This window comes from Microbacterium sp. VKM Ac-2870, from assembly GCF_015350795.1.
Taxonomy (GTDB): Bacteria; Actinomycetota; Actinomycetes; order Actinomycetales; family Microbacteriaceae; genus Microbacterium.
This window is the reverse complement of sequence record NZ_JADKSH010000002.1, coordinates 1-57671: the sequence shown is the minus strand read 5'-3', so window position 1 is coordinate 57671 and position 57671 is coordinate 1. Positions and strand designations below refer to the sequence as shown.

51 protein-coding genes and 2 pseudogenes (1 of these 53 running past the window's edge) are annotated in these 57671 nt (G+C 69.0%); 26 read left to right on the top strand and 27 right to left on the bottom strand.

Annotated elements, in window-relative coordinates; translation table 11 throughout:
- From treY to xylA, 9 genes are all read right to left on the bottom strand, one after another.
- On the bottom strand, positions 1-1381 hold the 5' portion of the coding sequence (treY, locus tag ITJ43_RS04220; RefSeq protein WP_194582592.1) for a malto-oligosyltrehalose synthase. Its footprint begins 1019 nt before the window's first position; the window shows 1381 of its 2400 coding nt (coding positions 1-1381); its start codon is at positions 1379-1381; its stop codon lies beyond the left edge, outside the window.
- A gap of 2 nt (positions 1382-1383) precedes the next feature.
- On the bottom strand, positions 1384-3594 hold the full coding sequence (gene glgX / locus ITJ43_RS04215; protein ID WP_194582590.1) for a glycogen debranching protein GlgX: 2211 nt from the start codon (positions 3592-3594) through the stop codon (positions 1384-1386).
- Positions 3595-3733: 139 nt separating this feature from the next.
- Positions 3734-5452 carry an amylo-alpha-1,6-glucosidase gene (locus ITJ43_RS04210; RefSeq protein ID WP_194582588.1) on the bottom strand — a complete coding sequence of 573 codons (1719 nt, stop codon included), beginning with the start codon at positions 5450-5452 and terminating at the stop codon, positions 3734-3736.
- Positions 5453-5455: 3 nt separating this feature from the next.
- On the bottom strand, positions 5456-6268 hold the full coding sequence (locus ITJ43_RS04205) for a carbohydrate ABC transporter permease (protein WP_194582587.1): 813 nt from the start codon (positions 6266-6268) through the stop codon (positions 5456-5458).
- Positions 6265-7254 carry a carbohydrate ABC transporter permease gene (locus ITJ43_RS04200; RefSeq protein ID WP_228495475.1) on the bottom strand — a complete coding sequence of 330 codons (990 nt, stop codon included), beginning with the start codon at positions 7252-7254 and terminating at the stop codon, positions 6265-6267. The genes ITJ43_RS04205 and ITJ43_RS04200 overlap by 4 nt, the downstream gene beginning before the upstream one ends.
- Positions 7255-7272: 18 nt before the next feature.
- Positions 7273-8517 carry a sugar ABC transporter substrate-binding protein gene (locus tag ITJ43_RS04195; RefSeq protein WP_323741121.1) on the bottom strand — a complete coding sequence of 415 codons (1245 nt, stop codon included), beginning with the start codon at positions 8515-8517 and terminating at the stop codon, positions 7273-7275.
- 121 nt (positions 8518-8638) lie between these two features.
- Positions 8639-9643, bottom strand: a complete 1005-nt coding sequence (locus tag ITJ43_RS04190; RefSeq protein ID WP_194582585.1) for a LacI family DNA-binding transcriptional regulator — start codon at positions 9641-9643, stop codon at positions 8639-8641.
- Between the two features lie 264 nt (positions 9644-9907).
- The gene (locus ITJ43_RS04185) at positions 9908-11230 is read right to left on the bottom strand and encodes an FGGY family carbohydrate kinase (RefSeq protein ID WP_194582576.1); all 1323 of its coding nucleotides are present in this window, start codon (positions 11228-11230) and stop codon (positions 9908-9910) included.
- 80 nt (positions 11231-11310) lie between these two features.
- Positions 11311-12498, bottom strand: coding sequence for a xylose isomerase (gene xylA / locus ITJ43_RS04180; protein WP_194582574.1), 1188 nt, complete (start codon positions 12496-12498; stop codon positions 11311-11313).
- Between the two features lie 114 nt (positions 12499-12612).
- Between xylA and ITJ43_RS04175 the strand changes: the two genes are divergently transcribed.
- Positions 12613-13785 (top strand): ROK family transcriptional regulator, encoded by a 1173-nt coding sequence (locus ITJ43_RS04175; RefSeq protein WP_194582572.1) that lies wholly within the window; start codon positions 12613-12615, stop codon positions 13783-13785.
- Between the two features lie 23 nt (positions 13786-13808).
- On the opposite strand, the gene ITJ43_RS04170 is transcribed toward ITJ43_RS04175, so the two are convergent.
- The gene (locus ITJ43_RS04170; RefSeq protein ID WP_194582570.1) at positions 13809-14807 is read right to left on the bottom strand and encodes a LacI family DNA-binding transcriptional regulator; all 999 of its coding nucleotides are present in this window, start codon (positions 14805-14807) and stop codon (positions 13809-13811) included.
- Positions 14808-14974: 167 nt separating this feature from the next.
- Between ITJ43_RS04170 and ITJ43_RS04165 the strand changes: the two genes are divergently transcribed.
- The 4 genes from ITJ43_RS04165 to ITJ43_RS04150 are packed head-to-tail and all read left to right on the top strand — an operon-like array spanning position 14975 to position 20520.
- Positions 14975-16261, top strand: coding sequence for an ABC transporter substrate-binding protein (locus ITJ43_RS04165; protein ID WP_194582568.1), 1287 nt, complete (start codon positions 14975-14977; stop codon positions 16259-16261).
- A gap of 7 nt (positions 16262-16268) precedes the next feature.
- A complete protein-coding gene (locus ITJ43_RS04160) occupies positions 16269-17291 on the top strand; it encodes a carbohydrate ABC transporter permease (RefSeq protein WP_416361059.1) in 1023 nt (340 codons plus the stop codon).
- The gene (locus ITJ43_RS04155; RefSeq protein WP_194582559.1) at positions 17288-18196 is read left to right on the top strand and encodes a carbohydrate ABC transporter permease; all 909 of its coding nucleotides are present in this window, start codon (positions 17288-17290) and stop codon (positions 18194-18196) included. The genes ITJ43_RS04160 and ITJ43_RS04155 overlap by 4 nt, the downstream gene beginning before the upstream one ends.
- 5 nt (positions 18197-18201) lie before the next feature.
- A complete protein-coding gene (locus ITJ43_RS04150) occupies positions 18202-20520 on the top strand; it encodes a beta-glucosidase family protein (RefSeq protein ID WP_194582557.1) in 2319 nt (772 codons plus the stop codon).
- Between the two features lie 137 nt (positions 20521-20657).
- Here the strand turns inward: ITJ43_RS04150 and ITJ43_RS04145 are convergent, their stop codons facing one another.
- Entirely contained in the window at positions 20658-22172 is a 1515-nt protein-coding gene (locus ITJ43_RS04145) for an alpha-N-arabinofuranosidase (RefSeq protein WP_194582555.1), read from the bottom strand.
- Between the two features lie 60 nt (positions 22173-22232).
- Between ITJ43_RS04145 and ITJ43_RS04140 the strand changes: the two genes are divergently transcribed.
- Complete coding sequence (locus tag ITJ43_RS04140; protein ID WP_228495474.1) at positions 22233-22835, top strand: sugar O-acetyltransferase; 603 nt, start codon at positions 22233-22235, stop codon at positions 22833-22835.
- 22 nt (positions 22836-22857) lie between these two features.
- On the opposite strand, the gene ITJ43_RS04135 is transcribed toward ITJ43_RS04140, so the two are convergent.
- The 5 genes from ITJ43_RS04135 to ITJ43_RS04115 form a co-directional block, all read right to left on the bottom strand.
- Positions 22858-23349 (bottom strand): glutaminase, encoded by a 492-nt coding sequence (locus ITJ43_RS04135; protein ID WP_194582551.1) that lies wholly within the window; start codon positions 23347-23349, stop codon positions 22858-22860.
- Positions 23346-24041: an SDR family oxidoreductase gene (locus tag ITJ43_RS04130; RefSeq protein WP_194582548.1), complete on the bottom strand. Its 696-nt coding sequence runs from the start codon at positions 24039-24041 to the stop codon at positions 23346-23348. The genes ITJ43_RS04135 and ITJ43_RS04130 overlap by 4 nt, the downstream gene beginning before the upstream one ends.
- Before the next feature lie 52 nt (positions 24042-24093).
- Positions 24094-25320 (bottom strand): saccharopine dehydrogenase family protein, encoded by a 1227-nt coding sequence (locus ITJ43_RS04125; protein WP_194582546.1) that lies wholly within the window; start codon positions 25318-25320, stop codon positions 24094-24096.
- A gap of 50 nt (positions 25321-25370) precedes the next feature.
- A complete protein-coding gene (locus tag ITJ43_RS04120) occupies positions 25371-26921 on the bottom strand; it encodes an APC family permease (protein ID WP_194582544.1) in 1551 nt (516 codons plus the stop codon).
- A 157-nt stretch (positions 26922-27078) separates the two neighbouring features.
- Positions 27079-27669 (bottom strand): TetR/AcrR family transcriptional regulator, encoded by a 591-nt coding sequence (locus tag ITJ43_RS04115; RefSeq protein WP_194582542.1) that lies wholly within the window; start codon positions 27667-27669, stop codon positions 27079-27081.
- 96 nt (positions 27670-27765) lie between these two features.
- Between ITJ43_RS04115 and ITJ43_RS04110 the strand changes: the two genes are divergently transcribed.
- Together ITJ43_RS04110 and ITJ43_RS04105 are read left to right on the top strand one after the other, a co-directional pair.
- Positions 27766-28152, top strand: a complete 387-nt coding sequence (locus ITJ43_RS04110; protein WP_194582540.1) for a DUF1304 domain-containing protein — start codon at positions 27766-27768, stop codon at positions 28150-28152.
- Positions 28153-28197: 45 nt separating this feature from the next.
- The gene (locus tag ITJ43_RS04105; protein ID WP_194582538.1) at positions 28198-29208 is read left to right on the top strand and encodes an NADP-dependent oxidoreductase; all 1011 of its coding nucleotides are present in this window, start codon (positions 28198-28200) and stop codon (positions 29206-29208) included.
- A gap of 45 nt (positions 29209-29253) precedes the next feature.
- On the opposite strand, the gene ITJ43_RS04100 is transcribed toward ITJ43_RS04105, so the two are convergent.
- The 6 genes from ITJ43_RS04100 to ITJ43_RS04075 all read right to left on the bottom strand — a co-directional run bounded on the left by ITJ43_RS04100 (position 29254) and on the right by ITJ43_RS04075 (position 33223).
- Positions 29254-30264: a tocopherol cyclase family protein gene (locus tag ITJ43_RS04100; RefSeq protein WP_194582536.1), complete on the bottom strand. Its 1011-nt coding sequence runs from the start codon at positions 30262-30264 to the stop codon at positions 29254-29256.
- Positions 30265-30330: 66 nt separating this feature from the next.
- Positions 30331-31050 carry a VIT1/CCC1 transporter family protein gene (locus ITJ43_RS04095; protein ID WP_194582534.1) on the bottom strand — a complete coding sequence of 240 codons (720 nt, stop codon included), beginning with the start codon at positions 31048-31050 and terminating at the stop codon, positions 30331-30333.
- Between the two features lie 103 nt (positions 31051-31153).
- Complete coding sequence (locus tag ITJ43_RS04090) at positions 31154-31693, bottom strand: YaeQ family protein (RefSeq protein ID WP_194582532.1); 540 nt, start codon at positions 31691-31693, stop codon at positions 31154-31156.
- A 4-nt stretch (positions 31694-31697) separates the two neighbouring features.
- A complete protein-coding gene (locus tag ITJ43_RS15035; RefSeq protein ID WP_228495473.1) occupies positions 31698-32093 on the bottom strand; it encodes a hypothetical protein in 396 nt (131 codons plus the stop codon).
- A gap of 30 nt (positions 32094-32123) precedes the next feature.
- Positions 32124-32558: a PaaI family thioesterase gene (locus ITJ43_RS04080; protein WP_194582528.1), complete on the bottom strand. Its 435-nt coding sequence runs from the start codon at positions 32556-32558 to the stop codon at positions 32124-32126.
- On the bottom strand, positions 32555-33223 hold the full coding sequence (locus tag ITJ43_RS04075; RefSeq protein ID WP_323741154.1) for a TetR/AcrR family transcriptional regulator: 669 nt from the start codon (positions 33221-33223) through the stop codon (positions 32555-32557). Before ITJ43_RS04075 ends, ITJ43_RS04080 begins: the two co-directional genes overlap by 4 nt.
- Positions 33224-33354: 131 nt before the next feature.
- Between ITJ43_RS04075 and ITJ43_RS04070 the strand changes: the two genes are divergently transcribed.
- The 15 genes from ITJ43_RS04070 to ITJ43_RS04005 all read left to right on the top strand — a co-directional run bounded on the left by ITJ43_RS04070 (position 33355) and on the right by ITJ43_RS04005 (position 47537).
- Complete coding sequence (locus ITJ43_RS04070; RefSeq protein ID WP_194582525.1) at positions 33355-34128, top strand: enoyl-CoA hydratase/isomerase family protein; 774 nt, start codon at positions 33355-33357, stop codon at positions 34126-34128.
- On the top strand, positions 34125-35003 hold the full coding sequence (locus tag ITJ43_RS04065; protein WP_194582524.1) for a 3-hydroxyacyl-CoA dehydrogenase family protein: 879 nt from the start codon (positions 34125-34127) through the stop codon (positions 35001-35003). The genes ITJ43_RS04070 and ITJ43_RS04065 overlap by 4 nt, the downstream gene beginning before the upstream one ends.
- Positions 35000-37093, top strand: a complete 2094-nt coding sequence (paaZ, locus tag ITJ43_RS04060; RefSeq protein ID WP_194582523.1) for a phenylacetic acid degradation bifunctional protein PaaZ — start codon at positions 35000-35002, stop codon at positions 37091-37093. Before ITJ43_RS04065 ends, paaZ begins: the two co-directional genes overlap by 4 nt.
- A 50-nt stretch (positions 37094-37143) precedes the next feature.
- Positions 37144-38109, top strand: a complete 966-nt coding sequence (gene paaA, locus ITJ43_RS04055) for a 1,2-phenylacetyl-CoA epoxidase subunit PaaA (protein WP_194582522.1) — start codon at positions 37144-37146, stop codon at positions 38107-38109.
- Positions 38109-38414, top strand: a complete 306-nt coding sequence (gene paaB / locus ITJ43_RS04050; protein ID WP_194582521.1) for a 1,2-phenylacetyl-CoA epoxidase subunit PaaB — start codon at positions 38109-38111, stop codon at positions 38412-38414. The genes paaA and paaB overlap by 1 nt, the downstream gene beginning before the upstream one ends.
- A complete protein-coding gene (gene paaC, locus ITJ43_RS15030) occupies positions 38411-39256 on the top strand; it encodes a 1,2-phenylacetyl-CoA epoxidase subunit PaaC (protein WP_228495472.1) in 846 nt (281 codons plus the stop codon). The genes paaB and paaC overlap by 4 nt, the downstream gene beginning before the upstream one ends.
- Positions 39257-39261: 5 nt before the next feature.
- A complete protein-coding gene (gene paaD, locus ITJ43_RS15025) occupies positions 39262-39762 on the top strand; it encodes a 1,2-phenylacetyl-CoA epoxidase subunit PaaD (protein ID WP_323741120.1) in 501 nt (166 codons plus the stop codon).
- Between the two features lie 10 nt (positions 39763-39772).
- Positions 39773-40912, top strand: coding sequence for a 1,2-phenylacetyl-CoA epoxidase subunit PaaE (gene paaE / locus ITJ43_RS04040; protein ID WP_323741119.1), 1140 nt, complete (start codon positions 39773-39775; stop codon positions 40910-40912).
- An 8-nt stretch (positions 40913-40920) separates the two neighbouring features.
- Positions 40921-41718 (top strand): enoyl-CoA hydratase/isomerase family protein, encoded by a 798-nt coding sequence (locus ITJ43_RS04035; protein ID WP_323741118.1) that lies wholly within the window; start codon positions 40921-40923, stop codon positions 41716-41718.
- Between the two features lie 73 nt (positions 41719-41791).
- Entirely contained in the window at positions 41792-42682 is an 891-nt protein-coding gene (locus ITJ43_RS04030; protein WP_194582517.1) for an aldo/keto reductase, read from the top strand.
- Between the two features lie 105 nt (positions 42683-42787).
- A complete protein-coding gene (locus ITJ43_RS04025) occupies positions 42788-44359 on the top strand; it encodes an amino acid permease (RefSeq protein WP_194582515.1) in 1572 nt (523 codons plus the stop codon).
- Positions 44360-44417: 58 nt separating this feature from the next.
- Positions 44418-45077: a hypothetical protein gene (locus ITJ43_RS04020; protein WP_194582513.1), complete on the top strand. Its 660-nt coding sequence runs from the start codon at positions 44418-44420 to the stop codon at positions 45075-45077.
- 83 nt (positions 45078-45160) lie between these two features.
- Entirely contained in the window at positions 45161-45739 is a 579-nt protein-coding gene (locus tag ITJ43_RS04015; protein ID WP_228495470.1) for a copper resistance CopC family protein, read from the top strand.
- On the top strand, positions 45736-46308 hold the full coding sequence (locus ITJ43_RS04010) for a copper chaperone PCu(A)C (protein ID WP_323741117.1): 573 nt from the start codon (positions 45736-45738) through the stop codon (positions 46306-46308). Before ITJ43_RS04015 ends, ITJ43_RS04010 begins: the two co-directional genes overlap by 4 nt.
- Entirely contained in the window at positions 46308-47537 is a 1230-nt protein-coding gene (locus ITJ43_RS04005) for a Dyp-type peroxidase (protein ID WP_194582511.1), read from the top strand. The genes ITJ43_RS04010 and ITJ43_RS04005 overlap by 1 nt, the downstream gene beginning before the upstream one ends.
- A gap of 44 nt (positions 47538-47581) precedes the next feature.
- Here the strand turns inward: ITJ43_RS04005 and ITJ43_RS04000 are convergent, their stop codons facing one another.
- The 3 genes and pseudogenes from ITJ43_RS04000 to ITJ43_RS03990 form a co-directional block, all read right to left on the bottom strand.
- Positions 47582-48613, bottom strand: a complete 1032-nt coding sequence (locus ITJ43_RS04000; protein ID WP_228495468.1) for an agmatine deiminase family protein — start codon at positions 48611-48613, stop codon at positions 47582-47584.
- Between the two features lie 33 nt (positions 48614-48646).
- The gene (locus ITJ43_RS03995; RefSeq protein WP_194582507.1) at positions 48647-51535 is read right to left on the bottom strand and encodes an aminotransferase; all 2889 of its coding nucleotides are present in this window, start codon (positions 51533-51535) and stop codon (positions 48647-48649) included.
- A 417-nt stretch (positions 51536-51952) separates the two neighbouring features.
- Positions 51953-53635, bottom strand: a pseudogene (locus ITJ43_RS03990) (amidase); the annotation flags it as partial.
- A gap of 158 nt (positions 53636-53793) precedes the next feature.
- Here ITJ43_RS03990 and ITJ43_RS03985 point away from each other — a divergent pair.
- Positions 53794-54429, top strand: coding sequence for a TetR/AcrR family transcriptional regulator (locus tag ITJ43_RS03985; protein WP_323741153.1), 636 nt, complete (start codon positions 53794-53796; stop codon positions 54427-54429).
- A gap of 97 nt (positions 54430-54526) precedes the next feature.
- On the opposite strand, the gene ITJ43_RS03980 is transcribed toward ITJ43_RS03985, so the two are convergent.
- Positions 54527-55066: an MOSC domain-containing protein gene (locus ITJ43_RS03980; protein ID WP_194582501.1), complete on the bottom strand. Its 540-nt coding sequence runs from the start codon at positions 55064-55066 to the stop codon at positions 54527-54529.
- A 122-nt stretch (positions 55067-55188) separates the two neighbouring features.
- Here ITJ43_RS03980 and ITJ43_RS03975 point away from each other — a divergent pair, with 122 nt between their 5' ends.
- Positions 55189-56076, top strand: a complete 888-nt coding sequence (locus tag ITJ43_RS03975) for an EamA family transporter (protein ID WP_194582500.1) — start codon at positions 55189-55191, stop codon at positions 56074-56076.
- A gap of 734 nt (positions 56077-56810) precedes the next feature.
- Here the strand turns inward: ITJ43_RS03975 and ITJ43_RS03970 are convergent.
- A complete protein-coding gene (locus ITJ43_RS03970) occupies positions 56811-57332 on the bottom strand; it encodes a hypothetical protein (protein WP_194582499.1) in 522 nt (173 codons plus the stop codon).
- A gap of 110 nt (positions 57333-57442) precedes the next feature.
- On the opposite strand from ITJ43_RS03970, the pseudogene ITJ43_RS15020 reads away from it, so the two are divergent.
- Positions 57443-57671: pseudogene (locus tag ITJ43_RS15020) on the top strand (IS3 family transposase); the annotation flags it as partial.

Sequence of the window (57671 nt, the reverse complement as noted above, 5' to 3'; positions counted from 1 at the left end):
CCTTGGCCATAACCGGGCCGGTGGTCTGCATGAACCGGTGCGACAACTCGGATTCGGCGTCGGCGATGAGCTCCGCCAGCTCGGTGAGCGTGTCAGCGAGGTCGGGTCGCGCGGCGGATGCCGTGGCCACCGCATCCGCCAGCAGTTCGCGACCGGCCGGAAGATACGCGCGGTAGACGGGGAACGCGGCGAGCAGAGCGGCGAACGCGTCGCGCGCGCGGTCGTCGCCGAGGGCGGACCGCACGGCCGACGGCAGGCAGCGCACCAGTCGGCCGATTTCGGCGGCCTGCGACGTGTCGGCGATGTCGCGTTTGGTCGCGGCGGTCATCTCCTGCCACGTCAGCGATTCGCCGCGCAGCCGTCCGTCGAGGGACGTCAATGCAGCCTCGCCTGCCGGGTCGACCAGCACGCGGTCGATCTCGCCGAGCGCGTCGTAGCCCGTGGTGCCCTCGGTCGCCCACCACGAGGGCAGCTCCTCGCCCGGCTCGAGGATCTTCTCGACGTAGACGGGGAAGGGACGTTTCGACGCGGCGTTGCGCGCCCCGTCCACCGCGCCCGCCAGGGCATCGAGGTAGCCGCCCGGGTCGGAGAGCCCATCGGGGTGGTCGATACGCAGACCGTCAATCAGCCCCTCGCGCACCCACCGCAGGATCTCGACGTGTGACGCGTCGAACACCTCGGGCAGCTCCACGCGCACACCGGCGAGCGAGGTCACCGTGAAGAAGCGTCGGTAGTTGAGCTCTTCCGCGTCGCGCCGCCACGACGTCAGCCGCCAATGCTGCCGCTCGAGCACATCGCGGACGGCGCTGCGATCGGTGGTCGCGTGTTGCGGCGCGGTGCCGGCAGCCAGGGGCAGTACGAGGTCGCCGTACGTCGCCGTGCCGAATCCGTCGTCGTCGGATGCCGGGGGCGCCACGTGGATCTGCGCGTCGTCGAGCACCTCGTCGAGAGCGGCCCCCAACACGGGGAGGACGACGCGTCCGCCGCCGTGCTCCCAATCGATGTCGAACGCTTCGGCGTGCGTGGACGCACGGCCGTGAGTGAGCACGTCCCACCACCACGGGTTGTCGGCCGGTACGGACACACCCTGATGGTTCGGCACGATGTCGATGATGATTCCGAGCCCCGCCTGCCGCGCCGCCGCGACGAAGCGCGCCAAGCCTTCGGGGCCGCCCCGATCGCGATCGACCCGGGTCGGGTCGACGACGTCGTACCCGTGATCCGACCCCTCGGCCGCCTGCAGGATGGGCGACAGATACGCCCAGTCCACCCCCAGCGCGCGGAGGTAGTCGGTCGTCGCCGCGGCGGCATCCAGGTCGAACGACGCCCGCACCTGCAGACGATAGGTCGAGACGGGGCGCGGCGTGCTCGCGTCGGCCATGATCAGTGCGGCAGCTCGGACTGCGGTGCCGGAGAGCGGACGATGTCGATCGGCACCGTCAGCGCGGCCAGCGACGCAGCGACCGAGTGGTCGACGTCGGGCTTCTCCTCGACGTAGTCGCGCAGCACGATGAGCGAGCGACCGGCGACCTCGAGCGCCTCGCCGCCGTCCCGCGGACGCGTGTCGGTGAGCTGCCCGGTCGTGTCGACCACGATCTCCCACTGCGGGCTGAACTCCGCCCGAGGAATCGTGAACGACAGCGATTCGTCCCCCGCGTTGAAGAGGATGAAGAAGTGGCGGTCTTCGATCTGCTCGCCGCGGCGATCGCGCTCGCGGATGCCGGCACCGTTGAGGAAGACGCCGACGGCGCGACCGAAGCCCGACTCCCAGTCCTCGGGCTGCATCTCGGTGCCGTCGGGTCGCAGCCACGCAATGTCGGGCAGCGGCGATCCCTCTTCGCGGCGCACCGGACGCCCGTCGAAGAATCGGCTGCGCCGGAACGTCGGATGCTCGCGACGCAATCGAGCGAGGGCGGCGGTGAACTCGACCAACGGCTGGTCGACATGACTCCAGTCGATCCACGTGATCTCGTTGTCTTGCGCGTACCCGTTGTTGTTGCCGCCCTGGGTGCGCCCCAACTCGTCACCGTGGGAGATCATCGGCACGCCCTGACTGAGCAGAAGCGTCGCGAGGAAGTTGCGCTGCTGGCGCGCGCGCAGCGTCAACACGCCCTGGTCGTCGCTCGGGCCCTCGACACCGCAGTTCCACGACCGGTTGTGCGATTCGCCGTCGTTGTTGTCTTCGCCGTTGGCCTCGTTGTGCTTCTCGTTGTACGAGACGAGGTCGCGCAGAGTGAAGCCGTCATGGGCGGTGACGAAGTTGATGGATGCCACGGGCCTGCGGCCCGAGTTCTCGTACAGATCGGCTGAACCCGTCAACCGCGACGCGAACTCGGCGAGCGTCGCAGGCTCACCCCGCCACAGGTCTCGGACGGTGTCGCGGTACTTTCCGTTCCATTCCGTCCACTGCGGCGGGAAATTGCCCACCTGGTAGCCGCCGGGACCGATGTCCCACGGCTCGGCGATGAGCTTGACCTGCGAAATTACGGGATCCTGCTGCACGATTTCGAAGAAGGCCGCGAGACGGTCCACCTCGTAGAACTCGCGGGCGAGAGTGGCCGCGAGATCGAAGCGGAAACCGTCGACGTGCATCTCGAGCACCCAGTAGCGCAGCGAGTCCATGATCAGCTGCAGGGTGTGCGGGTTGCCGACGTTCATGCTGTTGCCGGTGCCGGTGTAGTCGGTGTAATACCGCTTGTCGTCGGGTTCGAGCCGGTAGTACGCCTCGTTGTCGATGCCACGCATCGACAGGGTCGGGCCCATGTGGTTGCCCTCGGCGGTGTGGTTGTAGACGACGTCGAGGATGACCTCGATGCCGGCGGCGTGCAGTGCCTTCACCATGCTCTTGAACTCCTGCACCTGCTGACCGCGCTGGCCGGTCGATGCGTAGGTGTTCTGCGGTGCGAGGAAGGCGATGGTGTTGTATCCCCAGTAGTTGCTGAGGCCCTTGTCCTGGAGCGTCGAGTCGTTCACGAACTGGTGCACCGGCATGAGCTCGATCGCCGTCACACCGATGTGTTTGAGGTGCTCGATGATCGCCGGGTGGGCGATGGCACTGTAGGTGCCGCGAATCTCCTCGGGGATGTCGGGGTGCAGCTCGGTCAGACCCTTGACATGAGCTTCGTAGATGACGGTCTCGGCATACGGAGTCTTGGGGAGCCGGTCACCCGCCCAATCGAAGAAGGGGTTGACCACGACGCCCTTCATCATCGCGTGCGCCGAGTCATCGTCGTTGCGCGACTCGGCGTCACCGAAGTTGTAGCCGAATACCGCCTGGCCCCACTGCACCTGACCCTCGACAGCCTTCGCATACGGGTCGAGGAGGAGCTTGTTCGGGTTGAAGCGCTGCCCGTTCGCCGGATCGCTCGGACCGTACACGCGGTACCCGTAGCGCTGGCCGGGCTGAACCGTCGGCAGATAGACGTGCCAGACGAAGGCGTCGACGTCGCGCAGCTCGATGCGGGTCTCGCGCCCGCGGTCACCGAAAAGGCAGAGCTCGACGCGTTCCGCGCCTTCGCTGAAGAGGGCGAAGTTCGTGCCGCTACCGTCGAAGGTCGCACCCAGTGGGTAGGCGGATCCGGGCCATGCCTGCATGTGCGACTCCCTGGTCGGTGACACTCGCTGCCACACGATCGAACCGTGACGAGACCATCCCGTGACGAGTTCAGCCTACGTCGCAGCGGGTTTCGTGATGGTGTCGGCCGAGGGGACTGGACGCGTCGACCGGGAGTTGCTATGAGCCCGTCGCGTGCGCGCGCAACGCGGCGTCTCGCGCGAGAATCAGATACACGCTCGCCGTCCAGGTGTATGCCCGGTCGCGCAATCCTTCGCCCGTGACGGCGTCGAAGTTCTCCGCGAAACCCGACGTCTCGCACAGCCGGCGAAAGCTCGCGCTGATCTCGTCGGCGAGGGCGATCGCACCCGCCCGGCGCAGACCGTCTTCGATGAGCAGCGTCGACGGGGCCCAGATCGGCCCCCGCCAGTAGCCGTCTGATTCATAGTGCGGCGAGTCCAAGGGCTCGGTCGCCAGCCCCCACCCGGTGAGGTGGTGGCGGATGGCCGCGGCGACGCGAGAGGTATCGGCCGCCGTGAGCAGGTCACCCAGGACGATGGGCATGTTCACCAGCAGACTGGTCGTCGAGCTGCGGCGACCGCTGAGGGGCGCGATGGCGAAGAAGCCCTGACCGTCGTGCAGCTGCGACATCAGCGCCCGCTGCACCCGCTGGGCCTCGGTACGCCACGTCTCGGCATCCGGCCGGCCGAGCTCGGCGGCGAGGCGCGCGAGCTCGTCCAGCTGCAGCACGAGGAACGCCGCCAGATCGGGAGCGATGACGACGCGATCGGCATCGAACATCGTCGCGTTGTCCCAGCCGCTGTCATTGCCGTGCTGATAGTGCGGAAGGTCGGCGCCCTCCGGACGACGCGCGTCCAGCCAGAACCGTGTCCACGCGACGAGCCGATCGTAGATGTCCTCGAGCACATCGACCGAAAGCGGATCGGTCAGGCGCTCGCGAAGCCGGGCGAGCGCCCAGCCATGGATCGGAGGTTTCACATAGTTGTAGAGCACCTCCGAATGGGTGACCGAGTCGGGCAGCGCACCGGACGGATCCTGATGGTCGAACGGCGTCAGGAACTGGTCGAGAGCGACCTGCGGCAGCGCGGCGAGCGCCAGCGCGTTGAAGCAATGGTCCCAGCTCCACACCTTGTCCATCCAGTGCTTCGACATGAAGACGCTCTCGCGACGCAAGAACCCGCCCGGCGGAACCGTCGCCGACCAGAGAACGTAGGCGGCGCGGGTCGCCGCCGGCGCCTGGGCACCCCGCCACGGCGCGATGGCGTCGACGTAGGCGCTGAAGTCGGCATCCACGGTGGACACGATCTCGTCGAAGGCCGCCTCGGAGCGATAGGACGGCCTCGCCGTCTCGTACTCCTCGACGACGACCTCCCACGCATCGCCGTCGAGGAGCACATGACGCTCGCCGCCCCCCGTCCGTTCCGCCCCCACCGTCTGCGCATGACCGGACAGCGAGGTCACCCGATATCGACGACCGGTCTCGTACGACGTGAAGACGCTCGCTCCGTCCATCGGGTCGCGGTAAAGGTACGTGCCCGTGAAGGGGGTGAGCTCGCTCGCGGCATCCGCAATGCGTAGCGCCAGCCCACGGCCGCGCAACCGCAGCACGCTCGGCCGCTCGAACACGGCATCAATACGTCCGCCCTCGGCAGTCGTCCACGTGAGACGGGCGGGTTCGGCGTGCCACACGGTGTCGGCTCGCTCGCCACCCACCTCGGGAACGAGGGCCAGCACGGCGTGCATGCCCGTCTGGTGCGTGACGAGATGGATGTCGTCCACGCGGCGGTGCAGGCCGATCACCGGCGACAGATCGAGCCAAGATCCACGGCGGCTGAACGGGATGTCGCGCACGTCGAACGTCGCGTCGTCGAGAGTCATAGGTCAGTCCTTCACGGCGCCGGCGGTGACCCCGGCGGCGACATAGCGTTGGGCGATGATGAGCAGGAGCGCGGCGGGGGCCGAGGCGACCACGGCGGTCGCCATGATCGCGTTCCAGTCCTGCGTGTTGTTGCCGATGTAGCGGTAGATGCCGATCGTGATCGGCTGCAGGTCGCCGCCGCGGTTGATGGTCGAGGCGAAGATGAAGTCTGACCACGCCCACAGGAAGGTGAACAGGGCGACGGTGACGAGGGAGTTGCGGCTGATGGGCAGCACGACCGAACGGAAGGTCCGCCACGCCCCGGCACCGTCGATCTTCGCGGCGGCGATCAGTTCGTCCGGAATGCCCGACATGAACGCCGTGAAGATCAGCACGCCGAAGGGAACGGCCAGCGTCGAATCGGCGAGGATCATCCCGGGGATCGTGTTGAGCAGTCCCCACGTGGAGAAAATCAGATAGAACCCCATCGCCATGATGATGCTCGGGATCATCTGGGCGATGAGCAGGACGAAGTTGAGCACGGTGCGTCCACGCGGGCGCAGCTTCGCGAGCGCGTAGGCGGCGGGCGCGGAGAGGGCGATGGTCAGCACCACGGCGCCGATCCCGACGACGAAGCTCGTGAGCAGGTACGGCAGCTGGTCGCTGATGACCCGCTCGTAGCCCGCGAAGGTCGGGTTCACCGGGAAGAGGTCGGGCGGATCCTTGCGGAGCCGGTCGGGCTGGGTGAGCGAGACGTTCACCATCCAGTACAGGGGAAAGAGCATCACCGCTGTGAGGATCACGCCGATGACGGTGTCGATGAGCCGCCTCGTCATGACGGGTCCACCCTCCGCTGCAGGCGGATGTAAATGAGGCCGAACACGAATGCGATGACGATCAGCACGTTGCCGACGGCTGCCGCGGGGCTCAGCTCGGGCGTTCCGCCGCCGAAGCCCAACCGGTACGACCAGATCGAGAGGGTCGTGGAGGCATCACCCGGACCACCCTTGGTCATGATCCAAATGATGTCGAACACCTTCAGCGTGTAGACGAGCCCCAAGAGGATCGTGATGGCCGATACCGGACGCAGCAGCGGGAAGGTGATACGCCAGAACGTCTGCCAGGCGTTGGCGCCGTCGAGGGATGCCGCCTCGTACACGTCGGTGGAGATGTTCTGCAGTCCGCTGTACAGGATGACGAGATTGAACGGGATGCCGATCCAGATGTTGGCGATCAACACCGACACCAGCGCCCACTGCGGCGACGTCAGCCAGTTGATCTGCGGTGCCCCGAGCGCCTGGATGCCGGCGTTGACGATGCCCGATTCACTGTTGAGCATCCACGACCAGATCGACGCCGACACCAGCAGCGGCAGCAACCACGGCACGAGGAAGAGAGCGCGCAGCGTCCCCGAGAGCGGGAAGCGGCGGAAGAAGAAGACGGCGAGGGCGAGCCCGATGGCGAACTGGAAGAGGATCGACCCCAGGGTGAAGACCGCTGTGTTGAGGATGGCCGGCGCGAAGGAAGCATCCTGCAGCACCGCGATGTAGTTGCTCAGCCCTGCCCAGTCGGCATTGCCGGTGATGAACGAGGCGAGCGTGTAGTCGCGGAAGCTCAGATCGAGGTTGCGCACCAGCGGGTACGCGTAGAAGAAGAGCAGGTAGAGGACGACGGGGGCGATGAACGCCCAGGCGACCAGTTGAGACGTGAGGCGCTGTCTCCGTCGCGAGGAGACACCTCCGCCCGTACCCGCTCGAGGACCCCGTGGTGTCGCGGGCATCGCCGGGTCCTTTCGCGGAAGCGGGCGGAGGGTCGTGGTCATCGGAGGGTGCTCAGCGTGTCATCGCGACGCGGCGGCCTGCGCGGCCTTCAGCGCGTCGGCGGGTGAGGATGATCCGCTCAGCGCATTCTGCACGGCGGTGTAGAGCTGCTCCGAGATGGTGGCGTACTTCACTCCGAGGTTGTCGGCGGTGCGCGGCTTCGCGTCGGCGACCGCCGTGATCCATCCCTGGAGGGTGGGATCGGCCTTCAGCTGCGCGTCCTGGCCCGCCTTTGTCGGTGCGACGTAGCCCAGCGCATCCGCGGCGGCGTTGCCCGCCGTGAGGCAGTTGACGATCTTCACCGAGGTCGCGTAGCGCGCGGCATCCTTCTGCACCGGGATGGTGAGGAACTCGCCGCCCGTGGGTGCCGGAGCGGCCCCGCCGCTCTCCCCGGGGATCTGGATGACTTTGTAGCCAGCCTTGTCGGCGTCGCCCTGGAACCACGAGCCGTTCTCCGCGAACGCGTACTCGCCGGTCTTGAACTCGTCCCAGCTGGTGCCCTGCGTGTTCTGCAGCACGGAGTTCGGGGCGAGTCCCTTCTTCACCCAGTCGGTCCACAGCTGCAATGACGACTGCGCCGCCGAGGAGTCGAGCTGAGTGAGATCGGCTTTGGCGCCCCAGAACCACGGCAGGAACTGGAACGACCCTTCCTCGGTGCCGACGGCGGAGAAGGTGATGCCCTTCTTGCCCGCAGCCACGACCTTCTCCAGAGCAGCGGTGAGGCTCGCCCAGTCCGTCACCGTCGCGATGTCGACCCCCGCTGCGCTGAGTACCGTCGGGTTGTAGTAGAGGCCGAGGGTGTTGGCGCCGACCGGCACACCGTAGGTCTTTCCGTCGACCTGTCCCGCCGTGAGGATGTTGTCCTGAATGTCGGCGGTGTCGAGCCCCGAGTCGGCGTTCGACGTGAGCAGTCCGGCCGCGGCCAGCGTCGGAACCTTCGGGTTGTCGATGAGCGCGACATCGGGAAGGTTGGGTGCCGCGGTGGTGAGGTCTTTGACCGTGTCACCGGTGTTGCTGGCGGTGCGCTTGATCGTGATGCCGAGTTCGCTCGCGCACACATCGATGGCCTTCGCCCACGCCGACGAGGAGTCGCGGTCGGGGTACGGATCCCACAGGTTATAGGTTCCGCCGGCGCTGCCGGACATACCGCCCGTACCGCTGCCGGACGGGGATGATGAGCAGCCGGCCAGCGCCGTCGCGGTGACGGCGATGCCGATGCCGATGATGGTGGCCCCGACGATGCGGGCCGAATGTGTGATGTGCACGGTATTCCTCTCTGAATGCCTGTTTTCGCGTAAGCGATCGAACCGGTTCGATGTTGTCGATGGATGATCGCCGAGCTCCGTGCTCGGCGTTCGGGGGTGTGCGGGTCAGCACCTCAGCCGGTCAGCGTGTGCTGCCCCGATCAGTGAGCTCGGGCGCGATGAAGCGAACGATCGGTGATCCCGCACCGTCGGCGTCTTGCATCCTGCGCACGAGCGCCTGGACCGCGGCGCGGCCCAGTTTGTCGGGGGATGTCTCTATCGCCGTGTAGGGCAGCGAGAACAGCCGGCCGAAGTCTTCGGTGTAGATACCCACGACCGAGAGGTCGTCGGGAACGCGCACGCCGCGGGCGTTGAGCACCCACGGCAGCGCGGCGATCATCGCGTCGTTGTGAACGATGACGGCGGTCGCCGCGGGGCGTTCGTCGAGGATCGCATGGAGGGCCTCGTTGATGGCGGGCTGCTCGGTCTGTCCCCAGTACGGGTGAATACGCAGACCGTAGCGCGCGGCACGTTCGAGGGCGGCATCGCGAAAGCGCCACGCATACGCTCCACCACGTGCGATGACGTGCTCGTGCGGCGAAATGAGGACGATCTCACGGTGGCCGCGCGCGTGCAGGTGATCGACGAGCATGCGCGCCGACTCCCCGAAGTCGAGATCGAAGACGTCGAGACCGTGCGTGTCCTTCGGCAGACCGACCAGCGCGCCCGGCTGGCGGGCGGCGCGCAGCATCGGGATGCGCGGGTCGTCGTGGGCCACGTTGAGCAGCACCACGCCGTCGACCATCTCCGAATCGGTCACGCGCCGCAGGGCCTGCGGCCCGTCGTCCTCGGTCATCATCAGGACGTCGTAACCCGCCTCGCGGGCAGCCTCGGTAATCGGCAGAACGTACTGCAGCATGGCGGGCGAGAACTCGTCGCGGAAGAACTGGACCAGCAGACCGATGACCATCGTCTGCGATGTGGCGAGAGCGCGGGCGCCCGCGTTCGGCGTGAAGTCGAGCTCGCGGATCGCCTGCTCGATGCGCCCGCGGGTCTCCTCCGAGATCGTGCGTTTGCCGGAGAGCGCGTACGAGACGGTACTGCGTGAAACACCGGCAACCCGCGCGACGTCTCCGATCGTTGCCACGATGCCTCCTTGTTCTTCGTCGAACCCGTTCGACCAGCTCGGCGGCGCGAGATGGGTGAAAACTGTCGACCGCACCATCGAATCCCGCGACATCATCGAACGATGTCGCATCAGACGCGGATTGCTGCGTATCGACAAGGACAAGCTAATCGAACCGGTTCGCTTCCGCAAGAGGACATCTCCCTCGCGATCCCGAGCCGACCGGGCGCGGCGGATGCCGCGCCCGACGACCAGAAGTGAGACGGCCGCGCTCGACGTCTGTGATCAGGAGGTGATCTCGACGTCCTCGCTCTCGGCGGCGATGCGCGCGGCCTGACGGGCCGCGCCGAGCGCGACGTACTCCCCCGCGGCAGGCACTTCGACGGGCACACCCAGCACCTCCGGGGCGATCCGACGCACCGCTTCAGACTGCGCCCCGCCGCCGACGAGCAGCGCCCGCTCGATCGGCACGCCGAGCCCGCGGATCGCGTCGAGACCGGCGGAGAGCCCGCGCAGCATGCCCTCGACCGCCGCCCGCGCGAGGTTCTCGCGGGTCGTGGAGGCGAGGGTCATACCGGTGAGCTCGGCGGTCGCATCGGGCAGGTTGGGCGTGCGCTCCCCCTCGAAGTACGGCAGCAGCCTGAGTCCGGCCGCACCGGGTGCCGCGGCGAGGGCGAGGGCGCTGAGCTCGGCATGGTCGACGGCGAGCAGTCGCGCGATCGCGTCGAGCACGCGGGCCGCGTTGAGGGTCGCGACCAGCGGAAGGAAGTTCCCGCCGGCGTCCGCGAAGCCCGCAACCGTGCCGGTCGGGTCGATCGTGCGCTCGGCGCTGACGGCGAACACCGTGCCGCTGGTTCCGATCGAGACGACCACGTCACCCAGCCGGGCGCCCACGCCGAGGGCGGCGGCGGCGTTGTCGCCCGCTCCCGGGCCGACGCGGCGGCCCACGGCATCCGTCACCCATCCCGTCGGACCCAGCACGCGCGGCAGGGCGGCGTCGTGCCCCAGAGCGGCGATCAGAAGATCACGGTCGTATCCGCCGGTGGACGGATTCCAGTACCCCGTGCCCGACGCATCCGAGCGATCGGTGACCAGCTCGTCGAACGCAGGCGCGCCTTCGGCTACCGGTCCGAAGCCACGCAGGCGCCAGGTGAGCCAGTCGTGCGGCAGGGCCACGGCGGCGACGGCCTCCGCGTGGGCGGGCTCGGCATCGCGCAGCCAGCGCAGTTTGGTGACGGTAAAGGAAGCCACGGGCACCAGGCCCGTGCGCGCGGCGAGCTCGTCGGCGCCGAACTCGGCGATCAGGTCCGTCGCGGCACCCGCCGAGCGCGTGTCGTTCCACAACAGGGCGTCACGGACGACCGCACCGCGCGCGTCGAGTGCGACCATGCCGTGCTGCTGCCCGCCGATCGCCCACGCCTCCACGTCGTCCATGCCCCCGGCATCCGCGATCGCCGTCTGCAGCGCGCTCCACCACGCGTCGGGATCGACGCTGGTCCCGTCGGGGTGCGCGGCACGGCCGGTGCGGACAACGGCACCGGTGGCCGTGTCGACGATGACGACCTTGCACGACTGCGTCGACGAGTCGACGCCCATCACGAGTGCCATCTCGGCATCCTCTCTTCAGGCACCGCCGCCACCCACCGAGACATCGCATCGGTGTCCTGGTGGGTGGGCGGGTTGGCGGGTCAGCGCGCGCCGAGCAGGTGCTCGGTGGCCAGCTGCTGCAGCCGCACGAAGCCGAAGCCCTTGCCGCCCAGGTATGCGTCGGTGTCGAAGTCCTCGTAGGCCGAGCGGTCGGCGACGAAGTCGTCGTAGCTCTCGCCCTCCGCGAACGTCGGCTGTGCGAGCTCGGCCACGCGGGCGGCGGTCAGCGCCTCCTGCACCTCGGGGTCGGCGCGGAACGCGGCCGCACGCTCCTTCAACAGCAGGTAGGTGCGCATGTTGGCGGATGCCGAGTCCCAGACGCCCGTCTCGTCTTCGGTGCGCGACGGCTTGTAGTCGAAGTGACGCGGACCCTCGTATGCCTGGCCACCGTTCGGGCCGCCGTTTTCGAGGAGGTCGACGAGCGCGAACGCGTTGTGGAGGTCGCCGTGACCGAACACGAGGTCCTGGTCGTACTTGATGCCGCGCTGGCCGTTGAGGTCGATGTGGAAGAGCTTGCCGTGGTACAGCGCCTGGGCGATTCCGGCGGCGAAGTTCAGGCCCGCCATCTGCTCGTGACCCACCTCGGGGTTGAGGCCCACCAGTTCGGGACGCTCGAGCGAGTTGATGAACGCGAGCGCGTGGCCCACGGTCGGCAGCAGGATGTCGCCGCGGGGCTCGTTGGGCTTGGGCTCGATCGCGAAGCGGATGTCGTACCCCTTGTCGACGACGTAGTCGCCGAGGAAGTTGACGGCCTCGCGGTAACGCTCCAGCGCCTGGCGGATGTCCTTCGCGGAGTCGTACTCGGCGCCCTCACGGCCACCCCACATGACGAAGGTCTGAGCACCCAGCTCGGCACCGAGGTCGATCTGGCGGAGCACCTTGCGGATGGCGAAGCGGCGCACGTCGCGGTCGTTCGACGTGAATCCGCCGTCTTTGAAGACGGGGGCGCTGAACAGGTTCGTGGTGACCATCGGGACCTTCAGGCCCGTGGCATCCAGGGCACCCTTCAGACGATCGATCTGGTGCTGACGCTCCGCGTCGCTCGATCCGAACGGGAACAGGTCGTCATCGTGGAACGTGAGCCCGTAGGCGCCGAGCTCGGCGAGCTTCTCGACGGCGTGCACGACGTCGAGCGGCGGGCGGGTCGGACCACCGAACGGGTCGGTGCCGTTGTAGCCGATGGTCCAGAGACCGAAGGTGAACTTGTCGGCGGGGGTCGGGGTGGTCATGACGCTCCTTCGCGAAGACGTGCGCGAGGCACTTTTGTTGTTAGCAACAACCTATACCACGACGCACCCCCGGTCCACCACGTCGTGAGGCCCGCGCACCTCTAGGGTTGACGCGTGGCACGGGCAGAGGGAACGGTCGAGGGCGTGAGGCGCGCCAACCTCTCGCGCGTGCTCCGCCTGGTGCACGAAGACGGCCCCCTCTCACGTGCCGCACTCACCGAGCTCACCGGCCTGAACCGCTCCACGATCGGCGCCCTCGTGGCCGATCTGGTGGGCGCCGGACTCGTCAGCGAAGGCGCCCCCGAGGCTCAGCGTCGCGTCGGACGCCCCTCCCCGTCGGTGGCCGCAGCCTCCGACGTCGTCGCGATCGCCGTCAACCCCGAAGTCGACGCGCTGACCATCGCGGCCGTCGGCCTGGACCGAGCCATCGTGCTGCGGGAGCGCATCGATCTCGCAGGTCTCATCTCGGCGGAGGAAGCGGCTTCCCTCACCGCCGATGTCATCGCGCGGTGGCGCCGTGACACGCTCGCCGACCACCGCATCGCCGGCATCGGGCTCGCTGTGCCGGGACTCGTGCGCGCCGCCGACGGGCTGGTGCGCCGTGCGCCGCACCTGGACTGGACGGATGCACCGTTGCGCGACGACCTCATACGCGCCACCGGCCTGCCGACCGCGATCGACAACGACGCAACCCTCGGCGCCCTCGCCGAGAGCATGTACGGCGCGGGACGCGGCATCAGCGATCTGATCTACCTCAACGGTGGGGCGAGCGGCATCGGCGGCGGACTCGTGATCGGCGGGCATCTCGTGCGAGGCGCCGGCGGCTACGCGGGCGAGCTCGGGCAGAACCGGCCCGGTATCGCACACCCCGCCGACCGCCGATCGGGAGTGCAGGGCACCCTCGAAGACGAGGTGAGCCGATCGCGCCTGTTGGCCGTGGTGAGCCTGCACAGCGCCGACGAGCCGACGCTCGAGCACGCGATCCGCACGTCGCAGAGCGTCGAGGTCGCCGCGGAGGTCGAGCGCCAGCGCCGCATCCTCGCGACCGCGCTCGCCAACGCCGTCAACGTGCTGAACCCCTCGACCGTGGTGCTCGGCGGCTTCTTGGCCACCATCTTGGAACAGGATGCCGACGCACTTCTGGCCGCGGTGCGCGACCAAGCCATGGCGATGAACGTGGAGGAGCTTCAGCTGCGATCCGCCGCGCTCGGCCCCGACCGTCTGCTGGTCGGTGCCGCCGAGATGGCCTTCGACGCGCTCCTGACCGATCCGCTCGACGTCGCCTGACGCCCGGTATCCGGCGCGTCGACTCAGCGCAGCGGTGCGGTGGTCGCCCGCGGGATCAGCCGTGTCGGCAGCATGAGATGGGTCGCCTCCGGCATCGCCCCGGTGAGCATCGTCACCAGCATCCTCGCCGCCTCGGCGCCGAGGCGCTGAATCGGCTGGCGGACGGTGCTGAGTGGGCGCGCGGTGAGAAACGCCTCGGGGATGTCGTCGAAGCCGATCACCGACAGGTCGCCGGGCACATCGAGGCCGAGGTCGGCGGCGACCTCGATGAGCCCCAGGGCCGTGCGGTCGTTGGCGGCGAACACGGCCGTGGGCCGATCGGGCTGCTGCAGCAGCGCCCTGCCGACGACCCGCACCGTGTCGGGGTCGTACATGCCGACGGCGACGAGCGCGGGGTCGAACCGGATGCCGGCTTGGCGCAGTGCCCGCCGGTAGCCCGCCTCGCGCATCTCGGACGAGCGGAGTTCGGGGCGCCCGGCAAGAAAGCCGATGCGGCGATGACCGAGTTCGATGAGATGCGCGGTCGCCTCGAATCCGCCGGTGAGGCTGTCGGATTCGACCGAGGGGATGTCGACCCGTCCCGAGTGAGGGTCGACGGCGACGATCGGCACGTCGGCGTTCACGCCGACGACGGTCGGCGTGACCATGATCGCGGCATCGATCAGAGTGCCGCTCAGGCGGCTGAGCGAGCGACGCTCCCACCCCTGTGGGTCGCTGTCGCGGGCACCGGCGTACGCGAGCAGGTCGTACCGATGGCTGCTGAGCGCGGCGCCGACGCCCTTCAGGACCTCGGCACTGAAGGGCTCGAAGTCCGAGACGAGCACCCCCACCACCCCGGTGCGGCGTGAACGCATGCTGCTCGCCACGAGGCTCGATTCGTACCCGAGTTCGGCGACGGCATCGAGCACGCGCGAGACGGTGGCGCTGGCCACGCCGTAGCGCCCGTTGACCGCTTTGGACACCGTGGCGACGGAGACGCCGGCAGCTCTGGCGACGTCATGGATGGTGGCTCTGTGACTCACGGTGGTGATCCTACGGGTGAGGAAACGTTATTGAAAAGGTTTTTGAAAACGTTTGACGCCGTTGACAACAAATGGACACACTGGGCTCATTCCGGCCCGAACACCTGCCGGGATGCTCCGTGCCCCGAATGTCCGGGGTGAGGCTCAATGAGGAGGACAGGAATCACATGAAGGCGAAAAAGATCCTGACCGGAGCGGCGCTCCTGGTCGTGGGCGCGCTCGGGCTCAGCGCCTGTAGCGGCTCCGGTGACGCGGGCAGCAACGGCAAGGTCGAGATGACGCTGTGGCAGAACTCGACGACCGGCGCCGGTCAGCAGTTCTGGAAAGACGCCATCGCGGCGTTCGAGAAGGCGAACCCGAACGTCACCATCACGATGCAGTCCGTGCAGAACGAAGACATGGACGGCAAGCTCCAGACCGCACTGAACGCGGGCGATGCCCCCGACATCTTCCTGCAGCGCGGCGGCGGCAAGCTCGCGGCGATGGTGCAGGCGGGTCAGCTGATGGATCTCACCGACAAGATCAGCGACACCGCGAAGTCGGAGATCTCCGAGGGCTCGTTCAAGGCCGAGACCTACCAGGACAAGGTGTGGGCGATGCCGCTCGCCGTGCTGCCCAGCGGCTTCTGGTACAGCTCCGACCTGTTCACGAAGGCGGGCATCACCACGGCCCCCACGACGATCAGCGACCTCGAGTCGGCGGTCGGCAAGCTGAAGAGCTCGGGCGTTGCGCCCATCGCTCTCGGCGGCAAGGACGCCTGGCCGGCCGCGCACTGGTATTACAACTTCGCACTGCGCGAATGCAGCGCGCAGACGCTCGAGAAGACGGGCGACTCGAAGGACTTCAGCGACGGATGCTGGTTGAAGGCCGCGGAGGACCTCAACGACTTCGCCGAGACGAAGCCGTTCAACGAGGGCTTCCTGACCACGTCGGCCCAACAGGGCGCCGGAAGCTCGGCGGGTCTCGTGGCCAACCACCAGGCCGCCATGGAGCTCATGGGCGCGTGGGACCCGGGCGTGATCGCCTCGCTCACCCCCGACGAGAAGCCGCTTCCCGACCTCGCCTGGTTCCCCTTCCCGGAGATCTCCGGCGGACAGGGCGAGCCCGGCGCGATGATGGGCGGCGTCGACGGGTACTCGTGCTCGGTCAAGGCACCCAAGGAGTGCGCCGACTTCCTGAACTTCATCGCTTCGGCCGACCAGCAGAAGGCGTACTACGCGGCGTTCAGCGCGCCGCCGGTCAACAAGACCGCTCAGGCGGCCGTCAAAGAGCCCTACCTGCAGGAGGTCCTCGCCGCCTACAACAAGGCGCCGTTCGTGTCGCAGTGGCTCGACACCGTGCTCGGTCAGAACGTCGGCAACGCGCTCAACGTCGCCGTCGTCGACCTGCTGGCGGGCAAGAGCGACCCGAAGCAGATGATCCAGTCGGTCACCGACGCGGCCAAGAAGGGCTGATCGGATCGTGTCCCTTCGCGAGACCTCCGTGGCCGTCACCGACCCGGAGACGGATCTCGCGCAGCACGGCGGGGGCGGCGTGACGCCGCCCCCGCCCCTGCCGCGCCGCCGTCCCCGTGGGCTGGGATGGGCCGGCAGACTCGAAATCGCGCTCCTGGTCGGCCCCGCGCTGGTCATGTTCCTCGGTTTCGTGATCTTCCCCGTCGTGATGGCGGCGTTCTACGGCTTCTTCCGGTGGCAGGGCTACGGCGCTCCGACCGATTTCGTCGGACTGCAGAATTACCTGACGATCCTCACCGACCCGACCTTCATCGAGGCGCTCGGCCACAACGGCTTCATCGTGATCGCCTCGATCGTGCTGCAGGGCCCGATCGCCGTGCTGCTCGCGCTACTGCTGAACCGCCGGATGCGCGGTCAGTCGATCATCCGCGTGCTGATGTTCGTGCCGTACGTCATCGCCGAGGTCGTCGTCGGCACCGGCTTCGGGCTCATGCTGCAGACGCAGGGCGCCCTCAACGGGATGCTGGAAAGCGTGGGGCTGGGCGCGTTCGCGCACGACTGGATCGCCGACCCGGCGATCGCCATCTGGACGCTGATGGCGATCCTGACCTGGAAGTACGTCGGCTTCGCCGTCATCCTCTTCCTCGCAGGGCTCCAGGGCATCCCCGAGGAGCTCTACGAGGCCGCCGCCCTGGACGGCGCCGGCTACTGGCAGGCGCACTGGCGCATCACGCTCCCGCTGCTGGCACCCACGCTGCGCATCTGGGCGTTCCTCTCGATCATCGGCGCCCTGCAGTTGTTCGATCTCGTCTACATCATCTGGGGTCAGTACGTCGCGTCGACGGCCGGCACCTCCACGATGGCGACCTACATGGTCGTCAACGGCCGCAACGCCGGCAACTACGGCTACGGCAACGCGGTCGCCGTGGTCATCTTCGTCATCTCGCTCATCGTGGCCCTCATCTACCAGCGCTTCGTGCTGCGACGAGACACCGCTGGTGCCATCACCGAAGGGAAGAAGACGCGATGAGCGCTCTCACCGCCGACACCGCCACTGTCACCCCCTCGACGGGTTCACGCACACAGCGAGGATCCGGCCCGCGGCGCGCGAAGGAGCGCCTGCCCTGGGGCAGCCCGCTGGTCTACTTCATCGCGCTCGTGGTGATCGCCCTCATGCTCACCCCGGTGCTGTACATCGTCATCGGTGGGTTCCGCAGCAACTCGCAGATCACCGTCGACCCCGCCGGATGGCCCGACCCGTGGAACGCGCAGAACTACCTGACGGTGCTCACCGGTCCGCAGTTCTGGCGCCAGGTGCTCAACTCGGTCATCGCCGCCACCGCCACCACGGCGGGCGTGGTCGCGCTCGGCCTCATGGCCAGCTACGTCATCGCGCGCTACCCGTTCCGCGGGCGCGGGGTGCTGTACGCGCTGTTCGCGGCGGGGCTGATGTTTCCGATCACCGTGGCGATCACGCCGCTGTACATCGTGATCCGCGACCTCGGGCTCATGAACTCGCTGGCGGGCATCATCCTGCCGCAGATCGCGTTCGCTCTGCCCACGACGATCATCATCCTCGTGCCGTTCCTCCGGGCGATTCCCGACGAGATCCAGGAGGCCGCGTTCATCGACGGGTGCAGCCGCCTCGGCTTCTTCTGGCGGATGGTGCTGCCACTGTCGGTGCCGGGCGTGATCACCGTCGGCATCCTGGCGTTCATCGGCAGCTGGAACAGCTACCTGCTGCCCCTGTTCATCCTCAACAACGAGGCGAGCTTCACCCTGCCGCTGGGTGTGCAGGCGTTCTCGTCTCAGTACTCGGTCGACACCGCCAAAGTGCTGGCCTTCACCTCTCTGTCGATGCTTCCTGCGCTGGTGTTCTTCAGCCTGTTCGAGCGTCGCATCGTCGGCGGCCTCACCGGCGCCGTGAAGGGCTGATCCGAATGACGATCTCCGACAACACCTCCCTCGACAACCGCCTTGTGCCACCGCCGTCGCCGCGGGTGGCCGCGCTCATCGAGGCGATGACCCTCGAGCAGAAGGTCGCCCAGCTGGTGGGCTTCTGGGTCGACCAGGGCGATGAGGTGGTGGCGCCGATGGCCGGCGAGATGGCCTCGTCCGACCGGTACGAGCAGATCTCCGCCCACGGCCTCGGTCACCTCACGCGGGTCTACGGCACACGTCCGGTGGATGCCGCGGAGCGGGCGAGCTGGCTCTGGAACGAGCAGCAGCGCTTGCGCGCGGCATCCGGTCACGGCATCGCCGCGATCGTGCACGAGGAGTCGCTCACGGGCTTGGCCGCGTGGCGGGCGGCCACGTTCCCGACGCCGCTGGCGTGGGGCGCGGCGTTCGACCCCGACCTGGTGCATCGGATGGGTCGCCTCATCGGCGACTCGATGCGTGAGCTCGGTGTGCACCAGACACTGGCGCCCGTGCTCGATGTGATCCGCGACCCACGGTGGGGGCGCGTCGACGAGTGCATCGCCGAAGACCCCTACGTGGTGGCAACGATTGCGACGGCGTACGTCCGCGGCATCCAGGATGCCGGCGTGCACGCGACCCTGAAACACTTCGTCGGCTACTCGGCATCGCAAGCCGGTCGCAACCACGCCCCGGTGCACGCCGGTCCGCGTGAGCTCGCCGACGTCTTCCTGCCGCCGTTCGAGATGGCGGTGCGCGACGGCGGGGCGCGGTCGGTGATGAACTCGTACACCGACATCGACGGCATCCCGGTGGCATCCGACCCGACGCTGCTCACCGATCTGCTGCGCGGACAGTGGGGCTTCGACGGCGTCGTCGTGTCGGACTACTTCGCGATCGCGTTCCTCGAGACGATGCACGCCGTCGCGGCCGACCGCACCGAAGCGGCACGTTTGGCGCTGACGGCCGGCATCGATGTCGAACTGCCGAGCGGCGACGCCTACGCGGCGCCGCTGCTGGAGGGTCTGCGCGACGGACGCATCGACGAGGCGCTCGTCGACCGCGCCCTCGCACGCGTGCTCGCCCAGAAGGAGGATCTGGGCCTGCTCGATCCCGACCACAGCGCGGCGCCGACCGAGATCGACCTCGACTCGCCGGCGCACCGCACGGTCGCCCGCGAACTCGCGGAGCGTTCGCTCGTGCTGCTCGCGAACGACGGCACCCTGCCGCTGGGTCCAGAAGGCCGCCCCGGGCGCATCGCGGTCATCGGGCCCAACGGGCACGACGCCTCGGCGCTGATGGGCTGCTACTCCTTCGCCAACCACGTGCTCGCGCATCACCCCGGAACGCCGTTCGGCTTCGAGATCCCGACCGTCGCGGAAGCGCTGCGGGAGGAGCTGCCCGCGGCGTCGGTCGTCTCGGTGGCAGGCTGCGATGTCGAGGGCGATGACCGTTCGGGCTTCGCGGGGGCGGTGGATGCCGCGGCATCCGCCGACGTGGCGATCGTCGTGGTCGGCGACCGGGCGGGCCTGTTCGGCCGCGGCACGGTCGGTGAGGGCAACGACACCGAGAGTCTGGAGCTGCCGGGGGTGCAGCGCGAGCTCGTCGAGCAGGTCGTCGCGACCGGCACCCCCGTGGTGCTCGTCGTGGTGACGGGACGGCCGTACGCCCTGTCATGGGCGCTCGACGGCGACGCCGGCTCGGTGCCGGCCGCAGTGGTGCAGGCGTTCTTCCCCGGCGAGGAGGGCGGCACGGCCATTGCGCGCGTGCTCTCCGGCGCGGTCGCCCCGTCGGGTCGACTGCCCGTGTCGCTTCCGCGATCGGCGGGTGCGCAGCCGTTCTCGTACCTGCATCCGATCCTCGGCGGCGACAGCGATGTGACGAGCGCCGACAGCACGCCCGTGCGCCCCTTCGGCTTCGGCCTCGGGTACACGACGTTCGCGCGCACCGACCTGTCTGCACCGGCGGAGGCGCGGGCCGCGGGGACCTTCGAGGTCGCCGTCACCGTCACCAATACGGGCCACCGCGCGGGCACTGACGTCGTACAGCTGTACGCGCACGACGTGCATGCCAGCGTCGTGCGTCCCGTCGCGCAGTTGCTCGGCTACGCACGCGTCTCGCTCGAGCCGGGCGCATCGGCCCGCGTGCGGTTCGACGTTCCGAGCGCGCGGCTCGCCTTCACCGGTCGCGAGGGGGCGCGCATCGTGGAGCCGGGACGCATCGACCTGTGGGTCGGCGCGTCGGTCGCGGAGCGCGAGACGACGGCCACGATCACCCTCACCGGCACCGCGCACCGGGTGACCCCGGCCGACAGCCGGATCGTGGGGGTACACGTCGAGTAGCGGTCTTTCGCCTCTTCCGCTTCTCGCCGAGAAACGACCTGGCGCCCGAGACGACGATTCGTTTCGGGCGCCAGGTCGCGTTTCGGCGGGGTGGCGGGGGCGGGGGCGGGGGCGGGGTGGCGGGGGGTGAGGTGCGGTCAGGCGAGCGCGAGCTCGACGGTCGCGAACGCGTGCGGCGGCAGCTGCAGGCGCAGCACACTACCCTCCATCGACGCGTTCAGCGGCACGGGGCGGACCGCATCGGGCTGTGCGGGGGTGTTGTGGGCGGCGGCATTCGCGCCGGTCAGCACACGGGCGCCCACGAGCGATACGGCCCGGCCGCGCAGGTCGACGTCCACGCTCAGCGGGCCGTCGACGCCGACGTGGGTGAGCGACAGCAGCGCGGTGCCGTTCTTCGTGGATGCCGACAGCGACAGCGCCGGCACCTCCGCGCCGTCGACGGACACGGTCGGCACGTCGACGCCGCGCGCCGACAGCGACAGCGCGTCGTGGTGACCGACGTTCATCTCGTACACGTGGTACGTCGGGGTCAGCACGAGACCCCCCTCGTCGTCGGTGAGGATCATGGCCTGCAGCACGTTGAGGGTCTGCGCGATGTTGGCCATGCGCAGGCGAGCCGCGTGGCGGTGGAACACGTCGAAGTGGATGCCGGCGACCAGCGCATCGCGCACCGTGTTCTGCTGGAAGAGGAAGCCGGGGTTCGTACCGGGTTCGACACTCCACCACGTGCCCCACTCGTCGCACACGAGGTCGATCTCGCGGTTCGGGTCGTAGGCATCCATCACGGCCTCGTGGGCACGGATCACCCGCTCGATCTCGTACGCCTTGCTGATCGTGCGAACGTACTCGTCGCGCGAGAAAGCCGTCGCCGACTCCTTCTGGATGCCGGTGCCCGCGTGCGTGTAGTAGTGGAAAGAGATCGCCTGGAACGGTGAACGCTGCGGGTCGGGCGCGTTCGACGACGTCGCTGAGGCCATCAGCGCGTGGGTCCACCGGATGTCGTCGTCGGCGGCCCCGGCTGCGATGCGGTACAGGCGGTTGCCATCGTGCTCCTTGCAGAAGGTCGCATACCGCCGGGCGAGCGAGGTGTAGTACTCGGGCGTCATGTTGCCGCCACAGCCCCACGCCTCGTTTCCGAGCCCCCAGAAGGGCACTCGCCACGGTTCGTCGCGCCCGTTCTCGCGGCGCAGACGCGCCATGGGGCTGTCGCCGGAGCGGGTCAGGTACTCCACCCACTCGCTCATCTCCTGCACGGTTCCGCTGCCGACGTTCCCGTTCACGTACGGTTCAGCGCCCAGCATGTCGCAGAGGTCCATGAACTCGTGGGTGCCGAACGCATTGCTCTCGACGACATCGCCCCAGTTGGTGTTGATCATCGTCGGGCGCTCGGCGCGCGGGCCGATGCCGTCGCGCCAGTGGTACTCATCGGCGAAGCATCCGCCGGGCCAGCGGAGGTTCGGCACCTGCAGACGACGGAGGGCCTCCACGACGTCGAGGCGGATGCCGCGCTCGTTCGGAATCGGCGAGTCCTCCCCCACCCAGAACCCGCCGTAGATGCACCGGCCGAGGTGTTCGGCGAAGTGCCCGTAAAGGTGGCGGCTGATCTGCGGACCGGTCACATCGAGGTCGACGGCGGCGCGGGCGATGGTCATGGGGGCTCCCGTTCTGCGGCGGCACCGCCGCGTTCTCATCCTTCCACTAATATGTTCCACATGACAACAAATATGGATCTGGCAGAGCTCATCGAGAGGGACGACGATGTGCGCGCCCTCTTCGCCGGCGACTGGATCCGCTACCGCGCCTCGGCATCCCTGCCCGATCTCACCTGGTACGCGCAGTCGACGTGCGCCCGTATCAACCGGATCTTCTTCGACGATCCCGACGAAGCGCAGCGGCTGTTCCACGAGCTCGTCCCGGGTGCGGGCGAGGGCATCGACTTCCGTCCCCCGCTGAACCTCGACTACGGCGTCGGCCTGGCCATCGGCGACCGCACGTTCATCAACAAGGACTTCCTCATCGTCGGGGGCGGCGCGGTGACGATCGGCGCCGACTGCCTCATCGGTCCGCGCTGCAGCATCTACACGCCCAACCACGCCGAAGAGCGCACGCGCCGCCGCGAGGGCTGGGAGCGCGCATCGTCGGTCACGATCGGCGACAACGTGTGGATCGGCGGATCCGTGACGATCGTCCCGGGTGTGACGATCGGAGACGACAGCATCATCGGCGCCGGCTCGGTGGTCACCCGCGACGTCCCGTCCGGTGTCGTCGCGGTCGGAAACCCCTGCCGCGTCGTGCGCCCGATCCGCGCCGACTGAGCGCGGCCGCGCACGGCGACCCTCAGCGCAGCGACAACTGGTCGTCGAGGTAGTCGGCGAGTGGGCGGCGTGAGCCGGCCGCGTTCCAGACGATGCTCGGGATGCCGTCGACCAGCGACAGCGGTCCCGACGCCTCGCCGCGGCGGACGGCGTCGAGGTCGATCCGCATCGCACCCAGGTGCACCACCTCGCCGTCGGCGAAGCCGCCGCGTGCGGCGGCGGCGGCGCGCTCCGAGCGCGCGCGTTGCGCGTCGGCCGTGTAGCCGCGGACCGCTTCGGTGCGGGCTCGCAGCACGTCGGCGGTCGCGTAGACGGCGGTATCTCCGATGAGCAGGGCCCCCACGTGCCATGCCTCGCCCACGGCGACGATGCGCGGCGCGCGGCCGATGCCGAGCAGACGTCGGGAGTGTGCCCAGTCGCCCAGTCGCTCCCTCGGTGAGCCGGCCAACCGCCGTCGCGCTTCGTCGAAGAGGGCATCGAGCGCGGCGGCGGCGTCGACGGGTTGATCGGTCATCGCGGTCCGGGTCGCACCGTCAGGTCGCTGATCACCGCATCGCGCGGCAGGTCGAGTGCGGTGAGCACCGCCGTCACGACCGACGCCGGATCGATCCAGCGGTCGGGGTCGTACGCCGTCCCCTCCTGGGCGTGCACCTCGGCCTGCATCGGTGTCGCCGTGCGCCCGGGGTACACCGTCGTCACGCGCACACCGTGGGGCGCTTCCTCGCCTCGGAGCGCGTCGGCGAGCGCTTTCAACCCGTGCTTGGATGCCGCGTACGCCGCCCAACCGGGGTGCGCCGCCAGCCCGGCCCCCGAATTGACGAACAACACCTGACCGCGCGCGGCGCGCACCCGGGGCAGCATCAGCCGGGTGAGTTCGGCCGGGGCGACGAGGTTGACGGCGAGCTGACTGGTCCATGCCGATACCGGTAGATCGCCGACGCGACCGAGTTCGACGATGCCGGCGGCGTGCACCACGGCATCGATCCGATCGGGGATGCCGGTGGCATCGCGGACGGCGTCGGCGAGGGTCTCGGGGTGCGCGAGGTCGGCGATGATCGGCACGCTGCCGGGAAACGCGTGCGACAGGTCGTCGGCCCGGGCGCCGTCGCGGACGACGAGCACGAGCTCATCGCCGCGCGCCGCCAGCCGCTCGGCGATGAGGTTGCCGATGCCGGAGCCCGCTCCGGAGATGACGTAGGTGGCCATCTGTCCATCCTCGCACCGGCGGTCCCGTCGAGCGGCGTGGCGAGACCGCCGCTCAGACGGGCTTCTCCTCCATGCCCCACGGCGAGCCGTAGCCGTCGGGAGCGGGAGCGGCGAGCAGATCGAGGAACGGTTTCGCGTCGAAGGCCTCGGGCCCGAGCACCCCCGTGCCCGTCCAGACGCCCGTCGCGAGCAGTTCGAGGGCGATGACCGGGTTGATGGCCGTCTGCCAGACCACGGCCTGCGAGCCGTACTCACGCATCGTGTCCTCGTTGTCGGCGACGTGGTAGAGATACGTCGAGCGGGGGCGGCCATCTTTGCCGGTGCCGGTCACCCAGACCCCGGCGCACGTCTTGCCGCTCATCTTGTCGCCGATGGTCGCCGGGTCGGGAAGGCACGCGGCCACCACGTCGCGCGGCGAGACCTCGACGCCCTTGACGGTCACCTTGTCGGTCTTGTCGAGCCCGAGCTTGTGCAGGGTCTTCAGCACGCCGATGAACTCGTCGCCGAGGCCGTACTTGAATGTCACGCGCTTCGCCTTCGTCCACCGCGGCATCAGGAGAACCTCTTCATGCTCGACGTTCACGCACTCCACTGGACCGATGCCCTCGGGAAAGTCGAAGACCTCCGGCTCGCTGAACGGGGCCGTCGTGTACCAGCCACGGTCGGCTTCATAGATGACCGGCGGGTTCAGGCATTCCTCGATCGTCGTCCAGATCGAGAAAGAGGGAGCGAAGTCGTACCCCGCCACGACGAGGTTGGCACCGTCGCGCACACCGAGCTCGTCGATCTCACGGAACAGGTGGTCTTCGGCGTAGCGGGCGAACACATCCGACAGCCCGGGCTCGACGCCGATACCGACGAGGGCGAGCTGACCGGCATCCTTCCACTGCTGCTCCGCCGCGAACTGCTGGTCGCCGAGCTTGACGCCCGGCAGTGTGTGCGGCTCCTCAGGGTGCGGGTGCGACAGGCTCATCGCCATGTCGAGGTAGGTGGCACCGGCGGCGAGCGCGCCCTCGAAGATGGGCATGACGAAGCGCGGATCGACGGCGTTCAACACATGTGTGATGCCGTGGGCTTCGATGAGGCCGGCCACGGCGTCGGCGCGTGAGGCATCGACGTGGGCGGCCTCGACGCGGGGGTCGCCGACCTCGTCGGCGAGAGCCTGCGGCCTCGCCGGGTCGTAGTCGGCGACCACGAGCTTGTCGAAGAAGTCGCGGCGGACGGCGATGCGGACGGCGGCCGAGCCGACGCCGCCGGCGCCGACGATGAGGATGCGCATGATGTTCCTTGTCGATGTCAGGAGAGAGGATGCGGGAGAGGGCGCCGGCCTCAGATGCCGCCGTCGATCGAGCGGATGATGTCGCCCGGCTCTTCCGGCACGAGCACCGGCGTCTCACGGTTGAGCGCGCGGCCCTGGAAGAACGGCTTCGAGCGGGGGAAGGCGTACCAGACGAACATCAGGACGACCCCGACCAGCAGCGCCCCGATACCGACGACGAACGTGCCGCCGATGCCCAACAGCACCGTGTTGCCGTAGGCGACGTCGTACATGTCGATCGCCGACTGCACGAAGGCGAACGTGAGCATGAGGGCGCCCAGCAGGGGGAAGATGCCCTTCAGCCAGAGGTCGCGGGCGGAGGTGCGCAGGTCGCGGCGGAAGTACCAGACGCAGGCGTAGCCCGTGATCGCGTAGTAGAAGGCGATCGCGAGACCGAGCGACGAGATCGAGTCCTGCAGGATGTTGTCGCTGATGAGCGTCATCCCGAGGTAGTAGCAGATGGCGACCGTACCGCCGACGATCGTCGAGAACGACGGCGTCTTGTACACCGGGTGCACGTTCTTGAAGCGGGCCGGCAGCGCCCGGTAGACGCCCATCGCGAGCGTCCCGCGCGCCGTCGGGAGGATGGTCGTCTGCGTCGACGACACCGCCGAGATCAGCACCGCGACGACGAGCAGCCAGCCCCACGGTCCGAGCAGGCCGTCCTTGACCGCCAGGAAGAAGTCGTCGGCGTTGTCGGCGTTGCCCAGACCCGTGCCGTCTTCGCCGAGCCCTGCGTACATCATCGCCGCGATCGTGACCGACACGTACGTAAAGAGGAGGATCACGGTGGTCAGCAGGGCCGCGCGGCCCGGAATGCGCTTGGGATCCTTCGTCTCCTCATTCAGGGCGAGGCACGAGTCCCATCCCCAGTAGATGAACAGAGCGAGGAGCACGGCTTCGGTGAAGCCGTGGTAGTCGGTGAAGGCGAAGGGGTTCAGCCAGTCCCACTCGAACGGCGTCGCCGCCGGGGCGCTGCCCGCGAAGAACTGCCAGAGCGCGGCGACGACGAACACCGCCAGGGCGAGGTACTGCACCCCGAGCAGCACGTTCTGGATGCGCTCACCGATCTCGACGCCGCGCCAGCTCACCCACGTCATCGCCGCGATGAACACGACCGCGACGAGGATGATGCGCCAATCGTTGTTCTCGAGGCTGAGTCCGAACAGCGCCCAGAAGTAGATCGAGCCGATCTGGGCGAGGTTGGCGAGCACGACCATTCCGGCGATCGCGACGCCCCAGCCGCCCATCCAGCCCACCCAGGGTCCGAACGCCTTCGTACCCCAGGTGAAGGTGGTACCGCAGTCGGGCACCGCGTTGTTGAGCTCGCGGTAGGCGAAGGCGGTGAACAGCATCGGCACGAAGGCGATGATGAAGGCGATCGGCGCCTGCGCACCCACCGCCAACACCACGAAGCCGAGTGTCGCCACCAGGGAGTAAACCGGCGCGGTGGATGCCAGGCCGATGACGGTCGACCCCCACAGCCCCAGCGTGCCTGCGGCGAGCCCTTTGCCGTCGCCGCGTTCCAGATGGATCGGTGTGGTGTTGCCGAAGTCGCTCATTGCCATGCTCCGCCCTCGCGTGGTCATGCGTGCACCGTGGTCCCCAGTGACGCGGTGAGGGAAGACTAGAACGACGATGCATCGGCGCGCGGTGGACGTGAGGGCGAATCTGTGCGCAGACTGTCGCCGCCGCGTCTATTGGGCGGGGTTGCTGCGTTCAGTCGCCGGCGTCAGGTGTGAGCAGTGCGGCGGCGGTCTCGAGACTGTGCACCGCTTCGCGGTGCGAGATCCGCACGAGCGCGAAGGCCGCGACGACCTGGCCGGTGACGGCGTCGGCCAGGCGGGCACGGCGAGCCCGGGATGCCGTGGGCAGCGCCGCCTGCACACCCCGCGCGAACGCGTCGTGCAGTTCTGCGCGATAGTCATCGATGACCCGGGCGACCTCCGCGTCGCGCGCAACCGGTGCTCCCGCGGCGTTGATCAGCAGGCATCCGTGTTCGGCCGGCATCGAACCCACGCGGGCGAACGCATCGGCGAGGCCCCGCAGGTAGTCGGCGAGCGCGTCGGCGGCGACCGTCGGAACCTGCAGCGGCTGCAGCCGCGGGCGGACGATCTCATCGAGGTAGCTCTGCACCGCGGCGTCGAACAACCCCCGCTTGGAATCGAAGGCGTTGTAGATGCTCGATCGGTTCAGACCGGTGGCGGCTTCGAGCCCCGCGATCGAGGCGTCCTCATAGCCGTGCTCCCAGAAGAACTGGCGCGCGGCGCGGACGACCGCCGTGCGGTCGAACTCGCGATTTCTCGCCATGGGCGCCTGCCCCTTTCGGAAACGATCGTTTCAGTATATATTGAAACAGTCAGTTCAGAAACAGTGCGTCTTTCGAGACGCAGAGGAGGAACCCCCATGGTCGTCGTCGGTCTCGTGCTCGCCTCCATCGCGGCACTCGTGCACGTCTTCATCTTCTGGCTGGAATCCATCGGCTGGACCAGCCCGCGCGCCCGCGCCACCTTCGGCACGACCGAGGAAGAGGCGCTGGCCACTCGTGAGATGGCCTTCAACCAGGGCTTCTACAACCTGTTCCTCGCGGTGGTCGTCGCCGTCGGCGTCATCCTGTTCGCCACCGGGTCGACCGCGGCCGGTGCCGCGCTCGTGTTCGCCGGCGCCGGATCCATGGCCGCCGCCGCGCTCGTGCTGCTGCTGTCGAGCCCCGAAAAGGCGGGCGCGGCTCTCAAGCAGGGAACGATCCCCCTCCTTGGCGTGATCGCCCTCGCGATCGGCCTCCTCCTCTGACGCCACCCGCGCCGCCTCCCCGAACCCATCCCACAAGGAGAACGAATGACAGACGTCACCAGCACCCAGATCCAGCTCGCCGCCCGCCCGGTCGGCTGGCCGACTCCCGCCGACTTCCACGTCGCACACGTCACCTACGGCGCCCCGCAGCCGGGCGAGGTACGCGTGCGCAACGAGTTCGTCTCCGTCGACCCCTACATGCGCGGTCGTATGAACGACACCCGCAGCTACGTCGCGCCCTACGCGATCGGCGCGACGATCGCCGGCGGCGCCGTCGGCCGCGTGGTCGCCTCGGCATCCGACGACCTCCCGGTGGGCACCGTGGTGCTGCACCAGCACGGCTGGTCGGACATCGTCCAGGCAGATGCCGCCACGTTCCGCGCGCTCCCCGAGATCCCGGGCATGCCGCTGTCGCTCAACCTGCACATCCTGGGCCTGACCGGCCTGACCGCCTATGTCGGCCTCACCGCGATCGCGAACCTGAAGCCCGGCGACACCGTGTTCGTGTCCGGCGCGGCAGGTGCCGTCGGCACCGCCGTCGGCCAGATCGCCAAGCGCCTCGGCGCCGGTCGCGTGATCGGTTCGGCCGGAACGCCGGAGAAAGTGGCGCTGCTGACCGAGAAGTACGGTTACGACGTCGCGTTCAACTACAAGTCCGCAGATGTGCGCACGCTCCTGGCGGAGGCCGCGCCCGACGGCATCGACGTGTTCTTCGACAACGTCGGCGGCAGCCACCTCGAAGCTGCACTCGACGTGTTCAACGATGGTGGACGGGCTGCGCTCTGCGGTGCGATCGCCGGCTACAACACGACCGAGCGCACACCCGGGCCCGACAACATGTCGAACATGATCACGCGCGGACTGCGGATGCAGGGATTCACCCTCGCCGCATACCTCCACCTCGCTCCCGAGTTCCAGCAGAAGATGAGCGGGTGGTTCGCCGAAGGCGGCATCGCCTATGACGAGACGATCGTCGACGGCATCGAGAACACGGTCGACGCCTTCCTGGCGATGATGCGTGGAGCCAACACCGGAAAGATGCTCGTCCGCGTCTGAGCCGGTCGCACGTCGTGGTGGCCGCCTTCTTCGGCGGCCACCACGTCAGGGCAGAGTGAGCAGGCGCTCGATGTCGCCGAAGACCTCCAGGCCCGCGCACTCCCCCGTCCCCTCCAGCAGCACTCGTCCCTCGGCGTCGGTATGCCGGATGCGCACGCGTGCGTCGAGTGTCTCTTCCACGCGCTGATGCATGGCGGTGCGCAGCGGTGAGTGCAGCAACCCTCCGCGTACCCGTTGAGCTTCGAGCTCCAGGATGCCGTCGGGCCCGCTCATGCTCCACCGCACGCGGTCATCGTCGATCTGCAGTTCCCGCTCACGGGCGCCGTTGTACGTCGCCCAGCGGTGCAGGCGCCCGCCGTGGCGCAGACCCACGATCGAACCCCGGAACGATCCGCGCAGCCACGGGATGATGGCCACCGACGCCACGAGCGAGGCCCCCGCCCCGTCACCGCTGGTCGCGTCGACGTGATTGGACGCGAGCCACACGTACCCCGCGGGAAAGGCCTGACCCCAGTCCTTCTCGATATAGCCGCGGCCGTCGTCGAAGCGGACGTCGGAGCCCTCGACCGCGAGCGTGCCGGCGAGGGTGTGGCCGAACGAGACGACACCGTGGAAGCACTCCATGAAGGGGACGAGCCCGTACCAACCCATGATCCCCGGCTCACGCAGCGTCACCGGCCACGGCTCGAGCGGTGTCGCGTACGAGAGGCGGCCACGCAGCTGCGGCAGATCGAGTTCGACCCCGGATGCATCGAAGTGGTTCGCTCCGACCCGCACATCGAACATCCGCTCGGATGCCGAGAACTCGTGGGCGTCGAATCGGTGGTACCACGAGCGTCCCGACACCCCGTCGAGCACCTGCACGAAGGCCTCGTCCACCGGCATCCCACCCGAACCGTCGCCGCGGAAGACCCCGGGGATCACCGCCCAGCGCTGCGAACGATCGGCGGTGACGAGCTTGACGTACCAGCCCTCGAAGAACGGACGCCCCGCGCCGCGGCCGTGGAAGGCCTCGGGATGCCGCGCCCCGCGCACATACGCCACCGGTGTCCGCATGCGGCTCACCCTACGCGCCGGGATCGTCGAGCGGTGCGGCGCAGCCGCGAGTCGAAAAGCGCCGAATCAGCCGACGGTGGTGCCGAAGAGGGTGCCCACCAGATACGTCGCGCCCAGCGCCAGCGCACCACCGATGACCGTGCGCATGATCGCGCGTCCGCGGTTCGCGCCGCCGATCCATGCGGCGAGGTAGCCGGTGACCGCGAGCGCGACGAGCACGGCGATGAACGTCCAGATGAGGCGCGCCGGGTGCGGCAGGAACAGAATCGTGGCCATCGGCAGCAGAGCACCGACGGTGAAGGCGATCGCCGAGGCGAGCGCGGCGTGCCACGGGCTCACGACGTCGTCCTGATCGATGTTGAGCTCGGCCGACAGGTGGGCGGCGAGCGCATCGCGCGCGGTCAGCTCGGTCGCGACGCGCGTGGCGGTGTCTTCCGTGAGTCCTTGGGCTCGGTAGATGCCGATGAGCTCGGCGAGCTCGGCCTCGGGGTCGTCGGCGAGTTCCTTGCGCTCCTTTTCGATGAGCGCACGCTCCGAGTCGCGCTGGCTCGACACCGACACGTACTCGCCCAGGGCCATGGAGATCGCGCCGCCGACGAGTGCCGCCGACCCGGCGAGCAGCACCGGCATGACCTCCGACGTTGCCCCGGCGACACCGACAACGACCGCCGCCGTGGATACGATGCCGTCGTTGGCACCGAGCACGCCGGCCCGCAGCCAGTTCAGCCGCTGGGCCATTCCGGCGCGGTGGGGCTCGTCGGGATGGGCAGAGGTGATCTCGGTCATCCCCTCACGCTAAGGTGCCCCGGACACCGACGCCAGGAAGGCAAGCCCTACCAATCCGGCGTACCCGGGCCGCCCGTGTGCCTGCGGCGCATGCACGGTCGCGTCAGGCGAGGGCGTGCTCGTGCAGCGCGGACGACAGACTCACGCCGTTGACGTCGAGGTACAGCTGCCCCTCGGTCACCGAGAGGGTCACGGCGTTGCGGCGCGCGACCGCGGCGGCCGCAGCATCCACGAAGCCGACATCGAACGTGCGCAGCGGGATATCCTCCGCGCGGTGGATCTTCTTGCCCGCCCACAGCGGCAGCAGCTTGGCCGGGTCGCGGTGACTGTAGACGACGGTGCGGTCGGCGAGCTTGCTACCGCGGTGCAGCCGATCGGCGTCGGGAGCGCCGACCTCGATCCAGGCGGTGATCGCGCCGGTCGCGTCGCGCACCAAGACGGCGGGTTCGTCGGTGGCCGAGACTCCTTCGGTGAACGCGATGCCGTCGGTGTACTCCAGGCAATAGGCGAGCAGTCGCGTCACCATGAACGCGTCGGTCTCGGAGGGATGCCGCGCCATGCGCAGCGCTACCTCCTCGTAGAGACCGCGGTCGACGTCGGCGATCTGGACATCGAAGGTGTGCATCACCGCGCCGGTCGCCATACCTTCAGCCTAGGGGGGCTGCGCCGCTATCCTGAGTGCACCCGAAGGAGAACCGGATGCCGCTCACTGACGACGCGTCGCGCACCGAGGCGATCGCCGAGTACGGCATCGTCGGCGCCCCCACCGAAGCGCACCTGGTGGGACTCGCTCGCGTGGCGACCACGCTGTGCCGGGCGACGAGCGCTTCGCCACCAATCCTTTCGTCACCGGCGAACGCGGACACATCCGTTTCTACGCATCGAGCCCGCTGATCACTCCGGGCGGCGTCGCGATCGGCACTCTCTGCGTCTTCGACGACGAGGAGGGCGACCTGACCGCCGAGCAGAGCGCCGCGCTCGATCTGCTCGCGCACCAGGCCGTCGAGGTGCTGCTCGCCTATGCCCGCGCCGGGGGCGCCCATCCCAAGCGGGAGCCGACGCCGCTTCCGGGGCTACTCGGGGTCGATCAAGAAGTTCGTGATCCGCGCCGTCGCGAGAAGCGACCCGTCATCGTGCGTGACGACGATCTGGTGGGTCGCCGAGCGCCGGCCCAGGTGCAGGGGCGTCGCTGTCGCATGGATACGCCCGGCTCGCGCCCCGCGGTGGTGGGTGATGTTGAGGTCGACACCGACGCAGGCTTTGCCCCACGTCGACGCGTAGATCAGAGCGGCCCACGAGCCCGCCGCCTCGGCGAGCGCGGCGCTGGCTCCGCCGTGCAGGCGCCCGAGCGACTGAGTGTTGCCGTCGACCGGCATCGACGCGACGACGCGATCGATCGACTGCTCGTGCACCTCGATGCCGAGCTTCTCGTCGAGCGCACCGAGCACGATGCGCCAGGGCTGGCGGGGGCCGACACGAATGGCGGATGCCGCGGCATCCGCCGTCATCCGGTGGTTCCTGTCGAGGCGGACGGGGGACGCGAGGGTCGTTGCAGCCCGTCCAGGGCGATACGCAGCACATCGTCGGCGATCGCGTCGGGAGGTGTGGGGCCGCCGGGCCGGTACCACTCGGTGAGCGAGTTGACCATGCCGAAGATGAGGCGGGTGGCGAGGGCGGCGTCGATGTCGCCGACCAGCGCGCCTTCATCTTGTGCGGCGCGAACGAGGGCGGTCACCCGCTGGTCGAAGGTGCGGCGCCGGTCGAGGGCGGCGCGTTCGATGTCGCTGTTGCCGCGGACGCGCAGCAGCAATGTCACCTCGGGCAGCTTCGCCACGAGTACCCCGACGGCGCCCCGCAGGACGTCGCGGAGCCGCTCGATCGCGGCGGCGGGCCGCTCCTGAGCATCGTCGAGGACGGCGTCCAGCGCCGTCAACGCGTCGTCGAGGGCGTCTCGCAGAATCGACTCCTTGGAGTCGACATGGTGGTACAGCGCCGACTTGGTCAGGCCCAGGCGCGATGCGAGGTCGGCGACCGAGGTCGCGTCGTACCCCTGCTCGTTGAAGAGGTCGACGGCGATGCGGACGACCTGTTGCCGGTCGTAGCCGGGGCGGCCTCGTCGGGCCACCGCATGCGGGCCGGTCGGCGCCGTCGCCGCGAACTGCGTGGCTTTCACCGTCGTCACTCCCCTCGCGCGCCCGGCGGCACGGTTGCCGGTCACGGAGCGCTCTGTCATTATTACTGAACGAGCATTCAGTAAACAAGTTCGAGCCCGATCCGCCGACGATGGCGGGCGGAAGGATGACGATGTCCGACACCGGTCTGCGCGTCGACGAGCACGATGATCGGGTCGTCGCGATCCTCGATCGCCCGGCGACGCGCAACGCGATCGACCAGGCGATGGTCGACGCGCTGCACGAGGTGTGCGCGCGTCTCGAGCAGACCCCGAAGACGTTGATCCTGACCGGCGCGGGCGGGGTCTTCGCCTCGGGCGCCGATATCGCGCAGCTGCGCGAGCGCACCGGCGCCGATGCGCGTCGCGGCATCAACACCACGGTTTTCGCCCGTGTCCGCGCCCTGCCGATGCCCGTCATCGCCGCCGTCGACGGCTATGCGCTGGGCGGCGGTGCCGAACTGGCCTACTCCGCCGACATCCGCATCGCGACACCCCGCGCCCGCTTCGGCAACCCCGAGACCGGACTCGGCATCATCGCCGCCGCCGGGGCGACCTGGCGTCTGCCCGAGATCGTGGGGCAGGCACGCGCCAGCGACCTGTTGCTGACGGGGCGGATGATCGACGGCGAGACGGCGCTGGCCTGGGGGCTCGTCACTGCACTGCATCCGCCCGATGACCTGCTCGGCGCCGCGCACGCCCTTGCCGAGCGCATCGCGGCCAACGCCGACCATGCCACCGTCCTGACCAAGCGGGCGCTGCTCGCTGCGCCCGCTACGCACCCCGCGATCGAACTCGAGTTTCAGGCAGAGCTGTTCGACAGCCCCGAGAAGCGTGAGCGTATGACCGCATTCTTGGAACACCGTGGCGACGGGGTACGTCCGCGCCGAGGCGGCGTCGACGCATGAATCCGACGGATGCCGCGGCCATCGCCGCCCCGCGCGTCGGCGTGCTGGGCGGAGGCCGGATGGGAGCAGGCATCGCACACGCATTCCTCCTCACCGGCAGCCGGGTGCACCTCGTCGAACGCGACGACGATGCGGCGGTCAGCGCGCGGGACCGCGTGCGTGAGAGCCTCCGCCGATCCGTCGAGCGCGGCTCGACCGTGCGATCGCTGGCCGAGCTCGATTGCGCACTGTCGGTAGGCATCGACGCGACGGGGTTCGGCGGCGCCGACCTGGTGATCGAAGCCGTCCCCGAAGACCGGGCGGTGAAGGAATCTGCGCTCGCCCTCGTCGAAACCGTCGTCGACGCGGCATCCGTTCTCGCTTCCAACACCTCGTCGATCTCGATCGACGCACTCGCCGGCGCACTCGCGCGCCCGGAGCGATTGATCGGTCTGCACTTCTTCAACCCCGTTCCGGCGTCGGCGCTCGTCGAGATCGTCCACGGCACCGCCAGCGCTCCGTCTGTGGTGGAGAGGGCACGCCGATGGGTGCGGGCGCTCGGCAAGACCCCGGTCGTCGTGCGTGACGCACCCGGTTTCGCGTCGAGTCGGCTCGGCGTGCTGCTCGGCCTCGAAGCGATTCGCATGCTCGAGGAAGGCGTGGCCAGTGCGGCCGACATCGACGCGGCGATGGAGCTCGGCTACCGGCATCCGATGGGGCCGTTGCGGACCACCGACATCGTCGGCCTCGATGTGCGCCTCGGGATCGCCGAAGAGTTGCACCGCGCCCTCGGCGAGCGGTTCACCCCACCGGAGCTGCTGCGACGGATGGTCGACGACGGCCGCCTCGGGCGAAAGAGCGGACGCGGATTCTACGAATGGAGCGACGGACGATGACCGACATCCTGCCCAGCTACCTCCGGGATGCCTGGTGGGCCCCCGCCCGCGACGACGCGGCAGCGATTGTCCGCGATGCGTCGACCGGCGCCGAGGTGAGCCGTGTGAGCACCACAGGCATCGATCTCGCCGCCGCCGTCGCACACGCGCGCACCGTGGGTCAGCGCAGCCTCGGCGCACTCACGTTCCACCAGCGTGCGGTGCTGCTGAAGCAGTTCGCCGCGGCGCTGACCGCGCGAAAGGATGAGCTCTACGCCCTGTCGGCGAGCGCCGGGGCCACCGCGCGTGACAGTGCGATCGACGTCGACGGGGGAATCGGCGTGCTCTTCACGTACTCGTCGAAGGGACGACGTGAACTCCCCAACGCTCAGGTGCTCGTCGACGGACCGGCCGAGAACCTCTCGAAAGACGGGTCGTTCCTGGGCCGACACGTCTTCACCCGGCTTCCCGGCGTCGCTGTGCAGATCAACGCGTTCAACTTTCCGATGTGGGGCGCGCTCGAGAAGTTCGCGCCCGCGTTCCTCGCCGGCATGCCCACCCTCGTCAAGCCGGCCACACCGACGGCCTACATCGCAGAGGCGTGGATGCGCATCCTGGTCGATGCCGGCCTGCTCCCCGCCGGCACGCTGCAGCTGGTGAGCGGGCCGGTTCCCGGCCTCTTCGATGTGCTGGGGCTCGGTGACACGATCAGCTTCACCGGCAGCGCCGCGACGGCGGAAGGCCTGCGGGCCCAGGCACGGCCCGGCGTTCGCTTCACCAGCGAGACCGATTCCATCAACGCCTCGGTGCTCGGACCCGACGCTGTGCCCGGAACCCCCGAGTTCGACGCCTTCGTGCGGCAGCTCGTCACCGAGCTGACGGCGAAGGCGGGCCAGAAATGCACCGCGATCCGGCGGGCGATCGTGCCGGCGGGCCTCGAGTCGGATGTCGCCGCGGCGGTCTCCGCGACGATCGCCGAGCGGGTCGTCGTCGGTGACCCGCGCGGGCCCGGCGTGACGATGGGGCCGCTCGTCTCGCAGGAGCAACGCGACGATGTGCTCCGCCAGGTGGCGGCCCTGAAGCGGGCGGGCGGGCGCCTCGTCGTCGGCGACACCGACGCGCCCGAGGTGGTCGACGCCGAGGGCCGCAGGGGCCCCGCCGCGGCCGGGGCGTTCGTCGCGCCCATCGTGCTGGCCTTCGACGCCGCGGATGCCGCTGCGGGCGCGGCGGTGCACGACATCGAAGCGTTCGGTCCGGTCGCCAGTCTGCTCGGCTATCGCAACCTCGACGAGGCCGCCGATCTCGTCGGCCTCGGCGGCGGATCGCTCGTCACGAGCGTCGCCACCCACGATCCGCAGGTGGCCGCTGCGCTGCTGGGCGGCATCGGAGCGTACAACGGTCGCATCCTGTTCCTCGACCGCGACGACGCACGAACCTCCACCGGGCACGGCTCGCCCGTGCCTCATCTCGTGCACGGCGGTCCGGGTCGCGCCGGCGGCGGCGAGGAACTCGGGGGCATGCGCGCCGTCCGCCACTACATGCAGCGGACGGCGGTGCAGGGCTCCCCCCGCATGCTCACCGCTGTGACCGGGATCTGGCACACGGGTGCGGATGTCGACGCCGGCGGCATCCACCCCTTCCGCAAACCGCTCACGCACCTCCGCCTGGGTGACCGCGTCGAGTCGGGCGAACGCGAGGTGACGCTGGCCGACATCGAGACGTTCGCCCATTTCACCGGCGACACGTTCTACGCCCACATGGACGAGGATGCCGCCGCGGCGAACCCGTTCTTCCCCGGACGCGTGGCGCACGGCTATCTGCTGGTCTCCTGGGCGGCGGGGCTGTTCGTCGATCCCGATCCGGGGCCCGTCCTCGCCAACTACGGATTGGAGAACCTGCGCTTCGTCACCCCGGTCTCGCCCGGCGATCGCATCCGCGTGGCGTTGACCGCCAAGCAGATCACTCCGCGCGAGACCGACGACTACGGCGAGGTGCGGTGGGATGCCGTCATCCGCAACCAGCGCGACGAACTGGTCGCCGAGTACGACGTGCTCACTCTGGTGGCGAAGGAAACGGCGCCTCCTGAGGCCGACGAGCTCGTTGCGCCCTGAGAGGCGCGGGCCTATCATTACTGAACGTTCGGTCTGTAAAGGAGTCGACGATGACGACAGCGACGGAGAGCGATCTGCGGGCAGAGTTCGACGCCCTCATCGCCGCCGATCAGCGCATCGAACCGCGCGACTGGATGCCCGAGGCGTATCGCAAGACACTGATCCGCCAGATCTCCCAGCACGCCCACTCCGAGATCATCGGCATGCAGCCCGAGGGCAACTGGATCACGCGGGCACCCAGCCTGCAGCGCAAGGCCATCCTCCTGGCCAAGGTGCAGGACGAAGCCGGCCACGGGCTCTACCTGTACTCGGCGGCGCAGACGCTCGGCATCACGCGCGACGAGATGACGCAGCAGCTCATCGACGGTCGCGCCAAGTACTCGTCGATCTTCAACTATCCGACCCCGACGTGGGCCGACATGGGCGCGATCGGCTGGCTCGTGGACGGCGCCGCGATCTGCAATCAGGTGCCGCTGTGCCGAGCGTCGTACGGACCCTACGGCCGCGCGATGGTGCGCATCTGCAAGGAGGAATCGTTCCACCAGCGGCAGGGCTTCGAAATTCTCCTGACCCTCATGCGCGGCACTCCGGCGCAACGCGAAATGGCGCAGGAGAGCGTGAACCGCTGGTACTGGCCGGCCCTGATGATGTTCGGCCCGCCCGACGAGTCGTCGCCGAACTCGGCGCAGTCCATGGCGTGGAAGATCAAGCGATTCGGCAACGACGAGCTGCGTCAGCGCTTCGTCGGCATGCTCGTTCCGCAGGCCGAAGCTCTGGGGGTCACTCTCCCCGACCCCGCGCTGCGGTTCGATGAGGAGTGCGACCGATGGATCATGAGCGAGATCGACTGGAGCGAGTTCACCGAGGTTCTCGCGGGAAATGGTCCGATGAACGCCGCGCGCATCCGCACCCGGCGCGACGCGCACGACGAGGGCGCCTGGGTGCGCGACGCCGCGGCGGCGTACGCCGCCAAGAAGGCGGATGCCGCCGGCGCCGAGCCCGAGAGGGCCGCCTGATGGCGACGCCGGGCAGCTCGGCGACCGAGACGTGGCCCCTCTGGGAGGTGTTCGTACGGGCGAGCCGCGGGCTGAGCCACGTGCATGTCGGATCTCTTCACGCCCCCGACGCAGAGCTCGCGGTGCGCAACGCCCGCGACCTGTACACCCGGCGCGGCGAAGGCGTGTCGATCTGGGTGGTGCCCTCGGATGCCGTGACCACGAGCGATCCGGGAGCGAAGGGGGCCTTCTTCGAGTCGCCCGCGGGCAAGAATTACCGCCACGCGGCGTACTACACGGCATCCGAGGGGGTGCCGCACCTATGAGCTCTCTGCCGGTCGATGCTGCGCACGAGGATGCGCACGGGCACGTCACGGTTGACGAGGTCGCGCTCGCCGTGGAGCTCCCCGGCGCGGACGACCGAACGGGTTCGGCCGACGTGGCCGAATATGCGCTGCGTCTGGGCGACGATGCGCTGATCCTCGCGCAGCAGCTCTCCCGCTGGATCGCGCATGCCCCCGAGCTGGAGGAAGATGTCGCGCTCGGCAACATCGCGCTCGACCTGTTGGGGCACGCCCGTGCACTGCTGCGGTTCGCGGGCACCTACGACGGTCGGTCGGAAGACGACCTGGCGTACTTCCGTGATGAGGCCGAGTTTCGCAGCGCCTGGCTGTTCGAGCAGGACAACGGCGACTTCGCGCGCACCATCGCCCGTCAGCTGGCAGCCTCGATCTACCTCTTCGAGCTGTACAGCAGCCTGCAGCACTCACGTGAGCCTGCGCTGGCGGCCATCGCCGCGAAAGCGGTGAAGGAGGTCGATTACCACCGCGATCACGCCGTGCAATGGACGCTCCGCCTCGCCGGCGGAACCGACGAGTCCCGGCGGCGGCTGCAGCGGGGACTCGACGATGTCTGGCCCTATGTCGGCGAGCTGTTCCAGGACGACGAGCTCGTCGCCCGTCTCGACGGCATCGCCGCGGTGCCCTCGACGTTGCGCGCCAGGTTCGACAGGGTCGTCGACGCCGTCCTCGCCGAAGAGCGCCTGAGCGCGCCGTCGGTGCCTACGGCGGCCGGGGGCGGGCGGGCGGGACGCCACTTTCCGACGATGGGGTTCATCCTGGCCGAGATGCAGGTGCTCGCGCGTCAGCATCCGGGGGCGACGTGGTGAGCGCCGTGGCCGCGCCGCAGACGGACCCGGTCCGGCTCGAGACGGCGCGCGCGGTCGCCGCCGCGGTGCGCGACCCGGAGGTACCCGTCCTCACGATCGACGATCTGGGCGTCCTGCGGGGCGTTCAGCTCATCGAGGGCACGGTCGTCGTGACGATCACGCCCACCTATTCCGGCTGCCCGGCGATGGGCGCGATCCGGGACGATCTCGTGCTGGCATTGACGTCGGAGGGGTTCTCCGACGTGCGGGTCGTCACGGTGCTCGCCCCCGCGTGGACGACCGACTGGATGAGCGCGCAAGGTCGCGAGGCGCTCGCCGCCTACGGCATTGCGCCGCCGACGGGTCGGGCGCCTGCCGGCGCGGTGCGGGTGCGCCTGGCAGTGCGATGCCCTCGGTGCGGCGGCCTCGACACCCGGGAGGTGTCGCGCTTCGGCTCGACCTCGTGCAAGGCCCTCTATGAATGCCGGGGCTGCCTCGAGCCGTTCGACCACTTCAAGGCGCACTGAGAGGCCGCCCGTGACGACAACGACGCCCACCCCACCCGCGACCGACGCGCGCGCCTCCGCCCGTCGGCGGGCTCGTTTCCACCCGCTGCGCGTGAGCGCGGTGCGCGCGTTGACGGCGGATGCCGTGGAGGTCACGTTCGCCGTCCCGGCCGAGCTGGCCGATGCGTTCGACTACGCACCGGGGCAGTACGTGGCGCTGCGCACCCGGGTCGACGGGGTGGAGGTCCGTCGCTCGTACTCGATCTGCCGGCCACCGAGCCCCGGCGCACTGACCGTGGGTATCAAGCGCGACCCGGGCGGCCGGTTCTCGACCTGGGCGCAGACGCAGCTGCGCCCCGGCGACGAGATCGAGGTGATGAACCCCCAGGGAACGTTCGTGTCGGCGCGCACCGACCGCACGACCGGTCACGTCGTCGGCATCGCGGCGGGTTCGGGAATCACACCGATCATGGCGCTCGCGGCATCCGTCCTCGGAGCGTCCGATACGACGAGGTTCACCCTCGTGTACACGAACCGCTCGTCGACCGACGTCATGTTCGTCGACGAACTCGCAGATCTGAAGGATCGGTACCCGGCCCGCCTGGCCGTGCACCACGTGCTCTCGCGGGAGCAGCGCACCGCCCCCGTACTGTCGGGACGCATCGACGAGCAGCGACTGCGGGTGATCCTCGATGCACTGGTGCGACCCGCGAGCGTCGACGAGTGGTTCCTGTGCGGCCCGCTCGCGCTGGTGCAACTGTGCCGTGACGTGCTCGCCGACGTCGGCGTCGACGCCGCCCGCGTGCGCTTCGAGCTGTTCACCGCCGGCGCGTCGCCGATGGCGCCATCGGGCGCGGCGCCGTCGATCTCGGCCCGGCACGATGAGCCGGTGCGCACGATCGAGCTCACCCTCGACGGCACCTCGGCGAGGGTCGAGAGCCCCGTGTCCGCGCACGAGTCGATCTTGGCGGCGGCGCTGCGGGTGCGGGCCGATGTGCCGTTCGCGTGCGCCGGGGGCGTCTGCGGCACGTGCCGCGCACGCCTCGTCGAGGGATCGGTGCAGATGAGCGAGAACTACGCGCTCGAGCCGGACGAGATCGAGCGCGGGTACGTGCTGACCTGCCAGTCCCACCCGACGAGCGACCGCGTCGTCGTCGACTACGACGTGTGAGGAGGACCGTGATCGACTATGCCTTCGAACGGGTGCCGACGGATGCCGGGTCCACGGCCGACCTGGCGACCATCACCCTCCAGCGCCCCGGGGCTCTCAACGCTCTGGACGAGCAGGCTCTTCGCGATCTCGACGCGGCGTATCGACGCGCCGAAGACGACGGAGCCCGTGCGGTGCTGCTGCAGGGGGAAGGACGCGCGTTCTGCGCGGGTCGCGATATCGCCGGCGTCGACCCGCGCACCGACGACGTGCCGGGATATCTGAACGACCTGCTCGCGCCCCTCCTGCAGCGCATCGCGGCCTTCCCCGCCCCGACGTTCGCCGCAGCGCAGGGCGCCTGTCTCGGGGTCGGGCTCGGACTGCTCATCGCCACCGATGTCGTCTACGTCGCCGACGACGCGAAGATCGGCTCGCCCTTCGCCGCGCTCGGCGCGATGCTCGATTCGGGCGGTCATGCCTTCTTGCTCGAGCGGCTCGGTGCGCACCGTTCCCTCGACCTGATCTACAGCGGCCACCTCCTCAGCGGCGCCGAGGCCGTCGCCTCCGGATTGTTCTCGCAGCGGATGCCCGGTGACGAACTGGCTTCGCGCACCCGGGCAGCGGCGCTGGCCGCGGCATCCGGCCCGACCGCCGCCTTCCTCGAGAGCAAGCGCCTGCTGTGGCGGCTGCGCACCGAACGTCTCGGCTTCTGGGACGCACTCGAGGCGGAAAGCCGGGCGCAAGCGCGACTGTCGGGGACAGAGGACTATCGGGAGGGGTTCGCGGCGTTCGCCGAGAAGCGCGCGCCGGTGTTCCGCGGACGCTGAGCAGCCCCGGTGTCGCACGGGTGGGGCAGACTCGATGGCACACGCCCAGCCGTCCGCCTCGGAAGGAACCCCCATGCAGCAACGCACGATCGGACCGTTCGCCGTCTCCGCCATCGGCCTCGGGGCCATGCCGGTCTCGATGAACAACGACAACGTCTTCCCCGAGCGCGCCGACGCGATCGCGACGATACACGCGGCACTGGATGCCGGGATCACCTACATCGACACCGCCGACATCTACGCCCCCTCGTGGGATCAGATGGGCCACAACGAGCGCATCGTCCGTGACGCGCTCGCCTCGTGGCACGGCGACGCCAGCGGCATCCTGGTCGGGACGAAGGGCGGCATCACCCGCACCGCCGAAAAGGACTTCGGACGCGACGGCTCGCTCGCCTATCTGCGGTCGGCCGTGGAGCGTTCGATGGAGAACCTCGGCGTCGAGGTGATCGACTTCTACCAGTACCACCGCCCCGATCGGTGGATGGTCTACGGCGAGGTGATGCAGAACCTGAAGACCCTGCAGGATGAGGGGCTCGTCCGCGCCATCGGCATCTCGAACGCGAGCGTCGAGGAGATCGCCATCGCCCGCCAGGTGCTCGGCGAGGGCAACCTCGCGAGCGTGCAGAACCAGTTCTCGCCGCGGTACCCGAGCAGCTACGGCGAGCTGACCTCCTGCGAGGAGCACGGCATCGCGTTCCTGCCGTGGAGCCCGCTGGGCGGCACCGGCGGCGGCGCCCGCGACGTGGGCGACCGGTTCGGGGTGTTCCGCGAGATCGGCGACGCCCACGACGTGAGCCCGCAGCAGGTCGTGCTCGCCTGGGAGCTGTCGCTGAGCCCGGTCGTCATTCCGATTCCGGGGGCGCGACGCGCGGCATCCATCATCGACTCCGCTCGGGCCGCCGACCTCGAGCTCAGCACCGACGAGCTGGCGCGGTGCTCGGCGGCGGTCGGCCTCGAGCTCTGAGTCCACGTCTGCGCCCCCGCGCCGACCCCGACCATTGGCTGATTTTTCACGACACGCGTGCCGGGGTGCTGGGCATGCCAAACGCGACACCTCCATGATTGCTGGATGACCGACAAGGACGCGATCACCCGGATGGACCCCGAAGACGCGCGTGAGAACGCCCGCGAGCTCACCGGCGACCGCATCGAGTCGGTCCAGGACTTCTCCAGCGAAGAAGCCGGCTACCACAAGACACTCCGCCCCCGGCAGATCCAGATGATCGCCATCGGCGGCGCCATCGGCACCGGCCTGTTCATGGGCGCCGGCAGCCGCCTCGCCGGCAGTGGCCCCGCGCTGATCCTCGTCTATGCCGTCTGCGGCTTCTTCGCCTTCCTCATCCTGCGTGCGCTCGGCGAACTCGTACTGCACCGCCCGTCGTCGGGCTCGTTCGTGTCGTACGCGCGCGAGTTCTACGGTGAGAAGCTCGCCTTCGGCGCGGGCTGGATGTACTTCCTCAACTGGGCGATGACCTCGATCGTCGACGTCACAGCGGCCGCGCTGTACGTGCGGTTCTGGGCGCAGTATTGGACGCCGCTGCAGGAGATTCCGCAGTGGCTCATCGCACTCATCGCGTTGGTCGTCGTGCTGTCACTCAACCTCGTGAGCGTCAAGCTGTTCGGCGAGATGGAGTTCTGGTTCGCGCTCGTCAAGGTGGCGGCGCTCGTGATCTTCCTGATCGTGGGCACGTGCTTCCTGATCTTCGGCGGCGCGACCGACGTCGGACCCACCGGTTTCAGCGTGATCTCCGACAACGGCGGCCTGTTCCCGATGGGCTTCGTCGCGCCGCTGCTGGCGATCTCGGGCGTGGTCTTCGCGTACGCCGCGATCGAGCTGGTCGGCACCGCGGCGGGCGAGACCGAGAACCCCGAGAAAGTCATGCCGAAGGCCATCAACACGGTCGTCTTCCGCATCGCGATCTTCTATGTCGGCTCGATCCTGCTGCTCTCGCTGTTGCTGCCGTTCAGCACCTACGAGGCGGGTCAATCGCCTTTCGTGACGTTCTTCTCGCACATCGGCTCACCCGAGACCGGCGCCGTCGCTGGCTCCGTCATGAACTTCGTCGTGCTGACCGCGGCCCTGTCGAGCCTCAACGCCGGCCTCTACTCCACCGGCCGCATCCTGCGTTCGATGTCGGTCAACGGATCCGCTCCGGCCTTCACCGCGAAGATGAGCAAGAACGGCGTCCCCTACGGCGGCATCCTGTTGACCGCCGTCATCACCCTCGCCGGTGTGGGCATCAATGCACTCTGGCCGTCGCAGGCCTTCGAGATCGTGCTCGAGGTCTCGGCGCTCGGCATCATCGGCGGCTGGGCGACGATCATCCTGTGCCAACTCAAGCTCGTGAAATGGGCGAAGGAGGGCAAGCTGCAGCGCCCCTCGTTCCGCCTGTTCGGCGCACCGTTCACCTCGTACCTGACGCTCGCCTTCCTGCTGTTCGTGCTCGTGACGATGGGCTTCTCCGAGACGGGCCGGTGGGTGCTGGCGTCGCTGCTGGTGCTGATCCCTGCGCTGATCATCGGCTGGTTCGGCGCCCGTCCCAAGATCCAGGCCGCGGTGGCCGCCCGCGAGGGCTACACCGGCACGCACCCCGTGATCGCGGAGCGGCAGGCAACAGAAGCGGCGCGGCGGCGGCGCTGACCGCGGCATCCCCTCCCCCGGAGGGGGCGCGTCCGGGGTGACATGTCAGACTGTCGGCATGCGTCACTCCCGGACTCCGCGCGTCGCGCGGGGTGCGGTCGTCGCCTCCGTCGCGACGTTCACGGCGTTGATGTCGCACATCGCCGCCGGCGGCACTGTCCCCGGTGTTCTGGGCATCGCCGCACCGTGGCTGCTGGCGCTCATGGTGTCGACGCTGCTCGCCGGGCGCTCCCTGTCGCTGACCCGCCTCGGCGTGAGCGTCGCCGCGAGCCAGCTGCTCTTCCACACGCTGTTCGTGGTGGGTTCGCCGAACCTCGGCGGCGCCGCCGCGATGAGTCATCATGACCACGGCGCGATGGCCGCCCACATGGATGCCGGGGCGACGGGCACCGCCGGCGCGGCGGGTACCGGCGCATCCGGTGTCGCTGCGCTGCTGACGGCTCTGTGCGCCGACCCGCTGATGTGGGGCGTGCATGCCGCGGCGGCCGTCGTCACGGTCGCGCTGCTGTACCGCGGCGAGCACAGCGTGCGCGCTCTGCTCGCCCTCGCCCGCGATGTCCGCGACTGGGCACGCCGTGTCGTCACCCGAGCCGTGCCCCTGGCCCCGCTCCCGGTGTCCGCCGAGGCATCGGCGACGGCGTTCGGGTGGATCGTCCGACCCGCCGCCCACATCGACGACCGCCGTCGCCGCGGCCCCCCGACACCGATCACGCTCTGATCCCTGTCCCTCCCGAGACGCACTGTCCGGGCGGGGTTGCTCGTGCGCGCCCGTCTGGGCTCGCGATCGATCGGTGGTTTGTGTTGTCCCGTTTTCCTCTTCGTTCTCTCCTTGTCGCCGTTCCCCTCGCCATCGCGGTCGTCCTCCTCGGCACCGCGCCGGCGTCGGCCCACGACGAACTGCTCGAGAGCTCACCGGCATCCGGTGCCGCTCTCACGAGTGCGCCGGCGGAGGTGTCGCTCACCTTCTCGGCCGACGTGCTGACCATCGGCGCAGCCGTGATCGTGGCGGATGCCTCGGGGCATGACTGGGCCGCTTCCGCACCCTCCGTCGACAACGGCGTAGTGACGGTGGCGCTCGACCCGCAGATTCCCGTCGGCGGCTACGAGATCCGTTGGCGTGTCGTCTCGCAGGACGGCCACCCGATCAGCGGGCTCATCCCCTTCACGGTCGGCGACGCCGCACCGCTGACGCGGACGCCCGCCGCGAGCGAACCGTCGGCGCCTGCGGCCACCGCCGGCGCCGACGCTCCGGCTCAGAGCACCCACGAAGACCAGAGCATCCTCCGGGTCCTGCTGGTCGGCGCGGCCGGGGCGATCATCGCCGCCGCCGCCTATACCGTTTTCCATTTCCTCCGCCGCAAGAAAGGCACCTCACTGTGAGCACTCACACCTCTTCCCCGTACCGCCGCCTGCTGTCCACCGCACGCATCGGCGCGCTCATCGCCGCCGGCCTCCTGGCTCTGTCGGGCTGTGCGAGCACCGCGGCCCCCGCCGCCAGCACCACGTCCGCTGCCGCCGGCGCGTCGGTCACGATCTCGGATGCCTGGGTGAAAGCGGCCGATTCCGGCATGTCCGCCGCCTTCGGCACCCTGCACAACTCCTCGAGCGCCGACGTCACGCTGACGGCGGCGACCTCGCCGGCATCGTCGATGCTGCAGCTGCACGAGACCGTCGCCGACGCCTCCGGCGCCATGGTCATGAAGGAGAAGGCCGGCGGGTTCGTCATCCCCGCCGGTGGCGACCTCGTGCTGCAGCCCGGCGGCAACCACATCATGCTGATGGATCTGACCGCGCCGCTGAAAGCCGGCGCCGAGACGACCTTCACGCTGACGTTCTCCGACGGTTCCGCGACGCAGTTCACAGCCCCGGTCAAGGACTACTCCGGAGCCAACGAGAACTACCAGGGCGGCGGCATGCAGATGAGCCCGTCTCCGGCGCCGAGCCACTGATGGCAGCGCCCGAATCGGGCGCTGGTCGATCGGCAGCGACCCGGCGGCAGTTCCTCCTCGGAGGAGCCGTCGCCGGCGTCGGTGCCGCCGCCGCGATCGGCATCGACCTCGCCCTCACACCCGCCGCAGACTCCGGGGCCGTGCCCTCGGCATCCGCTCCGCTGAACGGCGACGAGATCGTTCCGTTCCACGGAGCGCACCAGGCCGGTATCGACACCGACGCGCAAGCCCACGGCACGTTCGTCGCGCTCGATCTGCATTCCGGCGTCGACCGCGATGCGCTCCGGCGGCTCCTGCGGGTGCTCACCGACGACGCCGAGCGCTTGACGCAGGGCCGGCCGGCACTCGCCGACTCCGAGCCCGAGCTTGCGGTCGCTCCCGCGCGGCTGACGGTCACGTTCGCCTTCGGTCCCGGCCTCGTCGCGCGCGCGGCCGGCTCGGCACCGACCTGGCTGCGACCGTTGCCCCCGTTCGGCATCGACCGCCTCCGCGACGAGTTCAGTCACGGCGATCTGCTGCTTCAGGTTGCCGGCGACGATCCGTTGTCGGTCGCGCATGCCACCCGGATGCTGCTGAAAGACGCCCGCAGCTTCGCAGACGTGCGCTGGACCCAGCAGGGGTTCCGCCGGGCGTACGGCACGGTCGCGCCCGGAACGACCATGCGCAATCTCTTCGGCCAGGTCGACGGCACCGCCAACCCGCAACCCGGGACGACGCACTTCGACCAGGTCGTCTGGTCGGATGCCGGGTGGCTGGCCGGCGGCACCGGCATGGTGGTGCGTCGGGTGCACATGGACCTCGACAAGTGGGACAGGCTCGACCGTCCGGGCCGAGAGCAGTCCGTCGGGCGGACGCTCGCCAACGGCGCCCCGCTGACCGGCTCGGCCGAGCATGACGAGCCCGACTTCTCCGCGAAGACGGCGATCGGCTTCCCGGTGATCGCCGAGTTCTCCCACCTTCGTCGGGCGCGGCCCGACGATACGACGCAGCGCATCTTCCGGCGCGGATACAACTACGACGAGCGCCCGGCGGGCGATGCGGTCTCGGAATCGGGTCTCATCTTCGTGTCGTTCCAGGCCGACGTCGATGCGCAGTTCGTGCCGATCCAGCGCCGGCTCGACCAACTCGATCTGCTCAACGAGTGGACGACGCCGATCGGCTCGGCGGTGTTCGCCGCTCCTCCGGGATGCGCCGCCGGCGGCTACATCGGCGAGACCCTGCTCGCCTGAGGCACGCGAGATTCCCGACGGGAGCCGGTCATCGATGCGACTGATCATTCCGATCGCGTGACCGGCTCCTGCTGGGTGATGCAGTGGATGCCGCCGCCGCGGGAGAACAGGGGGCGGGCATCGACGGTGACCACAGGTCGGCCGTACGCCTCGCTGAGGATCGCGCGAGCGCGTGCATCCGCCTTCTCCTCGCCGAACCCGCAGGCGACCACTCCCCCGTTGACGACGAGGTGGTTGACATAGCTCCAGTCGACGAAGCCGACGTCGTCGGTGAGGGTGGCCGGCGCCGGCAGCGCCGTGATCTCGAGTGCTCGACCGTCAGCACGGTAAGCCTCTTCGAGCTCGCGTTCGATCAGCGCGCTGACGGCGGCATCCGGATGCGCGCTGTCCTGCTGCTCGTGCAGCAGGATGTGGCCGGGGGCGGCGAACGTGGCGACGATATCGACGTGCCCCGCCGTTCCGAGCTCGTCGTAGTCACGGGTGAGCCCGCGCGAGAGCCAGACGGCCCGGTTCGCGCCGAGAGTACGCGCCATCTCGTCCTCCACGCGGGCGCGGTCGGCGAGCGGGTTTCGCTTCGGGTCGAGCTGCACCGTGTCGGTGAGCAGCACCGTGCCAGCACCATCGACATGCAGGCCGCCGCCCTCTGCGACCAGCAACGAACTGATCACCTCAGCACCGATCGCCTCGCCGACGATCCGCGCCACCTGGGCCGACTTCTGCCACTCGGCCCACTCCGGCGCGCCCCAGCCGTTGAAGATCCAGTCGACGGCGCCGAGCACTCCAGGACGCTCATCGTCCACGACGAACGTGGGTCCCACGTCGCGCATCCAGAACTCGTCGACGGGAGCTTCGAGCAGCTCGATCGACGAATCGAGCATGCGGCGAGCGCGCACCATCTCGGTGGGATCGACGACCATCGTGACCGGCTCGAACTCGAGGATCGCGTGGGCGACCGCGGTCCAGGCGGCGTACCCCTCCTCACGAAGCGCGCTCGTGTCGCCGAGCGTGAACCCCTCGCGGGGAAAGGCCATCCAGGTACGGGTATGGGGCGCGGTTTCGGCGGGCATGTGCCACATGGCGTCTCCTTGTCGATCAGGTGGGAATGAGATTCACCAGCCGGTGCGCAGGACGCGCCCCAGGGCATCGGCGAAGTAGTCGGCCGACTCGGTGGACACGCACAACGGCGGCTTGATCTTCAGCACGTTCTGGTGGTCGCCCGTCGGCTGCATGATGACGCCGAGTTCGCGCAAGCGCGCACAGATCGCCGCGGTTTCGACCGTCGCAGGCTCGAGCGTGTCCGGGTCGCGCACGAACTCGACGCCCAGGTACAAACCCGCGCCGTGAACCTGGCCGATGAGGGGAAACTCTTCGGCCAGCTCGTTCAACCGTGCGACGAGGTGGGCACCCACGACGCGCGCGTTCTCCTGCAGGCCCTCGTTCTGGATGACGTCGAGCACGGCCATGCCGATGGCCGACGACACGGGCGATCCGCCGGTAGAGGAGAAGAAGTACCCCTGGGTGCGATAGCGGTCAGCGATCTCACGGCGCGTGATCACCGCGCCGATCGGGTGGCCGGCGCCGATGGATTTCGCCACGGCGACGATGTCGGGAACGACGCCCTGCTGCTGGAACCCCCAGAACCATTCGCCCAGGCGTCCATAGCCGACCTGTACCTCGTCGGCGATGGCAAGGCCACCGTGTGCGCGGACCGCCGCGTAGACCGCCTCCAGGTATCCCTCGGGCAGGGCGACACCACCGGCGTTGCCGAAGAAAGGCTCGCAGATGAATCCCGCGGCGGGTCGTCCGGCATCGGCCAGAGCGTCGATGACGGCAACCGCTTCGGGGGCGTACCGCGCGGCATCCGCGCCCCTATGCTCGCCGCGGTAGGAGTTGGCGGCCGCGACGGTGTGCACCCACGCCGGGCGGGTGGCCAGAGCGTTCGGATTGTCGGCGATCGACGTCGACACCGCATCGCTGGCGAAGGTCCAGCCGTGGTACGCCTCGCGCATCGCGACGATGTCGGTGCGGCCGGTCGCGGCCATCGCCAGCCGGATGGCGAGGTCGGTGGCCTCCGAGCCGGAGTTGACGAAGAAGACGGTGTCGAGCTCGGGCGGCAGGGTCGCGGTGAGGCGTTCGGCGTAGTCGGCGATCGCCCGGTAGTGGAACCGCGAGTTCGTGTTGAGCAGCCGCATCTGACGCGTCGCGGCGGCGACCACTCCCGGATGGGCGTGCCCGACCGAGGTGACGTTGTTGACCATGTCGAGGTACACGCGGCCGTCGACGTCGATCAGGTACTCGCGCCACCCGCGCTCGATCTGGGGTGGGCGCACGTAGTAGTGCTCCTGCACGTCCGCGAGCACGCGTTCACGACGCGCGAGCACGTCGTCGTCGGCCGGCGAAGGCTGCGGAAGGCCGAGCGCCGCGCGCGCGTCGCCCACGACATCGCGCCAGCCGGCGGCGAGATCGGTGCTCACCAGGTCGGGCACGCCCTCGACGGCCGTGGAGGCGAGTCTCACCGTGATCCGGGTGCGCGCGGGCAGCTCGAACGCAGCGTCCGCATCACCGTCGCTGCCGAGCGCCGCGCTCGTGAACACCACCGCAGCGAGATCGGACCCGACGGTCAGGATGCCGGGAGCCGCCGAGCGTACGCGCGCGCGCAGCGGAGTCGAGCAGCGTGCCAGCCAGATCGTCGCCGCCGTCGGTATCGTTGCCGGGGCGGACGGCGTACGGAGCGGCGCGCCGGTGAGGATGGGTCGCCACGCGGGCAAGAACACGAGATCGGCGCCCGCATCGAGGGCGGCGTGCGCAGCCCGCTCGATCGCCTCCCCGTCCATCCAACCGCCCTCGTCGTTCAGCGCAGAGGTGGTCGCGGCATCCAGTTCGACCGTCACGAGCCCCGGCGCGAGCACGGGCTCGCCGACCCATTCCGGCTCAGGCCGAGGGGCGAGGGCCAGGTCGCGCCGGATGGTCGCGGCCATCACCTCGGGCGGAACGGCTGCAGCGACAGCGAGAATGCGGAACTCCCGGTCGAGAGCGACGTCGGCGTACGTGTTCTGCTCGTCGAGACGCACCTGATGCCGACCGCTGAGCACGAGAACGCAGCCGCGCAGCGTGACGAGTGCCCACAGCGCATCGATCTCCGCGTCCGACAGCGGCCGTAGCGCGTGGAAGGCACGGATCGCGGGCAGGGCGCTGGTCGGGGTCGCACCGTCATGGTGAAGAACCGACGAGACCGTGACGGCGATCTCAGCGACCGCCCACGACGCCGTCACGTCGCCGAAGTCGATGACCGCGTCGGGCAGGGAGGAGTCGCACTGCCGGAGGATGTTGTCGTCAGTCACATCGAAGTGGCCGGCCTGGATCGGCAGCTGCGCGGCGAGCGGGTCGAGCACACGGCGGGCATCACTCGTCGCGCGGGCGACGAGCGCACGGACGTCGGCGTCGGGCTCGAGCGGCAGCAGCAGGTCGATGACACGCACGGCGTAGCGAAGGTCCCACTGCAGGATGCGGCCGGTGGCGCCGTGGGTGAAGTCGGCGAGAGACGTGCTGACGCGCCCGGCGAGCTCGCCCATCCGCGCCACGACGGCGGGGGCCAGGTAGTTCGAGCCCATGAGCGTCTGCCCCGACATGTTCTCGATGACGCGAGCGTGGATTCGCCCCTGCGACGACGACCACCAGGCTGACATGGGGCCGTTCGCACCGACGACCACGCGCGGAATGCGCAACGACGGCTGCCGGTCGGCGACCGTCTGCGCCGCAGCATCCTGCATGTCTATCTCCGCCTCGCTGAAGACGGGGTTGCTGAGCTTCAGCACACCGAGCGGATCGGGCGAGCCCTGCGCGAAGACGCGGAAGTTCTGGTCCTGCTGACTTCCCAACGACACGGCGTCGACCGCCACGCCGAAGTGGGAGAGGAAAAGGCTCTGCACCTCGGCCACCGACAGCGTGGGGGTGGGCAGCTCCACCTGGGCGAAGTAGTCGAAGGTCTGGTCCGTCACGGCTTGTTCCTCGGGTTCATTCGGCGGTCTTGCGGTGTGCGCGACACGCGGGCAGTCGGTCGATCAGAGCGGGCGTGCCGAGGTCGTCCCGAACGCGCCGGCGACACTTCCGTCGGCCGCCCGGGCGACGACGACCACAAGAGGACCATACGGTTCGCGCCACTCGCTGTGGGGTCGGGTGTACGACTCGGCATCGACCGTGCGCCGCGCCGTGAGCCGACCCCCCGCCGACGAGGCGTCGACGCGCACACCGTCGATGTATGCCGCGAACTCGAGCTCGTCCGCGCCCGTCGCCGCCGCCGTGACGGTCACCAGGAGCCCGCCATCCGACGACGCGGAGACGCTCACGTCGTCGATCCGCACCGCGATCGTCGTCGTACCGACCGGCATCGCGGTCGCGAACGGGGCTTCGTCGGCCAGCGCGGGCGTGCGCGGGGGCGGCACGCGTCGCCGCGCGAGCCGCTCGATCGCGGCGGCCAGGCGGACGAGGTCGACGTCGGTGTAGGCGGCACCCGCGATGGTGAGTCCGACAGGCATGCCGATGTCGTCCAGCAGCCCCATCGGCACGGTGACGGTGGGAAGGCCCAGGTGGCGCGGCACGAGGTTGCCGTTGGAGACCCACACGCCGTTGCGCCAGGCCGCCTCCGCGGCATCCGGGTCGACGTCGGCGGTCGCAGGGCCGACATCGGCTGCCGCGGGGAAGATGACCGCGTCGATGGCTTCATCGGCCAGCCATTGTTCGAGATCCTCGCGGCGCGCGCGCTCGAGGCCGCGCAGCCCGGCTTCGATCGTCGCACTGTCGCGCCAGTCGGGGATGCCTTCGGCGGCGCGGGCCACGTAGTCGGCCAGGTCGTAGGCGATGTCGAAGGGCAGCACACCGTAGCGATCGGGAAGTGCTCCGACGGGATGCGGGAAGATCTTCGCGGCATCGACATCCGCGAGCCGGTGCAGCGTCGGGTCGGCGTTTGCCCGCAAGAAGTCGTCGAACGCCCAGGCCGACAGATCGCCGACCTCCGTGGCGAGGTAGTCGCGGGGGACGAATCCACGGTCGACGAGGTCGCGGGAGTCCGCGTGGAGCTTCTCGTAGTTCTCGACGACGGGAAACGCCGTCTCGACGACCTCGGCGCCGGCCGCTTCGAGCTCCGATCGCAGCTGGCGCCACAGCCGCATGACGCTCTCGCGTGTGCGGATGGGGTAGGCGCTGTCGGGGTCGGCGTTGATATACAGACGCGGAACGGCGAGGCGCAGTCCCGCCAGCGGCCGGTCGTCGAGCGCGAGAAAGGACACCGGGCGGATCTCGGACGGGCGGGGGAGCTCGATCCAGGGCTGGGTGCGCCAGAAGTCACCGTCGGTGCGGTCGTCGTCCACGACCACGGCGTCGAGCACGTGCGCCAGGTCGGCGACGGAACGCGTGTGAGGCACCACGACGTCCATCGTGGGCACGAGCGGCCAGTTACCGCGCACCGAGATCACCCCGCGCGACGGCGTGTAGGCGACGAGAGCGTTGTTGGATGCCGGGGCGCGCCCCGACGACCACGTCTCCTCGCCGAGCCCGAACGCCGCGAAGCTCGCCGCGGTTGCCGTTCCCGAGCCGTTGGATGAGCCCGACCCGAAGGCGGCGGTGAGGTAGTCGGCGTTGTAGGGCGATTCGGCGCGGCCGTACACGCCGCGCTGCATGCCGCCGGCAGCCATCGGCGGCATGTTGGTCAGCCCGAGGAAGACCGCGCCCGCTGCCCGCAGTCGTTCGACGGCGAAGGCGTCGTCTCCGGCGATGAGGTCGGCGAAGGCGGGGGAGCCGGCCGCCACGGTGAGTCCGCGCACACGGTAGCTGTCCTTGGCCGTGAACGGGATGCCGTCGAGCGCTCCCCGGGACTGCCCGCGTGCGCGACGTTCGTCTGAGGCGCGGGCCTCGGCGAAGGCGAGCGGGTTGAGCACGGGCACGGCGTTCAGGGCGATGGTGGCGCGGTCGTAGTACGCGATGCGGTTGAGGTAGCGGGCGACCAGCTCGACGCTGGTCACCGTGCCGTCGTCCAGTGCGGCGCTCAGCGCGTCGATGTCGGCGTCGACGACGGTGAAGCGGGGCGCGTCCATGGGGCTCATTCTCCTGGTCGACGGGCTATCGGCGGGAGCGCCGGGCTCGGGCGCCCGCGCACGAGATGAAACATACACCGTTTGTTTTACGGGTGGAAGAGTAGTGCGGCGGCAAGACGTGCCGCGCCTCGGGTGCGTACGCTGGGCCCAGACAGAGGAGGCACGCCATCGCCCGACCGCCGCAACCCCTGCTCAGCCGAGCACTCATCGCCCGCACGGCGCTCGCGCTCGTCGACCGGCAGGGGGCAGACGGCGCCAGCATCCGCCGGGTGGCGGCGCGGATCGGCGTGAATCCCGCATCCCTCTACAACCACGTGCCCAATCGCGCCGCGATGATCGAAGACGTACGCGCCCTCGTATCGGCGAACATCGACGCACGGCCCCTCCGCGAACTCGAATGGGAGGACGGCCTGCGCGCGTGGGCACGGTCGTATCGTCGGGCGTTCGCGCGTCATGCGCGGGCCATCCCGCTGCTGATGACCCACCGCGTCTCGGCTCCGGTGCTGCTCGCGAGCTACGAGGACTTCACCGTCGCCGCCGAGAAAGCGGGCTGGGAGAGCCGCGATGTGCTGCCCCTGCTGACCGCGTTCGAGTCGTTCATCCTCGGCAGCGTGCTCGACATGTCCGGCCCCACAGTCGTCTTCGATCCGACCGGTCAGGAGGCGGATGTCCCGCGCTTCGCCGCCGCGTTCGCGACCCTCGCCGACGAAGATCCGGCCGACCCGGTCGCGTCGCGGGCGTTCGAGCTGGGACTCGACATGCTCATCGCTTCCGCGCGACCGCGCGGGGCAACACGAGACTGATCGCGCGCGGGGTCAGCCGGGTCCGTCGCTGATCGGGGTGGGGATGCCGGGCGTACGGCCGAGACGGCGAAACAGCGCATGAGATCCGGCGGCGCGCTCACACGCGGGTCAGGGGGAAGTGGGGCAGCGGCGGAAGGTCGACGGAGATTGCGTCGCCCGCCACCACCTCACCGCCGCGCGAGGCGATGCCCATCACGCCCGCGAGGCGGATGACGTGTCCGTCATCGTCGGTGGTCACGACCTCCTTGAGAAGCCCGGGCTGGAAGTCGTTGATCTGCTGGCAGGGGTTGCGAAGGCCGGTGATGGTCACGACCGCATCTCCCACGGTCAAGCGGGCGCCGACCGGCAACGACAACAGGTCCACGTCGCGTGTGGTGATGTTCTCGCCGAGGTCTCCGGGGGCGACGGGGTGTCCTGCGTCGCGGAGCGCATCGAACAACTCGCCGTGAATCAGGTGCACTTGCCGCACGTTCGGCTGCGACGGGTCGGCCGCGACCCGCGAGCGGTGCTGCACCGTCGGACCGCAGTGCGCGTCACCGTCGACGCCGAGGCCCTCGAGGAGAGTGATCGACTCACGGGAGCTCTTGCTGAAGCTGTGCGTGGCGCTGGAATGAACGGCGACGACACGAGGGCGCATGGGCTTCATTGTGCCAAGAAAACGCGGTCGCTCGACGTGACGAGCGAAGATCCCTCACACTTGTCAGCAACAAATTCGGCTTCTATGACCGGTGGCGGCGCGCCGCCAGCGAGGAGATCCCCATGACCGTGATCCTCGGCTTGACGGGCGCGCTCGCCTACGGATTCGCCGACTTCCTCGGCGGCCTGGCATCTCGAAGAGTCCCGCCCATCATCGTCACCGTCTGGGTGGCCGTAGTCGGTCTCGTACCGCTCGTCATCGGCCTTGCTCTTCTCGGCGGCACGTTCAGCGCAAGCGCACTGCTCTGGGGGAGCGTTGCGGGCATTTCAGGATCGGTTGGCGTGCTCATGCTCTACACCGCCCTCTCTGTCGGCCCGATGAGCGTGCTTTCCCCCTTCACCTCGGTGATCTCCGTGGTTCTGCCGGTCGCCACCGGCGTGCTGTTTCTGGGTTCGCGACTGAGCGGGCTCGGCGTCGGAGCGATCATCACCGCGATCGTCGCAGTGGTGCTCGTCGGCATCGTGAGAGATCCATCCGGTGCGCGCCTCACAGGCCGCGGTCTTGTCACCGCCACAATCGCCGGCTGCGGGTTCGGAGGTCTCGTCCTCGCCTACTCGGCGACCTCCCCCGCAGACGGGCTCGCGCCGCTCGTCGTCGCACGCATCGTACAAATCGCAGTGATGTGGGCTGGCGTCGGCGTCCACTCACTGCATGCGAGGTGGGGCACAACACGAGAGACATTCCGCGGGGTCCGCGGCAGAACCCGCGGCATATGGCCCCTCGTCGCCGTCTGCGGCGTCCTCGACGCCTTAGCCAACATCTTGATCCAAGCCGCACTACACTCCGGAGACTCTGCGACCGCCCTGCCGGTTGTCAGCGTTCTCAACGCTCTCTACCCGATCGGCACGATCATCCTCGCGGCCATCGTCCTGCGAGAAAGGCTCTCACTCTTGCAGACAGCAGGCCTCGCCCTCGCACTCGCCGCGAGCGCAGTACTCGCTTCGTTGTAGAGAAAGCGATGACCACGAGTGAAGAAACCCCCGCGATCCCAGTGTTTCTCAGGGATCTGCGGGGGTTCTACGTGGCGGTGACGGTGGGATTTGAACCCGTGTCCTCCCGCCCCTGAAATACGCGGCTAAACAGCCCACGAACGCCCCATCTGAGCTGTATTAACACCCGTATTTTTCCATCCTTACGTGAAGAACGGAACGAAAGTCAGGCCGATTCATTTACCCACTACGCGCCGAATACCTCATGGCTGAGAACAAAGTACGCGCCAATCGACAGAGCTAGAAGAGACGATGGCAGCATCCATGTTAGCCACCGCTGGCCAGAAGCTGCGCCGATCAATGACACCGGCGTCATAAAACTGGCACAGGTGAGCACCAGCGCGAAGGCCACAGCGCTCAGTCGAACACCGGTACCAATAATCCCCAGCCACAACACGAACGCAAACCATAGAGCCATGGCTATGGCGAAGAGCGGGGCCCACCGACCCGCGGCCGCCCTCGACAGAAGGACATATTTTCTCTGCCCTCGAGGGCAAGACACTAGGTACACCGTGAGCGGACCGATGAAGGCAACAAGCCACACGGCGGTGATCCGCATCGTCCTAATGGCAAATGATGGCGCAGCAGTGTCGGCAACTAGCGCCCACCACGAGGTTGGCGTCATCGCGACTGAGAAAACCGCTAAAAAACTAAGTACCAAGAATGGCGAGAATTGCCTACCGTGCGGCGTGACTTCAGACACGCGCGTACAATGCGTCAGCGAACCCATCCGCCACCCCTTGCAGGTCGGAGCCCGCCGGAAGTGGGAGACCAGACTTCAGAATGACGGGTATCGAGGTAACCAGGTTGGATGTACTGAAGAGACTCTTGACTGAACTGATCACGTTGGCCCGACTCCCGAATCTTTCATTAACAAAGCTCTCGAACCTGAGAACAACACCACACTCTATCTCGCGCACGATATCCGACACGGGGCGATACTCGTGTCCGATGACGCGGTTCGCGCAAAGGTACGCGTCGACGTCGGCCAACAAGTCCTGATTCCCGAAGGAGCCAATGTTCGCGCTGCCCACCCAACTTGCGAAGAGGCTCTGTACAGCTCCTGTATAGCCCGGCCGAACGACGTCGCGGAAGTACTCCCAAAGGGCGGCGAGATCCAGGCCCCGCGCGCCCAGGTCCCCAAACTGTGCATCACCGGACGCCTGAGGTGCACCATACGCCGGGTATCCCCTCGTCGACGCGGCCCAGTGACTCATACGCGAGAGGGTAGACGTCGGAGCGGACGAGGACGTCGACTCGTGCTGCCCGCGCCCGAGAGACCACCCTTGAGTAACAGGCTGCGAGACCCCGGGCATGTACTCCCCGAGTGGAGTGGAAGCGTTTCGACGCGCATCGCGACGATCCGGAGTTCGGTTACCGGTTCCTCCTCGACGAGGCCTGCAACGCGGGTGAAACGATGGCGGAGCGGACGGCGTGGCGGATCTGCCGTGACAACGGATGGTGGTCTGCGTTCGGCAGACGCCGCCGCGGGAAGGGTCGACGCCCTGGCCCGCCGGTCCACGACGATCTCGTGCGCCGGGAGTTCACCGCCGATG

Bases quoted from the DNA above. Each gene is read 5' to 3' on its own strand.
- glgX (WP_194582590.1), bottom strand. From the start codon at position 3,594: ATGCAGGCATGGCCCGGATCCGCCTACCCACTGGGTGCGACCTTCGAC.
- ITJ43_RS04210 (WP_194582588.1), bottom strand. From the start codon at position 5,452: ATGACTCTCGACGACGCGACGTTCGACGTGCGCGACATCCCGTTCAGC.
- ITJ43_RS04205 (WP_194582587.1), bottom strand. From the start codon at position 6,268: ATGACGAGGCGGCTCATCGACACCGTCATCGGCGTGATCCTCACAGCG.
- ITJ43_RS04200 (WP_228495475.1), bottom strand. From the start codon at position 7,254: ATGACCACGACCCTCCGCCCGCTTCCGCGAAAGGACCCGGCGATGCCC.
- ITJ43_RS04185 (WP_194582576.1), bottom strand. From the start codon at position 11,230: ATGGCACTCGTGATGGGCGTCGACTCGTCGACGCAGTCGTGCAAGGTC.
- xylA (WP_194582574.1), bottom strand. From the start codon at position 12,498: ATGACCACCCCGACCCCCGCCGACAAGTTCACCTTCGGTCTCTGGACC.
- ITJ43_RS04165 (WP_194582568.1), top strand. From the start codon at position 14,975: ATGAAGGCGAAAAAGATCCTGACCGGAGCGGCGCTCCTGGTCGTGGGC.
- ITJ43_RS04155 (WP_194582559.1), top strand. From the start codon at position 17,288: ATGAGCGCTCTCACCGCCGACACCGCCACTGTCACCCCCTCGACGGGT.
- ITJ43_RS04150 (WP_194582557.1), top strand. From the start codon at position 18,202: ATGACGATCTCCGACAACACCTCCCTCGACAACCGCCTTGTGCCACCG.
- ITJ43_RS04145 (WP_194582555.1), bottom strand. From the start codon at position 22,172: ATGACCATCGCCCGCGCCGCCGTCGACCTCGATGTGACCGGTCCGCAG.
- ITJ43_RS04140 (WP_228495474.1), top strand. From the start codon at position 22,233: ATGACAACAAATATGGATCTGGCAGAGCTCATCGAGAGGGACGACGAT.
- ITJ43_RS04135 (WP_194582551.1), bottom strand. From the start codon at position 23,349: ATGACCGATCAACCCGTCGACGCCGCCGCCGCGCTCGATGCCCTCTTC.
- ITJ43_RS04130 (WP_194582548.1), bottom strand. From the start codon at position 24,041: ATGGCCACCTACGTCATCTCCGGAGCGGGCTCCGGCATCGGCAACCTC.
- ITJ43_RS04125 (WP_194582546.1), bottom strand. From the start codon at position 25,320: ATGCGCATCCTCATCGTCGGCGCCGGCGGCGTCGGCTCGGCCGCCGTC.
- ITJ43_RS04120 (WP_194582544.1), bottom strand. From the start codon at position 26,921: ATGAGCGACTTCGGCAACACCACACCGATCCATCTGGAACGCGGCGAC.
- ITJ43_RS04115 (WP_194582542.1), bottom strand. From the start codon at position 27,669: ATGGCGAGAAATCGCGAGTTCGACCGCACGGCGGTCGTCCGCGCCGCG.
- ITJ43_RS04110 (WP_194582540.1), top strand. From the start codon at position 27,766: ATGGTCGTCGTCGGTCTCGTGCTCGCCTCCATCGCGGCACTCGTGCAC.
- ITJ43_RS04105 (WP_194582538.1), top strand. From the start codon at position 28,198: ATGACAGACGTCACCAGCACCCAGATCCAGCTCGCCGCCCGCCCGGTC.
- ITJ43_RS04100 (WP_194582536.1), bottom strand. From the start codon at position 30,264: ATGCGGACACCGGTGGCGTATGTGCGCGGGGCGCGGCATCCCGAGGCC.
- ITJ43_RS04095 (WP_194582534.1), bottom strand. From the start codon at position 31,050: ATGACCGAGATCACCTCTGCCCATCCCGACGAGCCCCACCGCGCCGGA.
- ITJ43_RS04090 (WP_194582532.1), bottom strand. From the start codon at position 31,693: ATGGCGACCGGCGCGGTGATGCACACCTTCGATGTCCAGATCGCCGAC.
- ITJ43_RS15035 (WP_228495473.1), bottom strand. From the start codon at position 32,093: ATGGGCGCCCCCGGCGCGGGCATAGGCGAGCAGCACCTCGACGGCCTG.
- ITJ43_RS04080 (WP_194582528.1), bottom strand. From the start codon at position 32,558: ATGACGGCGGATGCCGCGGCATCCGCCATTCGTGTCGGCCCCCGCCAG.
- ITJ43_RS04070 (WP_194582525.1), top strand. From the start codon at position 33,355: ATGTCCGACACCGGTCTGCGCGTCGACGAGCACGATGATCGGGTCGTC.
- ITJ43_RS04065 (WP_194582524.1), top strand. From the start codon at position 34,125: ATGAATCCGACGGATGCCGCGGCCATCGCCGCCCCGCGCGTCGGCGTG.
- paaZ (WP_194582523.1), top strand. From the start codon at position 35,000: ATGACCGACATCCTGCCCAGCTACCTCCGGGATGCCTGGTGGGCCCCC.
- paaA (WP_194582522.1), top strand. From the start codon at position 37,144: ATGACGACAGCGACGGAGAGCGATCTGCGGGCAGAGTTCGACGCCCTC.
- paaB (WP_194582521.1), top strand. From the start codon at position 38,109: ATGGCGACGCCGGGCAGCTCGGCGACCGAGACGTGGCCCCTCTGGGAG.
- paaC (WP_228495472.1), top strand. From the start codon at position 38,411: ATGAGCTCTCTGCCGGTCGATGCTGCGCACGAGGATGCGCACGGGCAC.
- ITJ43_RS04030 (WP_194582517.1), top strand. From the start codon at position 41,792: ATGCAGCAACGCACGATCGGACCGTTCGCCGTCTCCGCCATCGGCCTC.
- ITJ43_RS04025 (WP_194582515.1), top strand. From the start codon at position 42,788: ATGACCGACAAGGACGCGATCACCCGGATGGACCCCGAAGACGCGCGT.
- ITJ43_RS04020 (WP_194582513.1), top strand. From the start codon at position 44,418: ATGCGTCACTCCCGGACTCCGCGCGTCGCGCGGGGTGCGGTCGTCGCC.
- ITJ43_RS04005 (WP_194582511.1), top strand. From the start codon at position 46,308: ATGGCAGCGCCCGAATCGGGCGCTGGTCGATCGGCAGCGACCCGGCGG.
- ITJ43_RS04000 (WP_228495468.1), bottom strand. From the start codon at position 48,613: ATGTGGCACATGCCCGCCGAAACCGCGCCCCATACCCGTACCTGGATG.
- ITJ43_RS03980 (WP_194582501.1), bottom strand. From the start codon at position 55,066: ATGCGCCCTCGTGTCGTCGCCGTTCATTCCAGCGCCACGCACAGCTTC.
- ITJ43_RS03975 (WP_194582500.1), top strand. From the start codon at position 55,189: ATGACCGTGATCCTCGGCTTGACGGGCGCGCTCGCCTACGGATTCGCC.
- ITJ43_RS03970 (WP_194582499.1), bottom strand. From the start codon at position 57,332: ATGAGTCACTGGGCCGCGTCGACGAGGGGATACCCGGCGTATGGTGCA.